Source organism: Sodalis sp. dw_96 (genome assembly GCF_018449575.1).
Classification (GTDB): Bacteria; Pseudomonadota; Gammaproteobacteria; order Enterobacterales; family Enterobacteriaceae; genus Acerihabitans.
The window spans coordinates 403701-461371 of record NZ_JAAVUT010000002.1 but is presented as its reverse complement, the minus strand read 5'-3'; the positions used below and the strand labels follow the sequence as shown (position 1 = coordinate 461371).

The 57671-nt window shown below is 53.7% G+C and carries 56 protein-coding genes, 1 other RNA gene and 2 pseudogenes (2 of these 59 cut by a window edge); 29 read left to right on the top strand and 30 right to left on the bottom strand.

All coding sequences use genetic code 11. The features are described from left to right. On the bottom strand, positions 1-674 hold the 5' portion of the coding sequence (locus HB631_RS05210; protein ID WP_213990065.1) for an ABC transporter permease subunit. 265 nt of this gene lie to the left of the window's left edge; the window shows 674 of its 939 coding nt (coding positions 1-674); it begins with the start codon at positions 672-674; its stop codon lies off the left edge, out of view. 211 nt (positions 675-885) lie between these two features. Then, entirely contained in the window at positions 886-2481 is a 1596-nt protein-coding gene (locus tag HB631_RS05205; RefSeq protein WP_213990064.1) for an ABC transporter substrate-binding protein, read from the bottom strand. 270 nt (positions 2482-2751) lie between these two features. Here HB631_RS05205 and HB631_RS05200 point away from each other — a divergent pair, with 270 nt between their 5' ends. The 10 genes from HB631_RS05200 to HB631_RS05155 all read left to right on the top strand — a co-directional run bounded on the left by HB631_RS05200 (position 2752) and on the right by HB631_RS05155 (position 13695). Next, a complete protein-coding gene (locus HB631_RS05200; RefSeq protein ID WP_213990063.1) occupies positions 2752-3744 on the top strand; it encodes a GntR family transcriptional regulator in 993 nt (330 codons plus the stop codon). After that, positions 3734-4429: a creatininase family protein gene (locus HB631_RS05195; RefSeq protein ID WP_213990062.1), complete on the top strand. Its 696-nt coding sequence runs from the start codon at positions 3734-3736 to the stop codon at positions 4427-4429. Before HB631_RS05200 ends, HB631_RS05195 begins: the two co-directional genes overlap by 11 nt. A gap of 154 nt (positions 4430-4583) precedes the next feature. Further along, positions 4584-5657 (top strand): 2-dehydropantoate 2-reductase, encoded by a 1074-nt coding sequence (locus tag HB631_RS05190; protein ID WP_213990061.1) that lies wholly within the window; start codon positions 4584-4586, stop codon positions 5655-5657. Beyond that, positions 5650-6414, top strand: coding sequence for an SDR family NAD(P)-dependent oxidoreductase (locus HB631_RS05185; RefSeq protein WP_213990060.1), 765 nt, complete (start codon positions 5650-5652; stop codon positions 6412-6414). Before HB631_RS05190 ends, HB631_RS05185 begins: the two co-directional genes overlap by 8 nt. A gap of 331 nt (positions 6415-6745) precedes the next feature. After that, positions 6746-6991 carry a hypothetical protein gene (locus HB631_RS05180; RefSeq protein ID WP_213990059.1) on the top strand — a complete coding sequence of 82 codons (246 nt, stop codon included), beginning with the start codon at positions 6746-6748 and terminating at the stop codon, positions 6989-6991. Between the two features lie 400 nt (positions 6992-7391). Continuing rightward, positions 7392-8906, top strand: coding sequence for a sodium:solute symporter family protein (locus tag HB631_RS05175; protein ID WP_213990058.1), 1515 nt, complete (start codon positions 7392-7394; stop codon positions 8904-8906). Between the two features lie 25 nt (positions 8907-8931). Beyond that, positions 8932-9708, top strand: a complete 777-nt coding sequence (locus HB631_RS05170; RefSeq protein ID WP_213990057.1) for a glucosamine-6-phosphate deaminase — start codon at positions 8932-8934, stop codon at positions 9706-9708. Further along, positions 9701-10858: an amidohydrolase family protein gene (locus HB631_RS05165; protein WP_213990056.1), complete on the top strand. Its 1158-nt coding sequence runs from the start codon at positions 9701-9703 to the stop codon at positions 10856-10858. The genes HB631_RS05170 and HB631_RS05165 overlap by 8 nt, the downstream gene beginning before the upstream one ends. A 68-nt stretch (positions 10859-10926) precedes the next feature. Next, positions 10927-12063 (top strand): ROK family protein, encoded by a 1137-nt coding sequence (locus HB631_RS05160; protein ID WP_213990055.1) that lies wholly within the window; start codon positions 10927-10929, stop codon positions 12061-12063. A gap of 483 nt (positions 12064-12546) precedes the next feature. Beyond that, positions 12547-13695 carry an epoxide hydrolase family protein gene (locus HB631_RS05155; protein ID WP_213990054.1) on the top strand — a complete coding sequence of 383 codons (1149 nt, stop codon included), beginning with the start codon at positions 12547-12549 and terminating at the stop codon, positions 13693-13695. A gap of 47 nt (positions 13696-13742) precedes the next feature. Here HB631_RS05155 and HB631_RS05150 read toward each other — a convergent pair whose 3' ends face one another. Continuing rightward, positions 13743-14636 carry a LysR family transcriptional regulator gene (locus tag HB631_RS05150; RefSeq protein ID WP_213990053.1) on the bottom strand — a complete coding sequence of 298 codons (894 nt, stop codon included), beginning with the start codon at positions 14634-14636 and terminating at the stop codon, positions 13743-13745. An 89-nt stretch (positions 14637-14725) separates the two neighbouring features. Here HB631_RS05150 and HB631_RS05145 point away from each other — a divergent pair, with 89 nt between their 5' ends. From HB631_RS05145 to HB631_RS05130, 4 genes are all read left to right on the top strand, one after another. Then, positions 14726-15508 (top strand): NAD(P)H-dependent oxidoreductase, encoded by a 783-nt coding sequence (locus HB631_RS05145; protein ID WP_213990052.1) that lies wholly within the window; start codon positions 14726-14728, stop codon positions 15506-15508. A 296-nt stretch (positions 15509-15804) separates the two neighbouring features. Continuing rightward, positions 15805-16419 carry an MT-A70 family methyltransferase gene (locus tag HB631_RS05140; protein WP_213990051.1) on the top strand — a complete coding sequence of 205 codons (615 nt, stop codon included), beginning with the start codon at positions 15805-15807 and terminating at the stop codon, positions 16417-16419. A gap of 494 nt (positions 16420-16913) precedes the next feature. Then, the gene (locus HB631_RS05135; RefSeq protein WP_213990050.1) at positions 16914-18227 is read left to right on the top strand and encodes a divalent metal cation transporter; all 1314 of its coding nucleotides are present in this window, start codon (positions 16914-16916) and stop codon (positions 18225-18227) included. Between the two features lie 24 nt (positions 18228-18251). Then, complete coding sequence (locus tag HB631_RS05130) at positions 18252-18653, top strand: hypothetical protein (RefSeq protein ID WP_213990049.1); 402 nt, start codon at positions 18252-18254, stop codon at positions 18651-18653. Positions 18654-18699: 46 nt separating this feature from the next. Here the strand turns inward: HB631_RS05130 and HB631_RS05125 are convergent, their stop codons facing one another. Together HB631_RS05125 and HB631_RS05120 are read right to left on the bottom strand one after the other, a co-directional pair. Beyond that, a complete protein-coding gene (locus tag HB631_RS05125) occupies positions 18700-19905 on the bottom strand; it encodes an alpha/beta fold hydrolase (RefSeq protein WP_213990048.1) in 1206 nt (401 codons plus the stop codon). A gap of 48 nt (positions 19906-19953) precedes the next feature. After that, on the bottom strand, positions 19954-20892 hold the full coding sequence (locus tag HB631_RS05120) for an NADP-dependent oxidoreductase (RefSeq protein ID WP_213990047.1): 939 nt from the start codon (positions 20890-20892) through the stop codon (positions 19954-19956). A gap of 112 nt (positions 20893-21004) precedes the next feature. Between HB631_RS05120 and HB631_RS05115 the strand changes: the two genes are divergently transcribed. Then, on the top strand, positions 21005-21916 hold the full coding sequence (locus HB631_RS05115; protein ID WP_213990046.1) for a LysR family transcriptional regulator: 912 nt from the start codon (positions 21005-21007) through the stop codon (positions 21914-21916). Positions 21917-22073: 157 nt separating this feature from the next. Here the strand turns inward: HB631_RS05115 and HB631_RS05110 are convergent, their stop codons facing one another. Continuing rightward, positions 22074-23408, bottom strand: coding sequence for a gluconate:H+ symporter (locus HB631_RS05110; protein WP_213990045.1), 1335 nt, complete (start codon positions 23406-23408; stop codon positions 22074-22076). 403 nt (positions 23409-23811) lie between these two features. After that, positions 23812-24684 (bottom strand): LysR family transcriptional regulator, encoded by an 873-nt coding sequence (locus HB631_RS05105; RefSeq protein WP_213990044.1) that lies wholly within the window; start codon positions 24682-24684, stop codon positions 23812-23814. Positions 24685-24826: 142 nt separating this feature from the next. Between HB631_RS05105 and HB631_RS05100 the strand changes: the two genes are divergently transcribed. Then, positions 24827-25054 carry a hypothetical protein gene (locus tag HB631_RS05100; protein ID WP_213990043.1) on the top strand — a complete coding sequence of 76 codons (228 nt, stop codon included), beginning with the start codon at positions 24827-24829 and terminating at the stop codon, positions 25052-25054. 110 nt (positions 25055-25164) lie between these two features. On the opposite strand, the gene HB631_RS05095 is transcribed toward HB631_RS05100, so the two are convergent. Next, entirely contained in the window at positions 25165-25311 is a 147-nt protein-coding gene (locus tag HB631_RS05095; protein ID WP_213990042.1) for a hypothetical protein, read from the bottom strand. A gap of 317 nt (positions 25312-25628) precedes the next feature. On the opposite strand from HB631_RS05095, the gene HB631_RS05090 reads away from it, so the two are divergent. Then, positions 25629-25769: a hypothetical protein gene (locus HB631_RS05090; protein ID WP_213990041.1), complete on the top strand. Its 141-nt coding sequence runs from the start codon at positions 25629-25631 to the stop codon at positions 25767-25769. Between the two features lie 701 nt (positions 25770-26470). On the opposite strand, the gene HB631_RS26930 is transcribed toward HB631_RS05090, so the two are convergent. The 6 genes from HB631_RS26930 to HB631_RS05060 form a co-directional block, all read right to left on the bottom strand. After that, positions 26471-27034 (bottom strand): hypothetical protein, encoded by a 564-nt coding sequence (locus HB631_RS26930; protein WP_255556814.1) that lies wholly within the window; start codon positions 27032-27034, stop codon positions 26471-26473. A 192-nt stretch (positions 27035-27226) separates the two neighbouring features. Beyond that, positions 27227-28672 (bottom strand): efflux transporter outer membrane subunit, encoded by a 1446-nt coding sequence (locus HB631_RS05080; RefSeq protein WP_213990039.1) that lies wholly within the window; start codon positions 28670-28672, stop codon positions 27227-27229. Beyond that, positions 28669-29892 carry an efflux RND transporter periplasmic adaptor subunit gene (locus HB631_RS05075; RefSeq protein WP_213990038.1) on the bottom strand — a complete coding sequence of 408 codons (1224 nt, stop codon included), beginning with the start codon at positions 29890-29892 and terminating at the stop codon, positions 28669-28671. Before HB631_RS05075 ends, HB631_RS05080 begins: the two co-directional genes overlap by 4 nt. A 14-nt stretch (positions 29893-29906) precedes the next feature. Next, complete coding sequence (locus HB631_RS05070) at positions 29907-33116, bottom strand: efflux RND transporter permease subunit (protein WP_213990037.1); 3210 nt, start codon at positions 33114-33116, stop codon at positions 29907-29909. A gap of 533 nt (positions 33117-33649) precedes the next feature. Then, on the bottom strand, positions 33650-34132 hold the full coding sequence (locus tag HB631_RS05065; RefSeq protein ID WP_213990036.1) for a GNAT family N-acetyltransferase: 483 nt from the start codon (positions 34130-34132) through the stop codon (positions 33650-33652). Between the two features lie 68 nt (positions 34133-34200). Then, positions 34201-35109 (bottom strand): SDR family oxidoreductase, encoded by a 909-nt coding sequence (locus HB631_RS05060; RefSeq protein ID WP_213990035.1) that lies wholly within the window; start codon positions 35107-35109, stop codon positions 34201-34203. 145 nt (positions 35110-35254) lie between these two features. On the opposite strand from HB631_RS05060, the gene HB631_RS05055 reads away from it, so the two are divergent. Next, entirely contained in the window at positions 35255-36193 is a 939-nt protein-coding gene (locus HB631_RS05055) for an AraC family transcriptional regulator (RefSeq protein ID WP_213990034.1), read from the top strand. Positions 36194-36387: 194 nt separating this feature from the next. On the opposite strand, the gene HB631_RS05050 is transcribed toward HB631_RS05055, so the two are convergent. From HB631_RS05050 to HB631_RS27280, 5 genes and pseudogenes are all read right to left on the bottom strand, one after another. Further along, positions 36388-37008, bottom strand: a complete 621-nt coding sequence (locus HB631_RS05050; protein ID WP_213990162.1) for a DapH/DapD/GlmU-related protein — start codon at positions 37006-37008, stop codon at positions 36388-36390. Between the two features lie 87 nt (positions 37009-37095). Further along, the gene (locus tag HB631_RS05045; protein WP_213990033.1) at positions 37096-37404 is read right to left on the bottom strand and encodes a helix-turn-helix domain-containing protein; all 309 of its coding nucleotides are present in this window, start codon (positions 37402-37404) and stop codon (positions 37096-37098) included. 24 nt (positions 37405-37428) lie between these two features. Continuing rightward, positions 37429-37839: a type II toxin-antitoxin system RelE/ParE family toxin gene (locus HB631_RS05040; RefSeq protein ID WP_255556812.1), complete on the bottom strand. Its 411-nt coding sequence runs from the start codon at positions 37837-37839 to the stop codon at positions 37429-37431. A gap of 259 nt (positions 37840-38098) precedes the next feature. Next, positions 38099-38383, bottom strand: a pseudogene (locus HB631_RS05035) (type II toxin-antitoxin system RelE/ParE family toxin). After that, positions 38373-38594: a prevent-host-death protein gene (locus HB631_RS27280; RefSeq protein ID WP_345945691.1), complete on the bottom strand. Its 222-nt coding sequence runs from the start codon at positions 38592-38594 to the stop codon at positions 38373-38375. Before HB631_RS27280 ends, HB631_RS05035 begins: the two are co-directional and overlap by 11 nt. A gap of 439 nt (positions 38595-39033) precedes the next feature. Between HB631_RS27280 and HB631_RS05030 the strand changes: the two genes are divergently transcribed. Further along, entirely contained in the window at positions 39034-40098 is a 1065-nt protein-coding gene (locus tag HB631_RS05030; protein WP_213990032.1) for a mechanosensitive ion channel domain-containing protein, read from the top strand. A gap of 156 nt (positions 40099-40254) precedes the next feature. Here the strand turns inward: HB631_RS05030 and HB631_RS05025 are convergent, their stop codons facing one another. From HB631_RS05025 to smpB, 5 genes and pseudogenes are all read right to left on the bottom strand, one after another. Further along, entirely contained in the window at positions 40255-40563 is a 309-nt protein-coding gene (locus HB631_RS05025) for a helix-turn-helix transcriptional regulator (protein ID WP_213990031.1), read from the bottom strand. After that, positions 40553-40648: a type II toxin-antitoxin system RelE/ParE family toxin gene (locus HB631_RS26925; protein WP_255556830.1), complete on the bottom strand. Its 96-nt coding sequence runs from the start codon at positions 40646-40648 to the stop codon at positions 40553-40555. Before HB631_RS26925 ends, HB631_RS05025 begins: the two co-directional genes overlap by 11 nt. Before the next feature lie 192 nt (positions 40649-40840). Continuing rightward, a pseudogene (locus HB631_RS05015) lies at positions 40841-41311 on the bottom strand (tyrosine-type recombinase/integrase); the annotation flags it as partial. Between the two features lie 164 nt (positions 41312-41475). Beyond that, positions 41476-41857, bottom strand: a transfer-messenger RNA (tmRNA) gene (gene ssrA / locus HB631_RS05010). A 46-nt stretch (positions 41858-41903) separates the two neighbouring features. Further along, a complete protein-coding gene (gene smpB / locus HB631_RS05005) occupies positions 41904-42386 on the bottom strand; it encodes an SsrA-binding protein SmpB (RefSeq protein WP_213990030.1) in 483 nt (160 codons plus the stop codon). Between the two features lie 160 nt (positions 42387-42546). Here smpB and HB631_RS05000 point away from each other — a divergent pair, with 160 nt between their 5' ends. Next, positions 42547-42981 carry an SRPBCC family protein gene (locus HB631_RS05000; RefSeq protein ID WP_213990029.1) on the top strand — a complete coding sequence of 145 codons (435 nt, stop codon included), beginning with the start codon at positions 42547-42549 and terminating at the stop codon, positions 42979-42981. After that, positions 42974-43258: an RnfH family protein gene (locus tag HB631_RS04995; RefSeq protein WP_213990028.1), complete on the top strand. Its 285-nt coding sequence runs from the start codon at positions 42974-42976 to the stop codon at positions 43256-43258. Before HB631_RS05000 ends, HB631_RS04995 begins: the two co-directional genes overlap by 8 nt. Positions 43259-43423: 165 nt before the next feature. On the opposite strand, the gene bamE is transcribed toward HB631_RS04995, so the two are convergent. The 3 genes from bamE to nadK form a co-directional block, all read right to left on the bottom strand. After that, complete coding sequence (gene bamE / locus HB631_RS04990) at positions 43424-43771, bottom strand: outer membrane protein assembly factor BamE (RefSeq protein WP_213990027.1); 348 nt, start codon at positions 43769-43771, stop codon at positions 43424-43426. A 113-nt stretch (positions 43772-43884) separates the two neighbouring features. After that, positions 43885-45546 (bottom strand): DNA repair protein RecN, encoded by a 1662-nt coding sequence (recN, locus tag HB631_RS04985; RefSeq protein WP_213990026.1) that lies wholly within the window; start codon positions 45544-45546, stop codon positions 43885-43887. An 87-nt stretch (positions 45547-45633) separates the two neighbouring features. Then, positions 45634-46512, bottom strand: a complete 879-nt coding sequence (nadK, locus tag HB631_RS04980; protein ID WP_213990025.1) for an NAD(+) kinase — start codon at positions 46510-46512, stop codon at positions 45634-45636. A gap of 250 nt (positions 46513-46762) precedes the next feature. On the opposite strand from nadK, the gene grpE reads away from it, so the two are divergent. Then, a complete protein-coding gene (grpE, locus tag HB631_RS04975; protein WP_213990160.1) occupies positions 46763-47350 on the top strand; it encodes a nucleotide exchange factor GrpE in 588 nt (195 codons plus the stop codon). A 188-nt stretch (positions 47351-47538) separates the two neighbouring features. On the opposite strand, the gene ung is transcribed toward grpE, so the two are convergent. Beyond that, the gene (gene ung, locus HB631_RS04970; protein WP_213990024.1) at positions 47539-48222 is read right to left on the bottom strand and encodes a uracil-DNA glycosylase; all 684 of its coding nucleotides are present in this window, start codon (positions 48220-48222) and stop codon (positions 47539-47541) included. 348 nt (positions 48223-48570) lie between these two features. Here ung and grcA point away from each other — a divergent pair, with 348 nt between their 5' ends. Further along, the gene (grcA, locus tag HB631_RS04965) at positions 48571-48954 is read left to right on the top strand and encodes an autonomous glycyl radical cofactor GrcA (protein WP_213990023.1); all 384 of its coding nucleotides are present in this window, start codon (positions 48571-48573) and stop codon (positions 48952-48954) included. A gap of 366 nt (positions 48955-49320) precedes the next feature. Here grcA and srmB read toward each other — a convergent pair whose 3' ends face one another. Beyond that, positions 49321-50664 (bottom strand): ATP-dependent RNA helicase SrmB, encoded by a 1344-nt coding sequence (srmB, locus tag HB631_RS04960; protein WP_213990022.1) that lies wholly within the window; start codon positions 50662-50664, stop codon positions 49321-49323. A 132-nt stretch (positions 50665-50796) separates the two neighbouring features. Here srmB and HB631_RS04955 point away from each other — a divergent pair, with 132 nt between their 5' ends. Further along, positions 50797-51543 carry a methyltransferase gene (locus HB631_RS04955; RefSeq protein ID WP_275955681.1) on the top strand — a complete coding sequence of 249 codons (747 nt, stop codon included), beginning with the start codon at positions 50797-50799 and terminating at the stop codon, positions 51541-51543. Positions 51544-51729: 186 nt separating this feature from the next. Here the strand turns inward: HB631_RS04955 and nadB are convergent, their stop codons facing one another. Then, positions 51730-53331, bottom strand: coding sequence for an L-aspartate oxidase (nadB, locus tag HB631_RS04950; RefSeq protein ID WP_213990021.1), 1602 nt, complete (start codon positions 53329-53331; stop codon positions 51730-51732). A 418-nt stretch (positions 53332-53749) separates the two neighbouring features. Here nadB and rpoE point away from each other — a divergent pair, with 418 nt between their 5' ends. The 5 genes from rpoE to lepA form a co-directional block, all read left to right on the top strand. Continuing rightward, entirely contained in the window at positions 53750-54325 is a 576-nt protein-coding gene (gene rpoE / locus HB631_RS04945; protein WP_132926545.1) for an RNA polymerase sigma factor RpoE, read from the top strand. Positions 54326-54353: 28 nt separating this feature from the next. After that, the gene (gene rseA / locus HB631_RS04940; protein ID WP_213990020.1) at positions 54354-55013 is read left to right on the top strand and encodes an anti-sigma-E factor RseA; all 660 of its coding nucleotides are present in this window, start codon (positions 54354-54356) and stop codon (positions 55011-55013) included. Further along, complete coding sequence (rseB, locus tag HB631_RS04935; protein ID WP_213990019.1) at positions 55013-56005, top strand: sigma-E factor regulatory protein RseB; 993 nt, start codon at positions 55013-55015, stop codon at positions 56003-56005. Before rseA ends, rseB begins: the two co-directional genes overlap by 1 nt. Then, the gene (rseC, locus tag HB631_RS04930; protein ID WP_213990018.1) at positions 56002-56469 is read left to right on the top strand and encodes a SoxR-reducing system protein RseC; all 468 of its coding nucleotides are present in this window, start codon (positions 56002-56004) and stop codon (positions 56467-56469) included. The genes rseB and rseC overlap by 4 nt, the downstream gene beginning before the upstream one ends. A gap of 382 nt (positions 56470-56851) precedes the next feature. After that, positions 56852-57671 carry the beginning of a translation elongation factor 4 gene (gene lepA / locus HB631_RS04925; RefSeq protein WP_213990017.1) on the top strand. It continues 980 nt past the right edge of the window, so only the first 820 of its 1800 coding nucleotides appear in the window; the start codon lies at positions 56852-56854; the stop codon falls past the right edge of the window.

Sequence of the window (57671 nt, the reverse complement as noted above, 5' to 3'; positions counted from 1 at the left end):
ACAACGCGGTTGCTCAGACCCTTGGCGCGGGCAAAGGTGACATATTCGGCATCCAGTACGGCAATAATGGATGCCCGCAGGCTGTTCATCAGTACGGCGGTAAGGCTCAGGGCCAGGGTCATGGACGGTAAAAAAAGGTGCCACAATTTGTCAATGAACGTATCGCCGTAGCCGCCCACCGGAAACAGATGCAGGTGTGCCGAGAAGATGGTCAGCAACACCAGACCGATATAAAACGGCGGCATGGACAGCGTGACCTGGAAGGAGCCGCGTATCGCCATGTCCCCCGCGCTATTGCGCCGCAGGGCGGAGTAAAAAGCCAAGGGGATAGCCATGATCAGGGCAAAAAATCCCGCCATGGCGGTGAGCATCAGCGTTACCGGCAGACGTTCGGTGAGCACGGCGGTGACCGGCGCATGGAGGGCGAAGGAGTTACCCAGGTTCCCCGTCGCCACTTGTCTTACAAAAAGAACAAACTGCACCGGCAGAGGCTTGTCGAGACCCAGCTCGCTGTTGATGCGCGCCACATCGGCATTGGTACTGCGATCCCCTATCATGGCGCTGGCCGGATCCCCCGGCAGCAGACGCACGATGGTAAACGTCACCACCAGAATGACCAGCAGCGTCGGGATAATCAGCAGAATGCGTTTCAGTATATATGTCAGTTCAGGCACCCGGCCCCCCAATGTCGCGATACCCTTCGTCTTTCACGCCGCAGCTGTGTTGGCTGCGCCCGCTCACCCCAGTCACTTAGCTATCTAAGCTCCTGGGGACTCACGGGCTTGCCGCCTTGCTGCAATGTGAAAGCTCTTGGGTTATACCCTTCGTCTTTCAAGTTGCAGCTGTGTTGGCTAGCACTCTATCGGCTCTATACGATACCAAGGGTTACTTCTTGCTCAGCCAGGTCGCGGTAAAGATATTGTTACCCAATGGGATCTGCACAAAATCATGCACGCTCTTTTTCAACGCCACCGGGTAGGAACTTTCATACAGCGGAACGGTGGGTCCGGTGCTGTTGTAGATATCCTGAATCTGCTTGTAATCCGCCGCGCGTTTAACCGGATCCATCTCTTTTTGCGAGGCTTCAAACAGCTGGTCGACGGTATCGTTCTTCCAGCCGGAATGCAGCGCATCGATATTTTTCGAGTAGGCAAAGTAGGAGGCGATTTCGTTCGGATCGGCAATGTCGTCGGTCCAGGGCGACAGGCGCATGTTGAAATCCCCTTTGCGGTAGCGTTCGGTACGGGTGGCGTTGTCCACCTGGCTGATGGTGACCGTCACGCCGATTTGCGACCACATCTGCTGTAGCGCGGTGGCGATACTGATGTCGTCTTCGTTGCCGGCCAGGATCATCAGGCTGGTGCTGAAGCCCGACGGATAGCCCGCTTCCTTCATCAGGGCCTTGGCTTTCGCCACGTCCACCGGATAGAGCGGCGCGGTGCCGGAGTTCAGCGGCGTTGAGGTGGACATAAAGGAGGTCATCGGTTTGCCGATGCCGTAGGTCACCAACTGGATTACGCCCTCTTTGTCGGTGGCATAATTCAGCGCCTCACGTACCTTGGGTTGTGCCAAGGGGTTGGGTTTGCCGTCGATTTGCGGGCGAACGTTCATACTGGCATATTCCACGCGGGTTGAGGGGTACAGCATCATATTCAGCGACGACTGGCCCTTTAATTCATTGACGCGGGAGTAGGGGATAAACTCGGCGCCGTCCAGTTCGCCGGATTGCAGCTTCAGGATCCGGGTGGCATCGTCAGGCACGATTTCAAAGGTGATGCTGTCAAGGTAAGGCAGCGCTTTACCATCCTCGCCTTTACGCCAGTAGTAGGGATTGCGCACCAGCGTCATGGTGGAGTTATGTTGCCAGGCCTTCAGCATAAACGGCCCGGAGCCCACCGGATGTTCGGCAAAGGCGGTGGCTTTATCATGATCGGTAGCGCCCGGCGTCGTCTCAAACGCTTTCTCCGGCATGATGGAGGTATTAAAAACGGTGAGGGCGGTCAGGATGGCCGGATCGGGTTGGGACAGGTTGATCACCACGGTCTGCGGATCTTTGATGGTGACGCTATCGATTGCGCTGACCATGAACTGCCAAATGCCATTGCCGGGTTTACTGGCGCGTTCAAGGGACCATTTGACGTCTTGTGCGGTAATCGGCGACCCGTCGGAAAATTTGGTGCCGGGACGCAGGGTCAGGGTGACGCTCTTGCCGTCGCCGGCGACTTGCCAGGCGGTGGCAAGGCCAGGCTCGACGCCTTTGCCGTCACGGGTAGGCTCCAGCAGGGTGTCGTAAAGGTTGGAGAGGATCCAGATGTCGTTATTGCTGTCATTAAACACCGGCTCAAGGAACGTGCTGTCGGCATAGCGCCCATAGACCAGCGTCCCGCCACGTTGAACAGCGTCGGCGGCCTGGGCGGCCGTTAAGCCCAATGCGCTTGCCGTCAGTAATGCTATCAGGGTTATTTTATGTAATGCCATCATTGCCACGCCCCTTTTGATCGTCGAAAAATGTGATCGTTACGCAGCGTCAGGCTGCGGAATAGAATGCTGCTGCTGATCTGTTCTAGTGTACTGGTACAATATTTGAGTTATCTGTCACAAAATGTCAATAATTCGACTGAAAAAAACGAGATATTATTTTCATATAGCTAGTCAAATCGGTTCTTTAGCTTTTTCAAAGTAATTCAGACTTGCATTTCAGTAAAAATCAATATTACTGTATTAGTGCGCTATAACACCTTAAGGCAGATTATGGATTTTCATCTGGATCGCAGTTCCCCTCTCCCCTTGGGAGTACAGCTTCGCGGATTGATTGAATATGCAATCACCTTCGGCGCGCTGAAAGCGGGTGAGAAACTGCCTTCCGTGAGAGTGATGGCGGAAATGGCCGGTGTGGCGCCCATGACGGTTGCCCAGGTTTATCGAGAATTGCAAGAGGCGGAGCTGGTGTTCAGTAAACCCGGTTCCGGCACGTTTATCGCCGATGCAAAACAGCCGTTTTCCCTGAGCGTGCAAGACAGCGGCCGGCTGTATCAGCGCATAGATGAACTGCTGGAATGCGGTATCGCCATGGGGCATACCGCCCAGGACTTGGGGCAGCTTATTATCGGCCGATTTAACGACCGGCAGCGGAAATTCAGTCAAAAACGCGTGTTTCTGGTGGGGAATTTTATCGCTTCCGCCCGTGATTATGCCCAGAGCGTTGCCGAAACACTGGGGGATAGGGCAACCGTGGAAGCCACGACCCTTACCGATCTCAAGGGTGATGAGCTCCTGCGGCGGCGGGTGGCGACGGCGGATTTACTGCTGACCTTTGCTCATCGCCGTCGAGAAGTCAGCCAGCTTTTGCCGGGTTTGCGGGTGATGAATATCAATCTCATCCCCTCCGAGAATACGCGCCGGGCGCTGGCGTCACTCGATCCGCTGACCCGTGTGCTGGTGGTGTCGATCTTTCCCGAGTTCACCGCCTTGATGAGCGAAGGGGTTAAGCGGTTTGCGCCGCATGTGGACAATATCCAGGTGATTCAACGGGACTCCCCTTCGCTTGCGGCACAGTTGCAGCAGGCGGGCACGGTGGTCTATGCCACCGGCGCCGAGGAGCTCGCGGCCGGGCTTAAGCCGGGCCAGCAGGCGTTTGAATATCGTCACGTTCCCGATACCGGGGATATCCAGCGGGTGGTCCTGCCTCTGCTAGAGCAAAAACTCGGTAAGGCACTTGATAATAAGGAATTCAATGAAAATTAGTGAAATGAATTGGCCGCAGGTGGAAAGCTATCTCACCACTGACGATCGCGCCATCGTGCCTTTGGGCAGCACTGAGCAACATGCGTTTCTGAGTCTGTCGGTGGATTCCATCCTGGCGGAGAAAATTGCCGTTGACGCCGCCGAACCCTACGGCATTCCCGTCTTTCCCGCGTTGCCCTTCGGCATGACCCCGACGTTCAGCGATTTTCCGGGCACCATCAGCCTGAGCATGCAAACCTATACCCGGTTGTTATACGACATTCTCAACAGCCTGAAACGGCAGGGATTCCGGCGCATTCTGCTGGTGAACGGTCATGGCGGCAACTCTCCCGCGCAGAACATCATCAGCGAATGGATGGTGAATAATCCGGAGGTGACGGTACAGCTGCATAACTGGTGGAACGCTCCCCTGGTTTGGGCGAAGGTCGCGGCCACCGATCCCGTGGCGTCCCACGCCTCGTGGATGGAAAACTTTCCCTGGACGCGGCTGGCGGGCGTCGCACAGCCGGAGACCCGCAAGCCGATGGTGAATCTCGTTGAATTGCGCAAGATGAATCCGACCCAGGCGCGCGCCTATCTGGTAGACGGCAACTACGGCGGGTATTACCAGCGGCCGGACGACGAGATGCTGGCTATCTGGCAAACCGCCATCGATGAACTGCGCCAGATTATTGAATCACTGTAAATCAGGTTTCCGACAAACCAGCCCGGTGTTGGTAAGGCGAGAGCGGATGTGCCCTCCGCGCAGGGGGCGTAGATGAAACAATACCTTCAGGCGTGATCCGACCAGACACATTGTCAACGCGATCACATACTTTTCATGGCAGGAGATCTTCAGCATGTCCGCATCGCTTTCTACGCTTCCGGTAAATGAACATCAACGGGCTCCCTGGGTGATATGGGGCGCCGGCGCCATTGGCGGCGCGATCGGCGCAGCCTTCATCAACGCCGGCGAACAGGTGATTTTTGTCGATAACGTTGCAGAGCATGTTGCGGCGATCAATCGCGACGGGCTTCGCATTACGGGACCGTTGGGGGAGCGATGCGTGCGTGCACCGGCATTTTTGCCCGAAGAGATGGTGGGGCAATTTGCCGGCAAGCTGGGTGCGGTTTTGCTGGCGGTAAAATCCCATCATACGCGCGGCGCCATGGAAACGATGACTCCTTTATTGACTCCCGAAGGCTATGTGGTTTCTTTGCAAAACGGCCTTAATGAGACGGTAATAGCCGAATTTATCGGTGAACAGCGGACCGTCGGCGCCTTTCTCAATTTTGGCGCGGATTTTCTTGAACCCGGGGTTATACACCTCGGCGGTCGCGGAGCGGTGGTGATCGGAGAACTGGACGGCGTGACGCGCCAGCGGACGGACGCGTTATTCCAGCTGCTGCAAAAATTTGAACCCGATGCCATTCTCACCGCGAATATCTGGGGGTATCTCTGGTCGAAAATCATTTACGGCGCGTTGCTGTTCGCCACGGCGCTCACCAACGACAGTATTGCCGATGTGTTGGCCATGACGGAATACCGTCCGGTCCTCACCGGGCTGGCGCGGGAAATCGGCGCCGTGGCCGCTGCCAAAGGCATAGCCCTGTTGCCCTTCGACGGTTTTGATCCGCTGGCGTTTTTGCCTGACGCGACCCCCGGTCAAACGGCAAAATCCTTTGACGACATGGTGGCGCATAATCGCCGCTCGGCGAAATCCCATTCTGGAATCTGGCGCGATCTGGCCGTACGTAAACGGCAAACGGAAGTGGATGCGCAAATCGCGCCGGTTATTCCTATTGGCGCCGGTTGCGGCATTTCGATGCCGTTGACCAATCGACTGGTGGAGCTTATCCATCGTTTAGAAAAAGGCGAGTTGCCGCAGGCCCTGTCTACGCTTGCACTGCTTGGGAAGAATTCTGATGCCTGATAATTTTGATTTTTCTCACCGCCGCGTGGTGGTCACCGGCGCGGCGCAGGGATTCGGCCGCGCCATATGCCAAGCGTTTGCCAACCGGGGCGCGACGGTTTACGCCTGCGATATCCAGTCCGAGGGGGTGGAAGAGACCGCCAGGCTGTGCGGCCCCTCCTGCCATGCCTTTACCCTGGACGTGGCCGATAGCCACAGCGTCTCGACGCTGTTTATGCAGTTGAATAAAGCACACGGCCCCGTGGACACCCTGGTGAATAACGCCGGCGGCGTGGCGGGTCAAATAGGCCAACCCATCGAGCAGGTCACTCTGTCGCAATGGCGGGCGATTGTGGATGTCAACCTGACCGGCGCGTTTCTGATGTCACAGGCCGCCGCGCCCGCCATGAAGCAGCAAAAATTCGGCCGCATCGTCAACATCTCCAGCCGTGCGGGGCTGGATGTCAGCCTCACCGGCATACAGGCCTATGCCGGCGCGAAAGCCGGACAAATTGGCCTGACGCGCCAACTGGCCCATGAACTGGGCCCATGGAATATTACCGTGAATAACGTTGCGCCGGGCTTTATCCGCAGTAATCCCTCTACCGAAAAGCAGTGGCAGGCCATGGGAACAGAGGGCCAGTCGCAGCTTATTGACCGCATTGCCCTAAAACGGCTTGGCGCACCGGAGGATATTGCCCATGCGGTGCTATTTTTCGCCTCCCCCTGGGCAAACTGGGTTACCGGCCAGGTGCTGAGCGTGGATGGGGGGAGATAAATTGATGTCGCTGAAGGGGCATGAGTAACCAGGAAGGCCAGTAGGGTATAAGGAGCCCCCGCGTTTAAACATTATAAATGAGTCTACAAATTTACAATAAAAATTGTTTTGGTATCGACTGCTGATGTGATCCTATTCTGACTGAATAGCCCATATCCCAGTTTTCCTTCTTTAAAAGATTCCATGTCTCCCTGTTTCTGCCGGTATTTTCTCACAGCCAATCTGGTCATTGACAAACAATATTAATTGTAATGTAATACATTTAAGAATGTTAACAGGATCATGCTGCTGATTGATGATGCGGCCGATACCAGCGGGGAGAAAACGCAGTATGACCAGCTACGAGAAAGAAATTGCCCTGGCGGAGAAATTGGAAAGCCTGTACCGATGGCGCCGCGCCGCCCGCCAATGGCTAGTGGTTCTTGATATGACGCCGACGTCAGACTGGCATTTGCGTGACCGGATCATCAGTCGACGGGAAGTCTGCATCACCTATGGAAACGTGTATTGCGGCGAATATGCGGGCATCAATGAAGCCCGGCTGGCGGATTTCGCCGACCAGAGGGGCGACGCTTGAGTGCCTTGGCGTTGATGAACACGGGCGGCGGCATCCACGGATATATAACGACAGTGGGTATAGGGAGGGAATGATGACTTTAACCAGGATGAATGAGACGTTATGACGATCACTTTAGAGCCTTCCGGACGTTAATAACATCCCTCCAAACCGGGTCATAAAAAAGCCCTATGGCCCGTCCGGTGCCTGACCCGTTAACTGTGATATAACTCTCGTACATGACTTTGGCGTCATGTTAGGTTTAATTAATCCCTATATAGGACTAATTTGTCACTACATTAGCAGTTATAAATCTCAATTTTAGACAATTAGTCCTAATTTAGGATATATGAGGATGCCAGGCGCAGACAGGCCACCCTCACCGGGCGGCGAAAATCTGAATTAACTACCGGAGCGTAAAATGAACGGGATAGACTATGTGGTCATGGCGCTCTACGCCTTGATGATTGTGATCATTACCCTGTGGGCGATGCGCAAGGTGGGCAGCACCAAGGATTTTTTTGCCGCCGGCGGCAACATGCCCTGGTGGCTGTCGGGCATTTCCCATCATATGTCGGGTTATAGCGCGGCGGTGTTCGTTGCGTACGCCGGGGTGGCTTACAGTTACGGCATCACGATTTACTTCTGGTGGGCGCTGCCTATTTCCATTGCGGTATTTCTCGGGTCGTTTATCTTTGCGCCGCGCTGGGCGCGGCTGCGCATCCATATGCATATTGAATCGCCCATGGAGTATCTCGCCACCCGCTATAACGTCCCGACGCAACAGCTGCTGGCCTGGAGCGGCGTGTTGCTGAAAACCTTCGACGTCGGCGCCAAGTGGGCGGCCATCGCCATTATCATCAATGTCTTCACCGGCCTGGATACCGTCTATGGCATCGCTATCTCCGGCGTATTGTGCCTGTTTTACACCGTGATGGGCGGTCTGTGGGCCGATGCCTGCAACGACTTCGGCCAGTTCGTGGTGCAATTTATCGCGGCCATTGTCATGGTGGCGGCGGTGGCGGCCCATTTGGGGGGCTTGCACGGATTGCTCACCGTGTGGGACCGGTTGCCGCCGGCCCACACTCAGATTATCCGCGAGCCCTATACCCTGGGATTTATGCTGGCCTATTTCGTGATCTATACCCTCAGCTACAACGGGGGCACCTGGAACCTGGCGCAGCGGTTTATCGCCTCGCCCCGCGGCAGGGATGCCCATAAAGCCGCGCTGCTGTCGGCGGTGTTGTATCTGTTGTGGCCGCTGGTGCTGTTTTATCCCATGTGGGCCGCGCCGGTGCTTTTTCCCGGTATCGCCGATCCGTCACAGTCTTATTCGGTCATGGCAATGCACCTGTTGCCCAACGGCCTGATCGGCCTGGTGCTGGTGGCCATGTTTGCCCATACCCTGTCAATGACCTCTTCCGACTCCAATGCCATTACCGCCGTGGTCACGCGGGATATCCTGCCGGTGCTGTTTCCCCGCCGTTTCGGCAACGGCCAGTCCTCGCTGGTGGTGGCTCGGGTGACGGTAGTGGCGTTTATCGTCACCACGCTGCTGATTGCGGTGAATGCCGGCCGGTTCGGCGGCGTGCTTACCCTGCTGATCGTCTGGTTCGGCGGGCTGGTGGGCCCGATCTCAATCCCCATGCTGCTGGGACTATTGCCTTGGTTCAGAAAATGCGGGCCCCTGGCCGCCATCGGATCCTGGGGGGTGGGTATCGTGGCATTCTTCGGGGTGAAGTTCGCCATACCGGGCATGAGCACAACGCAAATCGTCGCCATCCCCGTCATCTCTTCGTTGATTGTCTATGTGCTGGCCGGCGTGTTCCGGCGAAGCCCGGTCAGCCCGCAGGTTGATAGCCTGTTGGCCGCGCTGAACCAGGATCAGGCGGCGGTATCCGCCGGTCGTCCCGCCGTTGCCCTGCGCAAGTCGTAAACAGCTTTATCCAAAGGAGTTTTATATGTCATTGCCACTGCTGACACGCCGCTGTGAACAGCTTGCCGTCGAGGTGTTTGCCGACCGGCTTGCCCTTGGCGAGTATTCCGCCGCGGCCGCGGCCGATTATCTTCGCCAATGCCTTGGCAAGCAGGAGAACGTACGGATTATTTTCGCCGCCGCGCCGTCGCAGAATGAATTTCTGGCGGCCCTGGCGATGGCTGAGGGAATCGACTGGTCTCGGGTGACGGCGTTTCATATGGACGAATACATCGGCCTGCCGCCGGAATCGGATCAGCGTTTCAGCCACTATCTTAATCAGCATCTGTTCGAAAGAGTGCATCCTGGCACGGTGCATCTGATCCCGGCCTGGCAGGATGCGGAACGGATCTGCCGCCATTACTCTGCTCTTATCCGCCAGGCGCCCATTGATATGGTTTGCCTGGGCATTGGGGAAAACGGTCACCTGGCGTTCAACGATCCGCCGGTGGCGGATTTCCAGGATCCCGCCGTGATGAAAACGGTGGCGCTGGATCCGGTGTGCCGCCAACAGCAGGTGAACGATGGGTGCTTTACCACCCTGGACGCGGTGCCCACCCACGCCGTGACCTTGACTATCCCCGCGTTGATGGCGGCCGGGCGGCTGTTTTGCATGGTGCCCGGGACGCAAAAGCGGGCGGCAATAACGGCCATGCTGCGGCAACCGGTTTCCACCGTCTGTCCGGCCACTATTTTGCGTACCCATGGCGCCTGTACGCTGTTTACCGATTCGGATGCCTTTGGGGAAAATGTCCATGGATAAGGTTTGCCTGCGGGGCAGGGATTACCGCGATTTAACCGCGCTGGAGATCCATGGGGAACAGGGCGTAATCAGCCGCATCCGTCCGCTGTGCCGGGACGATGCGCTGCCCATCATCGCGCCGGGATTGGTGGATTTGCAGGTAAACGGATTCGCCGGGGTAGATTTTAATCATCACCCGATCGGGGAGGAGTCGGTGCTGGCGGTGACCCGACGTTTATGGCGGGAAGGCGTAACGACATTTCTGCCCACCGTCATCACCCATAATGACGATGACATCGAACAAATGGTCCGGGGAATAGCCAATGCCCGTCGACAGTTTGCCGAGGTCGGGCAGAGTGTGGCCGGCATTCATCTGGAAGGGCCGTTTATCTCTCCCGAGGACGGGCCGCGCGGCGCCCATGACCGGGCCTTGGTGAAAGCACCGGACTGGTCCTTGTTTCAGCGTTGGCAGCGGGCGGCGGGCGGCAATATCCGCCTGCTGACCCTGGCGCCGGAGTGGCCGGGCAGTGAGGCGTTTATCCGGCGCTGCGTGCGGGAGGGGGTGACGGTTTCCCTCGGCCATACCGGCGCAGGGGCGGAACATATTGCCGCGGCGGTGGCGGCCGGCGCGTCGATGTCCACCCATCTGGGCAATGGAGCGCATCTGCTGTTGCCCAGGCATCCCAATTATATCTGGGAACAGCTGGCGCAGGATAATCTGTGGTGCGCCATGATTGGCGATGGCGAGCATTTGCCGGTGTCGGTGCTCAAAGTGTTTATGCGGGTAAAGCGGCAACGGGGATTTTTGGTGAGCGATGCCACCAGCCTGGCCGGCATGCCCCCTGGGCGTTATCAACTGCATATCGGCGGCGATGTGGTGCTTACCCCGCAAGGACGGCTGTCGCTGGCGGATAATCCCGGCCTGCTGGCGGGATCGGCGCGTTCGCTGCTGTACGGCGTAAACACCTTGATAAGAGAGGGTCTGGCGAGCCGGCGCGAGGCCTGGGATATGGCATCGATACGTCCGGCGGCTATGCTCGATTTGCCGACGCAACGGGGTTTGGCGGTGGGTTCCCCGCTGAATGCGGTGCTGCTCGGCGAAAGCGGCAAAGGGGAGCTTAACGTGCAGTCCGCCTATGTGCGGGGCGAATGCGTGTGGCGGGAGGAATAGTTTTTACAAGGGCCGGGTTATGCCATAATGCCGGCTTGTTCCCCGCCGAGAGCCAGGTCAAAGCAATAATGAAAGAGCCAGGAAAGGGACCCGCGCTGCTGCGTCAGTACAATGAAAAACATGTGCTGTCTTTTTTACGCCAACAGCGAATCAGCTCACGTCTTGATATTTCACGCGCCCTTTCATTAAGTAAAAATACCATTTCCCTTATTATCGACGATTTTATCGCCGGGGGGTTGGTGGCCGAAATCGGCGTTGCCCAATCCAGTTCCAGCGGCCGTCCGAAAATTCATATCGCGCTCCAGCCTGATAAAATGAAAGCCGCCGGTATCATGGTGGAGCGTCAGCACCTGCACTGGGCGGTATATAATTATTTTTCCGAGCTGCTGGAAGAAAAAACCCTGATTATCGATACCGCCGATCCCCGTAAGGTGGTGAGTGAAATTGCCGGTCTCTGTGGCTGGATGCACCGGCGTTATCCTGAACTTATCGGTATCGGCGTCGGTTTCCCCGGTATTATCGATCCGCAGAGCGGTTATATGCATGTCTCATCCCATCTCGGCTGGCAGCAGGTGGACATTCTGGCGGCGCTTCGCCACAGCGCGCCTTTGCCGCTGGGGGTAATGAATATCGTCAAGGCGGCGGCGCTGGTATCGCGCCAGCATGAATCCGCCGCCCCGGTCAATGAACCCACCTTTTACCTGCGGATTGCCGAAGGCATCGGCGGCACGCTGATTACCGGGCAGGGCGTTTATTACGGCGGCAGCTGGACCGCCGGCGAAGTGGGCCATCTTAACGTGGCATCCGACGGCCCCGTTTGTACCTGCGGGCAGCGGGGTTGCCTGGAATCATTGATTGGATTATCGGCGATTAACGCACAGCTCAACCGCTTGCAGCCGGGATTGCAGTGGGCCCATCGGTCTCAGGCGCCGGATCTGGTGGACAATGTCATCGCCCGGGCGGGCGAATTATTGGGCAAAGCCTTGAGCCAGATAATTCATCTGGTCAATCCAAAAACGTTGCTCATTGACTGTGCCTATAACCTGTCACCGTTATTCACCGAACAGGTATTAACCGTGGCGCGGCGGCATACCCTCCCTTTCGCCTATAGCCATACCCACATCCGTTTCCTGTCTCATAGCTACGATCCCGCCCTCGGCCTGGCCCTGGCGATGATACAGCGCCACGAGCACATCGAACTCTAATCCGCGCTTTTTATTCAATCCGCCGACGTCGCCGGTATTGAACACCGGGCGCCGGCCGCCACGCTGCCAATAATCCGCCCCGAGCCAATGCGTTAGGGCAGGTAAATAACGTTGTGGAATATTCAAGTCTGATAGGCCTCGCCGGGGGTCAGTAATGCTCGGCAACTAAAAGCAGGAGGTGGTGGGATAGACTAAGTGGTTCCATATCGTTTCCATTTTTGACAAAAAAACGGGCCAGGGTAGGCCCAAAAATGAAGACATGCAGACTTTTTTTATGTGATTTAGATTAAATAATCGCTGCAAGCAATGCAAATTGAAAACAAATGCTTGGAATGCGCCTCGCAAAAAATTAATTTACACTTATCTCAATGAGCTACGTTAATTTTCCGTTTCGTTCCTTCATGAATCCTATTCAGATTGACTTGCTGACAAACATCTCCCCTATACTGGATTTACGTCATAAACATAGGTTTTTATCGCACCATGACTATTCAACCTTTTACCCTCAATATCCCGCAAACCGAGTTAAACGATTTAACATCGCGCTTGGCGGCAACCCGCTGGATTGAGACCATCGATGAAGACGACTGGCGCGAGGGAACCTCGTTACGCTTTATGCGCAATTTGGTCGGCTACTGGCGGGACGGTTTTGACTGGCGGTTGCAGGAATCCCGGCTGAATACCTTTTCCCATTTTATTACCGAGGTTGACGGCCAGCGGATCCATTTTATACATCAGCGCGGCAAAGGGCCTGCTCCCATGCCTTTGATCCTGACCCATGGCTGGCCCGGCTCATTTGCGGAGATGCTTGATATTATCCCTTTCTTGACGGACCCGGCCCGTTTCGGCGGGAGTGAATCCGATGCTTTTGATGTGATAATCCCGTCATTGCCCGGCTATGGTTTCTCGCCCCCACCGCGCAAACGTGGCGTGGGGGCCCGTCAAACCGCGCACTTATGGGCCGGATTAATGGATCGGCTTGGTTACGGCAGATTCGCCCTGCAGGGCGGCGATCTGGGGGCAGGGGTCTCGAGCTGGCTGGCAAGGCTTTATCCGGACAGGGTGATTGGCCTGCACCTGAATTTTATTCCAGGTTCTTATCTCCCCTATATTGAAGACGACCGGCCGATAACCGAGGAGGAACAGGAGTTCTTGAATCGACGCGCCGCCTGGTCCAATGAACAGGGTGCATACGGGCATTTGCAGGGTACCCGGCCGCAAAGTCCGGCGTTTGCACTGAACGATTCGCCGGCCGGCCTCGCCGCCTGGATTGCGGAAAAATTCCAGGCGTGGAGCGACTGTGAGGGACAAATTGAAAACGCCGTTTCGCTGGATGCCCTGCTAACCAATATTTCTATTTATTGGTTTACCGGCACCATTGGCTCTTCGTTTCGTATGTATGTCGAAGGGCGTTTGGACCCTTTGCAACTATCAGCCGGCGAACGTATCAGCCCGCCGCTGGCGATGGCGCACTTTCCAAAAGAGCTGCCCATGCCGCCCCAGAGCTGGGTAAGCAGAGGGTACAATCTGGCGCGCTGGACCAGCATGCCCCATGGCGGTCATTTTGCCGCAATGGAACACCCACGGGAGTTGGCCGCGGATATCCGGAGTTTTTTTAACACGCTGCGCTGACGAAAATAGGGCATGGCAGATAGCCTGTATATCCATCGACGTGGGGCTCACACCGAGTCCGCGATAAATCCCCGCAGCCATTGATGAGCGGGATCGCGATGGACCCGTTCATGCCAGAGCATGGATATTTCGAAGCCCGGCACGGCAATGGGCGGCTCCACCACCCGCAGTGCCGGCCGGCCCTCCACCAGGCGCGAGGGCAGCATCGCCACCAGGTCGGTGGAGGCCAGTACCGAGCTGACCAACAGGAAATGGGGCACGGATAGCACCACCCGGCGCGTCAGCCCAAACTGGGCCAGGGCGGTATCGGTGACGCCGTAAAATCCTCCGCCGTCCGGCGAGACCATGACATGATCGAGTTCGCAAAACTCCTCCAGGGTCGGTGGTTTTTTCAGCCGGGGATGATCGGCCCGGCCGGCCAGCACATAGCGCTCGGTAAACAGCGGTCGGCTATGCAGGCCGGGAGGCGCCCCTTCACTGGTATGAAAGGCAATATCGATGTCCCCCTGTTCCGCCTGCCTGGCGATGCCGGAGGGAACGGATTCAATAAAAGCGAACCGGGCGCCTGGCGCCGCAGAACGCAATCCTTTCAACGCCGGCAGCAGAATGGTGGACTCGCTGTAATCGGAGGCGGCGACACGCCAGGTATGATCGGATACGGCGGGATCAAAGGGGCTGGCGGGAGACACCGCGTATTCAAGGGCTTTCAGCGCCTGCCGTAAAGGTTCGCGCAGCGCATCGGCCCGGGCGGTAGGCCGCATCCCCCGGGGACCGGGCAATAATAGCGGATCGCGAAAGATATCCCTGAGTTTGGCGAGATGGACACTCACCGACGGCTGGGAAAAATTCAAGCGCTCCGCCGTGCGGGTGACATTGTGTTCCGTCAGCAGCACATCCAGCGTTACCAGCAGGTTAAGATCCAGTCGGCGCAGGTTATTCATATTTTTAATACCTGTAATAATAGAAATTCATTTCTACTATACCTGACAAGCTTCTATGCTGCCCTCATTCCAACCATTGAGGTCCAGTCATGAATGTTCTTATCGTCTATGCCCATCCGGAACCCCGGTCATTAAATGGTTCTTTGAAAAACTTTTCCGTCAAACACCTCGAAGAGGCCGGGCATCATGTCCATGTATCGGACCTGTACGCCATGAACTGGAAGGTCCCTCTTGACGCGCACGACAGTACGGCGTGGCAGGCCGATAGGCGTTTCGACGCTTCCCTGGCATCCAAACAGGCGTTTGAAACAGGCACCCAAAGTCAAGACATCGCCCTGGAACAAGAAAAGTTGCGGTGGGCGGATGCGGTTATCCTGCAGTTTCCGTTGTGGTGGTTCTCCATGCCGGCAATCCTCAAGGGCTGGGTGGAGCGTGTGTATGCCTATGGTTTTGCTTACGGCGTGGGGGAGCACTCCGACACGCACTGGGGGGATCGTTATGGCGAAGGCGTTATGGCGGGAAAGCGGGCGATGCTACTGGTCACCACCGGGGGGTGGGAATCACATTACAGCCCCAGGGGTATCAACGGCCAGATAGAGGATATGTTGTTCCCCATTCAGCACGGTATTTTGTATTATCCCGGTTTCGATGTGGTGCCGCCGTTCGTTGTCTATCGCACCGGCCGCACGGACGAAACACGATTTTCCCAGATCCAGGAAGCGTTGGGGCAGCGGCTTGACCAGCTTTGGACCGCCGCGCCCATCGCCTTTCGTCCGCAGAATGCGGGTGCCTACGATATCCCGGCATTAACGCTGCGATCCGATCTTGCGCCGGGAGATGTAGGGTTCGGCGTGCACCTTGCAAATGAATAACAGTGGCAACCCGCATGAGACTTTTCAAAAGTTGCAGCGGCGATAACCACTACGCCGCGGCATCTTAGATAGCATTCCCCTTATGATTATTAATCAATGACTCTGCAGTGAAGGTGTTGGCTCAGATGTTTATTTGACATACATTGAACTCCTTCCTAAGGTTTGAAGGCCAAGGGTGGAAAAAGGAAAATTTTAGTTCATTACCATCGCTAATGTTTTCCTTTACCCTTACTATCCGAGGCAGTTTCCTTCATCGATTGTTAGGATTGAGCTCATGGGCGGTCTTTTCTTGTTTTATGTCGCTTGTTATCTGGCCGGGGTGCAGCGTGAAATTTAAGCTTATTTACGCCGATCCGCCCTGGCAATATCGCGACAAATCCAAGGATGGCGAACGCGGCGTTGAATTCAAATATCCCGTGATGAACATTACCGATATATGCCGGTTGCCGGTATGGGATTTAGCCGACCAGAAATCCTGTTTATTGGCAATGTGGCACGTCCCCTCTATGCCTCTTGAGGCGTTAAAGGTGGTTGAAGCGTGGGGATTCCGCTTTATGACAATGAAAGGTTTTACCTGGCATAAAACCAACCCGCACAAAGGTAATTCCGCTATTGGCATGGGCCATTTGACGCGCGCTAATTCCGAGGATTGTCTGTTTGCCGTACGGGGCCGCCTGCCCGTGCGAATGGATGCCGGCATCTGCCAGCATCAGACGGCGCCGCGCGGTGAGCACAGCGCCAAGCCTGATTTGTTTCGTCATCTGCTGGTCCAACTGGTAGGGGATGTTCCGCGCATTGAACTCTTTGCCCGGACTCGGATAGCGGGATGGGAGAGTTGGGGCAATCATTGTGAAAAATCCGTCGAGCTTTTAGCCGCCGCCGCTGAAAGATGCCAACCGGACCACGTTTAACATTCATGTTTAATAATTAGCTTTATAATGAAAAAGTTTTCCTATTACGTTTAAATATTGATTTTGAGATAAACGTCATATTTTTTTAGCACAGGGTCCCCCAAAAAAAAGAATAAGGCTCACTCTTCGGTGAAAAAAACCGTTTCAGATCATTAGTGGTCTCTGGTGATAAATCTTGTTCCCGCTCTTAACTTTCCCGCAACGATAAATCCTACTTATAGCTACAAACGAATCTTTTTTTTTTTGCGATAGAGCAGATCGCGATTGATTTACAAATTAAAATGGCTATTTAGACTTTTTATTAGCCGTTTTTTTTAACCCGTCCGGTGCTCATTTGTCACCAAAAAGAGCATGGTGAAAGCTGGCGAATTCATTATCGGTGAACTAAAGTCAAAATGGATTTTTTGCTATTAGTGGCAAAGCCTTCCAGGCAGTAGTTCAAAAAAAGAGAACCAGTATGTGAGTGGACACATTATCGTCTGCTTTGGAGTAATATGACCGAATCAACGGGCTTGGAAGGGGTTGAAGTTCAACCCGGAGAAAATAAAAACGATCCGCCGAAATCCTGGTTGAAAAAACTCGGTCCGGGTTTAATCACCGGCGCCGCCGATGACGACCCTAGCGGTATTGCCACCTATTCCCAGGCCGGCGCACAGTTTGGCTACAGTATGCTGTGGACGCTGCTGCTCACCTATCCGCTTATGGTGGGTATTCAGGTAATCAGCGCCAAAATCGGTCGGGTCAGCGGTCATGGACTCGCCACCAATATCCGCAGGCACTATCCCAAGTGGCTGCTCTATGCCATCGTGAGTTTGTTGCTGGTGGCCAATACCATTAATATCGGCGCTGATATTGCCGCAATGGCGGGGGCGCTGAACTTATTGGTTAAAGGTCCTGTTCATTGGTATGTGTTAGGGTTCGGCATAATATCATTGCTATTGCAAATATTTATCCCGTATAAACGCTATGTTCGGATATTAAAATGGCTGACGCTGGCATTGCTTGCCTATGTGGCCACCATTTTTATTATCCACATACCCTGGACGCAGGTATTGATAAATACCTTTTGGCCTCATCTATCCTGGAAGCCGGCTTATATCACCACCGTAGTGGCCGTATTCGGCACCACCATCAGTCCTTATCTGTTCTTCTGGCAGGCCTCGCAAGAGGTGGAAGAACAGCAGGCCGACATGCAGGCAAAAGCGATTAAACATGCCCCCGAACAGGCAAACATGAATTTTCGTCGTATTAAAATCGACACCTTTATCGGCATGGCGGTTTCCAACGTGGTGGCATTCTCCATTATTTTAACCACGGCGGTGACGCTGCATATGCATGGCGTGACGGAAATTCATACCTCGGCGCAGGCGGCAACCGCGCTGCGTCCCATTGCCGGCGATTTTGCCTTCTGGCTGTTCAGCGCCGGCATTATCGGCACCGGCATGCTCGCTATTCCGGTATTGGCCGGCTCGGGCGCTTATGCCACCGCCGGGGCGTTCAAATTGCCTAATAGCCTGGAATTGAAATTCAAGTATGCCAAAGAGTTCTATACCATTATCGCCGTCTCTACCCTGATTGGCATCGGAATTTGTTTTACGCCCATTGATCCCATCAAGGCCCTTTATTGGAGTGCGGTGATCAATGGCGTCATTTCCGTGCCGATCATGGTGGTGATGATGTTGATGGCGGCGCGTCAGGATATTATGGGCAAGTTTGTCATTTCCTCCCGTCTCAGCGTGCTGGGCTGGATATGCACGATGGTCATGGCCGTTGCGGTGGTGGCGATGTTTGTCACGCTGGGCAAATAAAGCCTATCCCGGTGGTGACGATGTTTGCCACGCTGGGCAAATGAAGCCTACCCCGGGATTGGACATATTTGTCATCCCGGGCAAATAAAGCCTATCCCGGAATCGTCGTTATGCGCCTTTGCGGCGTTTCATATGGACGGCCATTGGGATGCCGATGGCACGCAAATGGCGACGGCCATATCCAAAGTCGTGGCGCGCCACGGAAGTCAGCCGACACTGGGCACCTTCCCCTGGTGGTTGGTGCCACTGCTTTTCCCCATTTTGCCTACCATGGGGGAATTGTGGGAAATGCGTTATTTATGGCGTCGGCCTGTCAGGTTGGATAATACACGTCTGACGGCGATGCTGGGCAGCGAACCCCATACCCCGTTGGAGCGGGCCTTGGAGGAAACCCTGGCGGGACTTGGGTGCCTTCCGACAGGGTAGGTAATATGCCTCGCCGGCCGGGAGGATGACGGCCCCGATCGTTGTGTTATCCGCGGTCGGACAGAGTGTCATCCAGCCAATCGAAGATGGTTTGATGGGCTAGGGACATGGCGCCCATATGGCAGTGTTCTCCCGCCCCTTCGGCTTCCGTGAGCGTCACCAGTTTTTTCGGCGCGTTCAGCAATGCGTAGATGGCCTGCGGTTGTCCTTTGAGGAACTGATCGTTTTCGGCGTTCAGCACCAGCGTCGCCGTCCGGATGTCGTCGGCAATACCGGCCAGCGTATAACGCCGGCTCTGACGGACGAACTCGCTGGGGGATGTGACGCCGAAAGTCCACATACCGTTTTGTATTGCCCAGCGGGCGCCGGTTTTCATGGACATCAACAGTTGCAGCACGGCGTCGGCGCGTTCATCTTGCCGCTCATCAATCCATGACAGCAGGAACGGCGGCAGCATATGTTCAAAGGCAAAATGAAAATCCAGCAGGCCGTCGTCGAGAATCAACGCGGCGGGCCGGTGGTCAAACGCGGCGGCGCGAGCCACCAGATACCCTCCCAGGCTGTAGCCGAACAGGGCGATTTGGTCCCGCGCAATCTCTTTGCGCGTCAGCGCGAAGTCAATCACCGGGCTTAACACGTTTTCCCAGTCATGACGGAAGGTGATTTTTGCGGCGCGCAACGCGGCGCCCTGGCCAGGACCGTCAAACGCGAGAACATTATAGCCCCGGCGCAAGGCGGCGGCGCCGATGGCAAAATAGGATTCTTCCTGCGTGGAATCAAAGCCATTGTTGTAAATAATCGTCGGGCGCGGTTTACCGCTATTATCCACCAGGAACAGATAGCCCGGTAACGTGGTATTTTCGTAAGGAATGTCGACTATCTCAAAGGGGCTATCGAGCAGTTGAACGGCCTGAATAAACGTTTGGGTCGAACGGCCCGACAAACGCGCCACATCTATATCGCCGATAGGAGCGGCCCGTTTGAAAAATTCAGCGGTGCGATAATAATTCGAGGCACGGAGAAATGCTTCCCGCGCGCTGATCAGGTGTCCTGCCGCCAGAGAACGCTCGCCGATGGCGGCCACGCGATTGGCAGTGGCTTCCCACTGCTTCAGCCAGGCCGTTTCGTCCCCTTCGGGAATGCCCCGCGCCGTCACAATGACTTCGCCTAGATCCGCTCCGCCATAGTTGGCAAAGCCCGCCGTGCGTAGCGTCTCGAAGGAAAATGATTCGTTTTCAAATAAAAATTTCATGCTGATCTCCTGGAGATAACTGAAGACGGGGCTTCGTGGCTTCGCTGCCTAATGGCCCGCGGGCTGTGGTGATACACGCACCAGGACCTTACCCGCCACATGGCCGGAAGCGACCTGTTCCAACGCGTTGCGGGCCTGCTCTAACGAATAGGAGGTATCAGTGATTACCCGCAGCTTTCCGGCGCAAACCAATAGCGCAATATTTTGCAGCAACGCGGCGTTCGTGGTGAGCTGGACAAAGGCGCCACGGACTGCGCCGTTATTTGTCAACGCCCGATCAATGGATGTCACCAATATGCCGCCGGGACGAATAATTCCCCAAGAGCGCCGCAGGGTGTCTCCGCCGATGAGATCCAGCACAATATCCGCATCCTTGACGCACCGGGTAAAATCCTCTTGCCGATAATCAATAACTTCATCCGCCCCCAGGTTTTTGAGCAGGGCGTGGTTTTTCTCCGACGCAGTGGCGATAACGGTGGCTCCGGCCAGTTTGGCAATCTGTATGGCGAAAGTGCCCACACCGCCGCTGGCCGCATGAATCAGAACGCGGTGCCCTGTTCGAACCCGTGCGATATCGTGTAATGCCTGCCAGGCGGTTCCTGCCGCCGTGGGCAAGGCTGCGGCCAGGCCGGCGTCAAGGCCCTCGGGAATCGGGCTCAGATGATGTGCGGGCACCACCGCGTGGTCGGCCAGGGCGCCCCCACGACGAGGATCCATGCGCCCGAACAGATTATCGCCGGGCTTAAACCGTTGTACTGAATTACCCACCGCTTCAACCACACCGGCTACATCGGTACCCAGGATATAAGGGAACTTAAGCGGAAAAATAGCGGACATCCGGCCGGAGATGAGTTTTAGATCCAGTGGATTTATGCTGGCCGCGACCACCCTTAGCAAAACTTCATCAGGCCCCGGCACAGCGGGTTCACATGCCAATAAGGCGGCATTATAAATGGAATCATATTGATTGATGCATAACGCTTTCATGCTGTTTACCGGCGGCTCATGGATTAAAAAGAGAGGTCTATAATATATTTCTCCCATTGGTATGATAATCTGCTCAGTAATTAATTCAGCTCTTACTCTCAGTGAGAAATTAATGCTTGATCGAATTACCGGGATGCAGGTATTTTCACGCTCCGCACGTGTCGGCAGTATATCCGGCGCGGCACGCCAGCTCGGCCTGTCGCCGGCAATGGCGACCAAACATCTCGATGCGCTTGAGACACGCCTGGGAGTGAGGTTATTCCAGCGGAGTACGCGTAAGCTAAGCCTGACGGAGGCGGGGCAGCAGTATCTACAGGTGGTAAACCGACTGCTACCGGAACTGGAAGAGGTTGAAAATTTGCTGGCATCGCAGCGGGTTGACGCCCGCGGTGTATTGAGGCTCAATGCGCCGTTGTCTTTTGGCAACCGCTATATTGCGCCATTGATAATGGATTTTTCCCATCGACATCCTAATGTCACGGTGGAACTGGGATTAAACGATCGTATCGTGGATCTCATTGACGAAGGCTGGGATTTGACCATTCGGATCGGGCCGTTGAAAGACAATCGCTTAGTGTCGCGCAAGCTGGCCGACTGCCCGATGGCAGTGTGCGCCGCACCCGCGTACTGGCGGCGCTATGGCCGGCCGGAGCGGGTTGCTGAACTGGGCCGGCATAATTGTCTGGGTTCGACGATTTCCGCTGCCGCCCATACCGATGAGTGGTTTTTTGGCGCCAAACGGGACATTAAAATCGAGATAAAGGGAAACTTGTGGGCGAACAATGGGGATGCTCTGCTGGCGGCGGCCGTCGCCGGATTGGGGGTTATTTATGAACCGGCATTCATCGTTGCTGGCGCGATTGCTCGCGGCGAACTTGAACCTGTCATGCTGGATGCCGAGCCTGCCGATCTGGGCGGTATACATCTGGTTTACTCAACCCGCAATGCGTTCCCGGCCAAGACCCGCGCCATGGTTAATTTTCTTGTGGACGCCTTTCAGCCACGACCTCCCTGGAGCGGGTAAGTTATAGCCAAATGGCGGGACGGGTCCCGCCGACGGGATATAAGCACGATAACCTGAGTCTTGATCGAATAGACGGAGCATATTGGCTTCAGAGCTTCAGAGCTTCAGAGCTCATGGTTTAGAAATCAGAACTCAGAACTTACGGATTTAATGGTATTCAGTGAACAAACAAACTCAGCAACATCACCATTGCCAAACCCACCACGGAATTCACCAGCTCCAATAATCCCCAAGTTTTAAAGGTGTCCTTCATGGAAATTTTGAACGACTGCTGGAATAAAAGAAACCCGCCGTCATACATCAAAGTCATGGTATTGCTGCCCACGGCGCAGGCGATCACCATCAATACCGGATTGACATGGAATGCATCAATCATGGGCGCCACAATGCCTGCGGCGGTGATGGCCGCTACGGCGCCTTGCCCGGTGAGGATGCGGATAATAACGGTAATAATCCATGCCAGAATAAGCGGAGAGACCGGAATATTTCCCACCATGCTGACAATGGCGTTGCCCACACCGGTGTTGATAATTACTTCTTTCATGATGCCGCCGGCGGCTATCACCAATAACACGTTTGACACGCCGGAGATGGCAACGCTCAACGTATCCGTAATCTGCTGACCGCTTTTTCCCCTTAAGACGCCTAGGGCGAATATACCCACCAGCACTGCAATCAGCATGCTGATTTCAGCACTGCCGAGAAAGGCCGCAACTTTAAACAGCTCGCTGTCTTTATCCACCATCAGTCGGATAATCGACGAGAAAATCATCAGGATCGCGGGGAGCAACGGCACCAGTATGCTGATACCAAAGCCCGGCAGTTCGTTGGCAGGTTTGAACTCGGGGGGCGCCATAATGTCGCCCAACGGCATTTTATCGATACCCGGAATGAATTTTGTCAATATGACGCCGGAACAGATAATTGATGGGATGATGACAATAAGACCAAAGATATAGACCAATGAAATATTGGCATGAAATGCGGTGGTTAATGCCATCGGCCCGGGCTGTGGCGGGAAAATGCTGTGACCCATGGTTGCGCCGGCCACCAGGGGCACAATCAGTTTCATATAGGGAATATTGGCTTTTTTAGCGATGCTTATTACCAGCGGTGCGGTAATTAAAAAAGCCACCTCATAAAACATCGCCATCCCAAAAATGGTGCCGATGATCAACAATGCAAATTGCAGGTAGCGAACGCCCAGCAGGTTAATTATAGTATCGGAAATTTGCTGCGATGCGCCTGATTCCGTCATTAATTTACCGATGACGGCACCGAAAATTACAATCAGGGTGAGTGTGCCTAAGATACTGCTTAACCCCATTTGTATCGTGGAAACAATTTTATCGATGGGCATCCCTTCGGCGAATGCTAGAAAAATTGCCGAAATCATCAATGCCAAAATAGTGTGCATTTTGACTTTGACAATCAATATTACCAGCAGCGCTATCCCCACTAAAACCCATAACAACGGCATTACATGTGCCATACTCTTGACCTTATTATAAACACTATGGATATGATATAAATCTCAGCATGGCCCCGAAAATAACCTCTTTTATATATTCAGCGATCGTGTCATTACCGCGGTATATGCTATTCTACAGGTGATGAAGATTGCCGGTATGCGTCAACGCCGGACAAAGATTTTTATAAGCAATAAATGGCCCATTCTCCACCGTATCCCTTGAACCAATTACTACCTGATAATGATCCTCATTACCTTTCCATACTACCATACTATGCTACCACCCTTTAATTCTGTGAAACCGATCACAGAATTTCCACCAACATGGTCAACTGATTGTGGGAGAGAGGATATGGGGAATGTTTCAATGGATTTATTAACCTTGCTGCGTTCAACCGTTGAGGGTTAGATCGAAACACCCGCACTATTCATTATGCACCATGCCGATAAACAGATCTCTCAGCGGGTCCGCCAGGGCAGGGTTCCAAAACATTCCCGTATCCCAACTGGCATAGGGGCCCTCCAGCGGGATCATGTCTATACCCTCGGGTGCGATATATACCGTGCTTTCCGGCACGATGGCGATACCTACGCCCGCCACAACCAATGCCAGCAGGGTTTGAAGATCCCGCGTTCGTTGTACGATATTGGGAACGATGTGGTTGAATTGCAGAAATTGTTCTATTTGCCGGTACAAGCCTGGCCCTTTTTCCGCTGACAGCTGAATAAAAGGCTGTGAAGCAATGAACCGGTAATCCTGGGAATTTAATCCATTCGCCGGTACCGATTTTTTCTTTACCGCCAGCACCAGTGATTCGGAAATGAGTTTGAGCCCGATCAGCGGCGGTTCCACCGGCATGCGTATAAAAGCCAACTGCAGTTTGCCGGATAACAATTGGGCGGTTTGTTGGACAGACGAAATGTCCTCAAGGCTGACGATGACATCCGGATAAGCCCGACGAAAACGCGCTACCCATGCCGGGGCGATTTTGATGCCCGAAATTCCAAACCCGATGGAAAGATTGCCTTTGGTGCCTTTCGCCATATCCTGGGCATTATGTTGCAGGGCTTCCGCCCCCTCCACTAGTTGCCGTGCTTGATCCAGCAATGATTCGCCGGCATGGGTCAACTGGGCGCCGTGTCTTCCCCGGACAAAAAGGGTCAGCCCCAGCTCGCTTTCAAGCAGCTTGATCTTTTTAGACAGCGCAGGCTGGGTAATGAATAGCCGTTGTGACGCCTCACGGTAATTCTGTGTCTCCGCCAAAAGGACAAAGGCACGCAATAGTTGAGTATCCATTCCGGTTGGTTATCGAAAGCAGCGAATAAGTGATTATATTTAAATCGCTTTTTGCTATCTACTCTTTCGAAGCGACAGCTTGCATGCATGTGACCACCGTCACGTCCCGCACTGTTTAACGAGTAATCTTGCTCAGGAGATAATGATGGCCAAACAACGCTTTGTATTTTTACTGAAAGGGGAAGTGGTGACCCCGCAGTCGTTGGAAGACCCGGATGCGGGCGAGATTATTCGCGCGGCATTAAGTCAGAGCTTCGCCATTTCGCCTATGCACGTGCTGGCAAAAAATAATCATGAAGCTTTTGACAAGTTTCAACTGTTAAGCGAAGGATATTCAAGTGAAAAAAAAGTGGAAGTCAGACTTTTTTAAGCCCGGGAAAACCTTGGTTAAGCTATAAAAAAACGCCCCTCCCGCTTAGCTATGCTAAAAGGGAGGGGCGAGTAGGTGAAATTTTTTGTATCAGTTAACTAAACGTGCTTTTATTCAGCGGTGTTAACATGATGTGCGTTGCCTTGGCTTACCGGATAAGTGTGGGCATAGTCCTGGTAATCGTTTTGAGCCGCCATTGAGACTGCCGGTGCAAGGATGGCTGCGATAAGTGCAAGTGCTGCGATAGTTTTTTTCATGATGTCTATCCTATGATTCAGTTATCAGGGTGAAAGCTCTTCGCTTTCGATAAACTAATATTAACGCCCATTAATAAATTAGTCCAGAAAATTTTTTTGCACTAATCATTCAAAATAACTGAATTATTCTGTCAAGGTATGATCCTCACCCTTCTCACGTAAAAAAAGACCTGTCCCCGCGCGGGCTTGTCCTAGAGGACTGCTCGGGGGAACGTTAGCATTAGGGCCGGCAACCACGGCCGGCCAGCCGCAAGAAAAGACACGAAATTGCGTGATTTAACAGGAGACAGCCCTGTATAAGGCTTCGGGGACAGGTTATGGCGAGCGGCCAGCCTGAGGCCGCTTTTACCGAGTGTCAGGTGGACGGTACCCTGGTGGGGCTGCCGCTTATCTTTACGGGGTCAAGGCCGGGCTGGTGCTGTTCCGGGAACGGGCAATGGGTATTGGAAGAACGTTAAACGGGCCGAAATTCGCCGCCTCCAATCTAATATTTAGCATTTAGCTGTCTTATTCGGCAATTGACAGAGTTCCCCTGTACCTATAGATTTCAAATTGAAGTTCATGATAGGAGATTGTACTAAGCATATCTGTATGATGTAGTCTCAGCAAACTATTACGTGGCTCCGGCCATTGAATCATTAACTTATAGTTATGCTAAAAAAAAGCCGGGCTGACATAATTTATTGTATTTTAGATGCATTAATAAATTTTTTTATTAGAACAATGCAGCAGCCAGATAATGCTTATTTTTATACAAAAACTACCATATGTATTTTTTAATTGGATCATTAATTGACATGTGTATGAGATAATTATATTTATCTGATTCAAAGAGGAAATTTTATGACAAATTCCATTTCAGAATTCAATAACCCGTTTCCTAATGCTCCCGGGGGGTCCTACAATCTTCGGGCTGAAAATATCTCTAAAAACAGCGTTCTTTTAAAGTGGGATGTTGCAGATAACCCTTTAATTTCTTATTTTCAGATTATAAAAAATGATCCCTATAATGATGATACTCATCCTATTTTGGTAGGGGAGACTCAAACATCCTCCTTTTTGGCTACGGGTTTGAATCCTGGGTTGACCTATTATTTTTATGTAGATGCCATTGGAGCAAATGACTATTGGATTTCACGATCGAATAAATTGGATGTTACTACGCTAAGCGGATTGCAACAGCCTTGTAATCCACCACGGCCGCCTTATTATCCGGCTCCTCGTCCGCCGTATAATCCGCCGAACCCGGAATGTTGTCCGCCGCCGCGTCCGCCTTATTATCCGGCTCCCCGTCCGCCGTATAATCCGCCGAACCCGGGATGCTATCCACCACCACGGCCGCCTTATTATCCGGCTCCCCGTCCGCCGTATAATCCGCCGAACCCGGGATGTTGTCCGCCGCCGCGTCCGCCTTATTATCCGGCTCCCCGTCCGCCGTATAATCCGCCGAACCCGGGATGTTGTCCGCCGCCGCGGCCGCCTTATTATCCGGCTCCCCGTCCGCCGTATAATCCGCCGAACCCGGGATGCTATCCGCCGCCACGGCCGCCTTATTATCCGGCTCCCCGTCCGCCGTATAATCCGCCGAACCCGGGATGTTGTCCGCCGCCACGGCCGCCTTATTATCCGGCTCCCCGTCCGCCGTATAATCCGCCGAACCCGGGATGCTATCCGCCGCCACGGCCGCCTTATTATCCACCTTCGGGATGTTATCCGCTTCCATGGCCGCCTTACAAACCGCAGCGGCCGCATGATGGATGCCATAAGGGCCCGAACTGGTAAAGGCTGTAGCGTTATTCTTGCCTATCACTGCTGCCCGATCAGCGGGCAGCAGTTTCGTACTTTATGTTGATACGTTATTGCCGAGCTGGAAGGATCGTCAAATGAGACCGCCCCGGCCTTGCACACCTGCGTTTTATCCCTCGCGGGGACCCCAGCCACCCCCCAGCGCCCGCACCAGCGAGACGGACATCTCCATTTGCTGTCCCTGAATCTGCACATCCTGGCGTTCAGCGGTCAACAGCGATTGCTGGGCGGTAATCAGGTCCAAATGCGTCGCCAGACCCGCGGCATAGCGATCGCTCGCCAACGATAAAAGATGCTTGGCATCTTCAACCGCTTCCTGTGATTGGCCGGCGGCTTGATCCAGTGCTGCAAGGCCGGTTATGGCATCCTGGGCCTGTTGGAATGCGGTCAATACCGTTTGACGGTAATTCGCCTGGGTCCCCCGATAACCTTCATTGGCATATCGCACGTTTGCGGCGCGTCTTCCCCCATCGAACAGTACCTGCTGAAATGCCGCGCCCAATGACCACATCAGGCTCGGCGCGCTAAGCAGGTCGGCAAAGTTGGTACTCTCATAGCCAATAGTGGGATTAAGAGCAACACTGGGAAAATACGCCGCCTGCGCCACGCCGATTTGCGCATTGGCCGCGGCCATCGCTCGTTCGGCGGAAGCAACATCCGGGCGTCGTTGCAACAGATCGCTCGGCAAAGCATGAGGGATGGCGGGCGCCTGCATGGCAATCACCTTCGGGGCGATGGTAAAACTCGGGGCCGGCATGCCCACAAGCGTCGAGAGGGCATTTTCATAAGACGCTCGGGGTGTTGCCAGCAACTGCGCCTGGACGCGCGTGGCGTCGAGCTGCGATTTCTGTTGCAAGAGATCAAGACCCGAGACGGATCCGAGTTCGTGTTCCGCGCTGACAAAACCCAACGCCTGCTGTTGCAATGCAACCGAACGACTCAACACATCAGCCTCGGCATCCAGCTCCCGCAGCTCATAATAGTCGGTGGCGATCTCGGTGGTCAGCGCCAGCCGCGCGTTGGCCAAATCATCTTTTGACTGCTCTTCGGAGGCTTTGGCGCCTTGAATCTCACGTCGGATGCGGCCGAACAGATCCAGGTCGTAATTAATGGTGGGTGCCAATGCCACCTCGTTTTGCACTGTCGACTGGTTTTCCGTGCTATAGGACGTCACGGGCCGATTCCGGGAGATTTTCAGTCGTTCAACGGTCGCGCCGGCATCCACTTCAGGGACACGTTGCGCCGATATATTGGCAAGCGTGGCTCTTGCCTGCTCGTAGTGCGCCGACACGCTGGCGAGGGTCTGGTTTTCCTGTAATCCCCGTGTTTCAAGTGAATTGAGCACCGGGTCGTTAAAGTCTTGCCACCAGGTAAGGGAGAGCGCCGCGTGAGACGGCTGCCCCACATGCCATAACGACGCGTCTTTCCATTGCGCAGGCGCTTGCGTTTCTGGAGGATGGTAGTCCGGTCCCACCGTACAGGCACTCAGGCCGACGGCGGAGAACGCCACACAGCTGCGCACGAACGGCATGAGACGTGGTGTCTGTCTTCTCACTTCGCCTCCTTCTTCCCCGGGGCGGGCTGGGCGATTTGCACGCGATCGCCGTCCGCAACGGAATCGCTGGGGTTGATTATCACCCTGTCATGGGCATCTATCCCGCTTTCAAGCGCCAGGGTTTGTCCTAGATCCTGGGCTATCCGGATAGTGCGCAAATGGACGATACCGCGGTTATCCACCGTCGCCAGCTGTGGGCCTTGTGACCTGAAAATCAGCGTATTCTCCGGCACCAGCATGGCGGCGTGGGCAATGGCCGGCACGGAAACCTGCACGTACGCTCCCGGCCGCAGCAGGTTGTCGTGATTACTCAAATTGACTTCCACCTGCAGCGATCGCGTCGGCACATCGATGGCGCCGGAGATATGGGTAATGGTGCCTTGAAAGGTTTTCCCCGCCAGTTCAGCCAAGGTGACGTCCACCTGCTGCCCCACCTTCACATTTTGAGAATAGGCCTGCGGCAGTTGGACATAGACCCGCAGCGGGTCGGTCTGCGTGAGTGAAAAAAGCGCCGCGCCCGATGCGCTGCCGGCATCGATAAGTGAGCCCACATCGACATTGCGCTGGGTAATCACACCGTCGAACGGCGCAACGATGCGCTTGAAAGATTCAAGCTGACGCAGGCGTTTGACGTTGGCGTCGGCGGCCGCGAGGTTCGATACGTCCTGCAGATAAGTACTCTTTCTTTCGTCCAGCTCCTGTTGCGATACCGCATCCCTTTTACGCAGCGCCGACCAGCGATCGTATGAACTTTTCGCCAGCGCAAGGCTTGAACTAATCTGGCCGCGCTGGGCCACGGCTTGCAACAGTTCCTGGTCAATCTCGGGCGTGTCAAGCTCCGCGAGTAACTGTCCCTGCTTGACGTGAGTACCGATATCATCATACCAATGCAGCAAATAGCCCGTGGCCCTGGCATAAATGGGCGACTCGACGTAGCCGCGCAGCGTACCGGGCAGCAAGGTATTCCCGTTGCCCGCGGACTGTTTGGGCGTTACCACTTCCACATAATCAACGGCGTTTTCGCGGGTCGTTTTCTTTATTGATCTATCCGCGCTCAGATTGGCCAAAACGGTTCCCGCCGCCCCCAGCGCCAGCATGATCAATAGGGCCGCCACGGTGAACTTGGCGTGCCGCCACTCCTTACCGCGCGTGGGCAAATGCTCCTCGCCGTCTGAACCGCTCTGAGAAAGCATCAACGAAGAATGGTTTTTCTTTGCCATCGGTTATGACCTTTTCAGCTGTTATCTGGATGGGTGGAATCTGACGGGTCAGCGTCATCCTGGATCGATGTGGGTTGGTGACGTTCTCTGCGTTTCTCCAGATGCATGTGGATCGCGGCGAATGTCATGGGCACAAAAAAGAGCGTGGACACCGTGGCGAACAGCAAGCCGCCTATCACGGCGCGCCCCAGCGGCGCGTTCTGCTCCGCGCCTTCCCCGAGACCCAGCGCCATGGGCGTCATGCCGATGATCATGGCCAGCGCCGTCATCAGCACCGGCCGAATACGGGTCGCGCCGGCTTCCAATGCCGCGGCAAGCGGCTTCAGCCCGCTCGCCAAACGTTCGCGGGCGAACGCAACCAGCAAAATACTGTTCGCTGTCGCCACGCCCATCGTCATGATGGCCCCGGTCAATGCCGGCACGCTAAGATGCGTGCGCGTGAGAAACAGCATCCAGGCGATCCCCGCCAGCGCCGCCGGCAATGCGCTGATGATGATGAGCGGGTCGACCCAGGATTGAAAGTTCACCACAATCAACAGATACACCAGAACGATGGCCATCGCGACGCCGATGCCGAGGCCGATATAGGAACTGTGCATGGTGGCCACCTGGCCCCGCACGAAAATCTGGCTTCCACGCGGTAAAGACGGACGAGCCTTGTCCACCAACTGATTGACCTTACTCGCCACCGTGCCCAGGTCGGTGTGCTCCACGCTCACATAGAGATCGATGACCGGGCGGACGTTATAGTGCGATACCTCGGCGAATTGACGCTGTGGGGAGGCCTGAACCAGGTTTGCCAGCAGTTGCGACGGCCCGGAAACCGATGCCGATACCGGGATGCGCATCAATTGATCCAGGGAGGATATTTCGTACTGAGGCGTTTGGGCGGATACCTGATATTCGACGCCGTTTTGGTCATTGAACCAAAATCCGGGGGAGGTTTGCGAACTGCCCGACAGCGACAGCAGCGCGTTTTGCGTCACGTTCTGCGGCGTGAGGTTGATCTGCTGCAGCCGGGTACGATCCATCTCCAGATTAATGACCGGTTCATCCGGCCGCTGCTGAATATGACTGTCCACCGTCCCGGGAATCAAACGGATCTGCTTGTAGAGCTTGCTCGCCGCGTCAAAATTCTTTGATTGGTTGGTGCCGGATATCTGAATGTCAATGGCCGCCGGTGAGCCGAAATTCAATATCTGCGTAACGATATCCGCTGGCTGAAAGAAGAATTCCACGCCGGGAAAGCGCTTGGGCAACTGGTGACGCAATTGGTCAATGTAGACGCCGGTGGGGTGATGGTCGGCATTCAGGGCTATTTGAACTTCCCCGTCAAGGGTGCCGATGGTGCCCGCATTGCTGTAAGAAAGGTTAATGCCGCTATAGGGCAATCCGAGGTTATCGACAATGGTATTCAGCTCTTTTTTGGGGATGATTTGGCGCACGACCTTTTCCACGTCATCCGCGAGCCTGGCGGTTTCTTCAATTCGGGTGCCGGTGGGGGCGCGAAAATGCAGACGAATATCCCCCGAATCCACCGTTGGGAAAAAATCTTCGCCGAGAGCGAACGTCAATCCGGTGGATAAGAGACAAAAACCGAGGAACAGACTGCCAAACAGACGTCGCCGAACCAGTACCGTACTCAAGATCATGATATAGGCGGCGCGAACGCGCTCGAACCCGGTATTAAATCGTTTATACAGCCGTTGGAAAATGCCGTGCTTTTTTTCCTCCTCGCCGCGGTGCGCATTTTTCAGCAGCATCATCGCCAAGGTGGGCACCAACGTACGGGAAAGCACATAAGAAGCGAGCATGGCGAAGACCACGGCTTCCGCCAAAGGGACAAACAGAAAACGGGCGACCCCTGACAAGAAGAACATCGGGACGAACACGATGCAGATACAGAGCGTGGAAACCAGGGCGGGGATAGCAATCTCCCCGGCCCCGTCCAGTATGGCGTCGTGGAGTTCCGTGCCCAGATGCAGGTGCCGCTCAATGTTTTCGATGGTCACCGTCGCATCGTCCACCAAAATCCCCACCGCCAGGGCAAGACCGCCGAGGGTCATGATATTGATGGTCTCCCCCAGGGCATGCAGCGCGATCAGCGACGTCAGAATGGAAAGGGGTATGGATACGGCAATGATCAGCGTATTTCGCCAGTTTCCAAGGAACAGCAGGATCATTAATGCGGTCAGGCCGGCGGCGATCAATGCCTCTCTGGCAACGCCACCGATGGAGGCTTTGACGAACAGCGACTGATCGAACAGCGGCGTGATCTTGAGATCGGCCGGCAATACGGTCTTCGCCACCGGCAAGATGCCATACAAGGCGTTGACCACTGAAAGCGTGGAGGTATTGCCGGTTTTGAGCACAGACACCAGTATCCCGCGGTGGCCGTCTTGCCTGACGATATTGGTTTGTGGCGTAAAGCCGTCCCGGACATGGGCGACTTCCCTGAGATAAATGGTCGCGCCGCCAAGCGTCCGGATAGGAATATTGTTAAGACCGTCCACCGTGGTGGGCTGTCCATTCATGTTGACAGTGTATTCCTTTGTCCCCATCTTGGCCGTGCCGGTGGGCAGTATCAGGTTTTGCGCGTTGACCGCGCTGACGACATCAGTGGGCGTCAAGCCCTTCTCAAGCAGGGCGCGCGTGTCCAGATCAAGGGAAATGACGCGCTGCTTCCCGCCGTAGGGATAAGGAACGGAGGCGCCGGGAATGGTAATCAGCTGCGGACGCAGAAAATTGAGCGCCGCATCGTTAAGCTGCTGCTCAGACTCCGCGGTGCTTGATATTCCCAGCTGAATCACCGGAATGCTGGATGCGGAATAACTGATGATAAGCGGCGGCGTCGAGCCTGGCGGCATTTGCCGGAGCTGGGCCTGTTCCACCGCCACCGTTTCCGCGATGGCCTCTTGTATATTGGCCGAAGGTTGCAGGAATACTTTGATAATGGCGATGCCGGCGACAGACTGCGACTCCACGTGCTCAACATTATTCACCGTGGTGGTCAGGCCCCGCTCATTTACCGAGGTGATGCGATTGGCCATATCCTGCGCCGACAGTCCGGTGTAGCTCCAGATAATGCTGATGACGGGTATATTGACTTCGGGCAGCACATCCACCGGCGTGGTGAACAGCACAAAAGGTGTCAGCAATAAAATCAGGATTGCCATCACGATAAACGTATATGGCCGCTTTAGCGCTATGTTAACGATCCACATCGATAACGGCCCTCAGAGACGGTTTTATAAAGGCCCCTGGGGGCGGTTAACTTTTCGGCAAACCTTTGGCATTCGGTACCGAGACGAACCCTGCCGCTTCGAGGCGCTTGCGGCAGGTCACTTGAAATAGTAGAGCAGAATCAAATGTGGCGGCAGGGGGGGTATAAGCCGGTTTAGCCGACAATATACGACGTCGAGGGAGCAGAATAATGCATCGCGGAAGGGGGGTAAGTTGAATTAGAACAATAGCTTGTTGGTGTAAGGATCGACGGCCCGAACTTGGTCTGGCGAGATAAGACGGGGTCTGGAAAACTTTATGCAAAAGACCGCAAATTTGTTTCTTGAGGTTACTGTCAACAGATGAAACCGTTTATCGGCGGATTTTGGACAACCCTGTAGGGTCATGGCAGACGGCACCCATAACATTCTTCACCAAAGGCGTCAGGCACGGCGGCAGATCGAGAAAATTGGGGTATACCCGATCTCCCAGTGTGTCACAGGCTCATTCCACCCCCTGTTCTACACCTTGCCCTTCACATACACTCCAGTATTTTTTGCATGAGGACCATGTCTGAACGAGGTTGTTTATCCGCCTCGGCAAAGCCAAGGGACAGATATAACCCCATGGCGTTTTGATTATCCCGATACACATAGAGAGTCAGTTGCTGCACTCTGCTGACAGCGGTTGCTTTGGCGATAAGCTGTTGGCAAAGAACCCGGCCAAGGCCATTACCCCGGTATTTCGGGGATATGATAATACGGGCCAAATGGCTAATGCCGGATTCCTTTTGTACCAACTGGCCAAATCCGAGGGGATCGCCTAGACGCTCAGAATTGTACAGTATATAGCTGGTTCTGGTCGCTTCGGGTCCATTCAGTAACTGTGGCAAATGTTCCACATCCAGCGGAAACGGTAGATTAGGCCCTGCCCAGCGCATACAGGTTGTTGCATCCTCCACCCAGGTGGAAAGAGCCGTATAATCCGACGGAGTCGGCAAACCTAATATAAAAGCCATAAACTATGCCAATTGATTAATTATTTCCGGCAAGTATATCTAAAGATAAATGGCTACAGTACCCATGACTAAAAATTTCCACCTTGCGTATCCATACGCGCATCCTGCTCAAGATCGCTGAGAAGTCCCGGACCGGTGGGGTGCCACCCCAGGCGCTGCCGGGTCAGCAGGCTTGACGCAGGCATGTCCATGCCGGCGAACATGGCGAGCCAGCCGAAATGGGATTTGGCTTCTTCCACAGAGAGGCTGACCACGGGGATCTGCAAGATTTTGCCAATCGCTTCCGCTATCTGGCGCAGGGGTATGCCTTCCTCAGCAACCGCGTTATATCGGCTGCCCGGCTCATGTTTTTCGAACGCCAGCCTGTAGAGACGCGCAACATCCAGAAGGTGCGCCGCCGGCCAGCGATTGACGCCCTCACCGATATAAGCCGAAACTCCTTTATCGCGAGCCAGGCCAATAAGCTGAGTGATGAGGCCCTGCTTGACCTTATTATGAATCTGCGGCAGGCGGACCACCGACACATTCACGCCCCGGTCGGCAACAGCCGCTCCCGCATTTTCCGTAGGGGTACGGGGGATCGGATGGTTGGGAATATAAAAATCCTCCGTGGCAATCTGACCTGGCGCCGCCGCACCCATAGCGGTCACCGAGGTGATGACCAACGGGCGAGCCGTGCCGATGAGCGCGGTACCCAGGGCCTCAATGGCCCGGCTTTCCTTTTTGCCGCTCTCCTCGAACTTCGAGAAGTCATGGTCATAAGCGCAATGGATCACCCCATCTGAGCCGGCTGCACCGAGACGCAGGCTGTTTAGATCCTCCAGGCTGCCGCGATGCACCTCCGCCCCGGCGGCGACGAGCCGTTTCGCCCCCGCATCCGATCGCGCCAGCCCCAGCACCTGATGACCCGCGTTGATGAGTTCGGGCACCAGGGCGGTGCCGATAAACCCGGTTGCGCCGGTTAGGAAAATTTTCATAGCTGTTCCTTTGATGTGAGTGGATGAATTATCTGAACCAAGGACGCTTGCGCTTCATCATTATCAATAGCTTTCACGATAGCAAAAGGGAGTCGTACGATGTATTCTTTAAGTTCGTATTACTGGTTTGATCGTACGGATTTCAATGGACCCACTCTCAGAAGTGTTATCGCTGCTCAAGCTCAAGACCTATGTGTCGGGGGGCTTTGTGGTGAACGAAAAATCCTGTATTCAATTCCCGATGCATCGGGGCTTGAAGTGCTACTCAGTAGTAGCGGGTTCATGTTTCCTGGCGATGGAAGGGGTTACCGAACCGGTACTCATGGGGGAGGGTGATTCTATCCTGCTTCCGCGTGGCCGGCCGTTTTGCCTGGCGACGGACCTGTCTTCTCCCCCTGTGAACTTTACCGTGCAAATGGCCGCGCGCAGGCCGGACGTCCCGCTCTTTTCCGACGCCGTGGGGGGATGCTCCATTCTTGGCGGGCACTTTCTCATGACCGGCGGGCATTCCGACATCCTGCTGAACGCGTTGCCTCCCATCGTCCATATTCGCAGCGAGTCGAGCAAAGAAGTGATGCGATGGTCGCTGGAATCCTTAAGGGATGAATTACGCGATCCTCAGTTGGGGGGATCGCTGGTGGCGCAACAGCTTGCTTACATTTTGCTGGTGCAGGCCCTTAGGCTGTACCTGCAAAGCGAGGTGACCAGGGGCGTAGGTTGGCTTTTTGCCCTCGCCGATCCGCAGATGAGGGCCGCGATAGCGTGCATGCACAACGATCCGGGGCATCCCTGGAAAATACAGGAACTCGCTCATCACGTTGGCATGTCACGCACCGTCTTTGCCCAACGGTTCAAGGAACGGGTCGGAATGACTTCAATGGAATATCTTACGCACTGGCGAATGTTGCTTGCCAGCGATCGCCTGCAGATGTCGGATGACCCCGTTTCCAAGATCGCCTGGTCAATCGGCTACGGAACGGAAAGCGCTTTTGGCAAGGCATTCAGACGGGTCCTGGGGTGCTCGCCGAGAGAACATCGCCAGCGGTATCAGGCCGAACAGCTGCCCGGCACAGCCGATGAGTGATGGCGGCTGGCGACGACTAGCGCCTGGCTGAGGGCAGCTTTTTTACATTTGGATAAAAGGTTATCAACCAAGGCGAATCCCCCGTCCGGTCTCTACCCGTTTTTTTATATAATGCTCGAATGCTTGCGTTAGTTTAAACGGCGTCGTTCTCACTTCGGGTTAATAGCGCTTATGCAATGGACCGCCCTGGCGATTCACTGATTTCCCCACTTCTCGCAAAATGCCTCAACGTTTTCATCCTGGAAATCGGCCAGGCGTTCAATAATCGTATCCAATGACCAGTCCCACCAGGCGATCAGCTGTAACCGGCGCCCCAACTCTGGTGAGAACCGCATACGAATGGTTTTTGCCGGTACGCCGCCTACAATCATATAAGGCTCAACATTTTTGCTGACCACCGCTCCGGCAGCCACTACCGCGCCATCGCCGATGGTGACGCCAGGCAGCACAATCGCGCCATGACCCATCCAGACATCGTTGCCGACGATCACGCTATCTCCGCGACGGCGAGAAAAAAAGTCGCGATCGCGCGCGGCATTGGCCGAATAGTATTCCGGACAATAAGTGATGCGATGCTGTGACGGGCATGCCATCGGATGATTGGATGCGCCAATGCGTACATTATTGGCAATAGCGACAAATTTACCTATCTGCGCGTCGGCAACAGTACAGTATTCGCCAATGTAGGAGAAATCACCCAGCGAACTGTGTTCCAGCGCACTGTTAGCGAGTACCTCGCACTGTTGGCCAATTTTACATTCGCGCATGCGCACGCTTGGGTCGATCCAGGTTTCTGCTAATTTAACCAGTTTCATCATTTTTCTCTCATCATCGATAGCGCTACTGTAAAACGCATCTGTGTAAGAAAAATGACGAAAGGGTGATGTCAGCTATTTGCCAGGCTAGGCAAAGACATGCTTGAGCTGACTGAAAAGATCAACACCCAGAATTTCCGCATATCTGAATACAACGTCGAGTGTGGGTGAACTATTACCGCTTTCAAATTTACTGATAGCCTGCTTACTCACGCCGAGTCGATTTGCAATCATCGCCTGAGTCATCTTATTTTGCTTACGTTTCTGGGCCATCGCGGCAACAAGCTGCTTTCTCATCAACACTACTTCCAGAGCCTCTGACGTCGCTTCATCACGCAGCAATTCGGCGCGGACATCGTCCCAGCTATGCAGGGTCATGTTTATGTTGTTGCTCATAAAATATTCTCTGTCAGGGTGAGTTTACCGATTTTGTTGTTCCATTTGAGGCGCTTGTTCCTTCATCGCTTCCCTAAATGCTTTGTATCTGACCGTCCCCAGTTCTCTATTGGCTTTTGGCGTTTTGTTGGTTTTCTTGGCGAAAAGATGGGTTACAACATACAGCCCATCCTTGAAATGAAAATAGAACCCTCGCAGCCAGTGGCTGGACGACTCTGTTTTGAGCTCAAAAAGGTCACCCTCAATCTTTTCAGTATCTACCATCGGATGTGAGGGACTATACTGTTCGAAGTCATCCAGCGTTGAGACGAATGCGGCCCGGTTTACAGCATTTAGAGCGAAAAGTTCTTTTCGTGCATCGTCAATCAACCTTACAGGGTACGCTTTCCCGGCCTTACTTGGGTTCGGGCATTTTTGTTTTGATACTGTCATCATCCCTGCCTAACAATTTACACAATGCTCAACTGCTCCCTTTCAAAATGATATGTTTTTTATAGGAAAAGTCAACGTATTGGTTGACTTTTACTGACTGCAATTGGATCACGAATGCGTGATATCGACAACATCCTTCCAAAAATCAGCTAAGGAAATGGATATGAAATCTTTGGGGGAACAGGTCATGCCGCCATCGGTGCAAAAGTGATGAGATGAACAAGGTAATTTTTTGCTCGGCGTTTTTGCCCGCGCCACCTTGCTATAGCCTGGCCTTAATCGCTTTATAGACCTCTGAACGTTCACGTCTGCCCACGGCCAGAACCAGCACGACCACCTCGTCATCGTTTACTTGGTACACCAACCGATACCCGGCAGACCTGAGCTTGATTTTATAGCAATCAAGCATGCCAGTGAGCCGATTGGCTGGAATATGGGGCTCAACCAAAATTTCTTTTAATTTCTATTTAAACTGTTCTCGTAACGGCGCTCCAAGCTTTTTGAATTCCTTAAGGGCGTGTTCTTCAAATTCTAACTCATAGCTCATCCAGATCGACCTTTACGCGTTTACCTCTCATCCGTGAACGGGCGATTTTGCCGAGCTCGATATCTTCCAAGTAGTCGGCCATCGCTTCCCATGTCTCAGGGGAAATGTAGTAACCGGAGATATGGCCGTTGGTTAACACCGCCACAGGTTGGCCGTGCGACTCTTTCAGGGCGCCATTGGGCGACGCAACAATTTTCGGTTTACCACGCAGGTATAGTTCATACTAAAAGCTGTGCATTCCTGTCTTGAAGCGACTGGCGCAATGTGTCTATATACACAGTATTGCCCACGGTTGCTGCCACTGACTTCTGACATTTTTGGCCTACCGCGCACGGAAGTGACCGGCGTTTTCCCCAGGAGCAACGCCCGGTATGGGCAGATGACACCGGTGCGGTTTAAGCTCGGACATCCTGCTGGCTGGCTGAGTAAATTAAACTTCATCATAAATTACAGTGAGTTGCGTTTGTGTCAGCCATAAATATCGGTTTCTTTTCGAGGTTTTTTTGTGTTAAGAAAGTCAGGTAAATAAATTTTTCATAAACTCATGTGCGTTAACCATTAATCTGCAGATAACCGAGAAGACAACGGTTACTGAATTTTTATTACTGTTCTGACAACTAAAGGTTGTTGGTTGAATATAAGGGAAAAAAATGCCAATGATATTCGGTGAGTTATCTGGTGCTCCATCATGGGTGCCTGCTGTATTGCTTGTCACGCTCTCATTTGCATTGGGTTTCCTGGCCCGATTTATACTTCTCAGGTTCATCCGCTACTGGCAGAGTCGTGACAGAAAGCTATTCAAATCATTAGAAAAACATCTTCGTGGATCAATGTTTCTTTTCATTCCCTTACTGTTAATAAATGTAGGGGTTAATTATATTAACATTCACCCGGACTCAGTCGCTCTTATTACAACAACCGTTAATATATTTATTATATTATCATTTTGCTCCGTTTTGATTCGATTGACTCATGTTGCGCAGGATATGCTTTTTATACGCTATGACATTAATCTTTCAAATAATCTTCGTGCCCGTAAAATTCGCACTCAGATAATGTATGTAAAAAAGGTCGCTATCGTACTACTCGTGTCATTCTGTCTTTCTCTGATTCTACTCAGTTTCCCTGGCGTTCGAAAATTCGGCACTACAATCCTGGCCGGTGCTGGGGTTGCCGGAATAATAATCGGGTTTGCCCTTCAGAAGTCGCTTGTCAACCTGTTTGCCGGAATTCAGATAGCCTTTACGCAGCCTATAAAAATTGATGATGCTGTGGTCGTTGAAAATGAATGGGGCTGGATTGAGGAGATAAACCTGACTTATGTTGTTGTGCGTATCTGGGACCTGCGTCGACTGGTCCTGCCCATTACATACTTTACAGAAAATGCCTTCCAGAACTGGACGCGTAATAACGCACAAATATTAGGCTCTGTTTTTCTTTACCTTGATTATTCCATGCCATTAGATCCTCTTCGTAAGCATTTTGAAAAAGTACTCAGTGAAACAAAACTCTGGGATCAACAGACTCAGGTGCTCCAGGTTACCGATGCTAATGATAAAACCATGACTATCAGATTATTGATGACTGCACAGAATTCCCCCATTGCCTGGGATTTACGCTGCCACGTGCGGGAAAAAATGATTGAGTTTATTCAGCAAAATTATCCGCAGAGCCTTCCTCATGTGAGGGCTACACTGACCGATTCCGGTGTTTGATCGTCCGAGAGGTCAGTAGTTAATCGCTCTCATTTTTTCTGGAGATATGCAGTGGAACGTACAGATACTATAAGCGTGCTGCATAAGCATCAGGATAACTGTACTTTCGCTCTTAGCCGACAGTCAGATTGAGCAACGACTAATCCCTAAGAGCAATTATACAAAACGGATTTGCAGTTTTTTCCCTACCGCAGCGGCATATTTTTTCAGCGTGTTATAAGACGGTCCTTGTGTACCGGAGGCTAAACCACTTTCCAACCGTGTAATCGCCGTTGCTTTGGTCCCCATTCGCTCAGCGACTTGCGCTTGGGTGAGGCCGGCTTTTTTGCGTGCGGCCAACAGCTCATCAGGCAGGGCGAATTCCCCGTCCAGCTTTTCGTATTCAGCCTTAAATTCCGGTTGCTCCATCCAATCAGAGACCATTTCGGCATGGGTTTTGGTTGGCGGTATGCGTTTAGCATTCATTTTTTACCTCTCTCAATCTGGCTTCAGCGATGCTGAGTTCTTTGCGCGGCGTTTTTTGGGTTTTCTTGATAAAGCTATGCAGCATCACAATTCGCTATCCCACTACCGCGCAAAAGAACACACGTCCAATCCCTTCGTTACCTTTAACTCGAAGTTCGAAAAGTCCATTTCCACCAGGGGGTATAACACCGCGGGAATCCTTATCTTACTCCCGATTAGACGCATAATAATGAGCAACATATAATTGAATAGTAGAGATCAACGTCAGACTGATCGGTTATAAAACTCTTAACCCTTTTATTCCTTCGCTCATCACGCTTCCGCTATCCGCGGTCGACACAAATTCGGCCCACCATTGCATCATTGGGCGTCGTTGTTCAAGGTAATCACTGCGAATGTAGGCGCGGCGTACTTCGTTTTTATCCACATGTGCCAGCGCGGCTTCGATAACGTCTGGTGGAAAGCCTTGTTCGTTAAGCGTGGTGCTGGCGATTGAACGCAGCCCATGGGATACCAGGACCCCACCAAAACCAGCGCGTTTCAGCGCTGCATTCACCGTTTGGCTGTTCATGGGTTGCCTCGGTTTTATGCGGCTGCGGAAAACGTATTCACGCTGGCCGCTCAGTGGCTTCATAATCTCCAGAATAGATAATGCCTGCGCAGAAAGCGGCACTATATGCTCCCGGTTCATTTTCATGCGTTCGGCCGGTAAATGCCATTCTTTCGCTGATAAATCGAGTTCTGTCCAAGGGTACCCGCTGGATGGGTACCTGCCTCTCGGGTACCTAAGAAGGTACCTAAAAGTTGTGGAAGCCACAGGATCGCCATATTATCCCGCAGACGTAAAAAAACCCGCAGGGCTTGCGCCATGCGGGCTTCTTGGACTTACTTGACGTTCTATAGAACAGAATTTGGTGGAGCTGGGGGGATTCGAACCCCCGTCCGAAATTATTACGTCCTCGGCACTACATGCTTAGTCCAGTCATTACATTCACCTGCCAGCTGCGGACGGACACGCCACTGACAAACTAGCCTGATTAGTTTTAACGCTTTAACCCCAGGCAGGATCTCCACGCGAGCTCTTTTGGGTTTGACCTCTCTTGATCCCCGTCCTAAGAGCAGAGGCTGGGGAGAAAGGGGACCTTCAGTTTATTAAGCTGATTAAGCTGCTAAAGCAGCAGGTTCGAACGAGTTATCGTTTGCAATTATATTTTTGAGGCTGTTTAACGAGGCCTACCTCACCTCGGCATGCACCTTGGGTTTCACAAATCCCGTCGAATCCAGAATCAGCCCCAAGTTGTTAATTTCATTATAGCAAAAACGCGATGGCGGGGCAAATCCTAACGGTTGGCGTGCTTCATTATGCGCGCTTTATCTACCTGCCATTCACGTTCTTTGATATCCGTACGTTTATCGAACTCTTTTTTACCCTTGGCGACACCGATGCGCACCTTGATCCAGGCGTTCTTCCAATAAAGGGAAAGCGCCACCACGGTATAGCCTTCGCGGTTGACCCGTCCGAACAGAGTGGAAAGTTCCCGTTGGTTAAGCAACAGCTTGCGGGTACGGGTGGGATCGCACACCACATGGGTGGAGGCCACCGCCAACGGCTGAAAAGTGGCGCCAAAAAGAAAGGCTTCGCCGTCTTTAAGCAGCACGTAGCTGTCACTGATGTTGGCTTTGCCAGCACGCAGCGATTTGACTTCCCATCCCTGCAACGAGAGTCCTGCTTCGAACTCTTCCTCAATGAAGTATTCATGTCGGGCGCGTTTGTTCAGCGCAATGGTGGCGGAGCCTGGTTTTTGAGCTTTTTTCTTTGTCATGATGCTAAATATTATACAGTTTTATGGCGGGAATTAAATGCTTTGATCGCTTGGCTGCTGGGTTTTCGAGCAAAGGACGATAAACGACCGACAACAGTTTTTTTATCTCATGACAGATAAATGATAATATTAAGAAGTTAACGACATGACAGGAACCCTTATGCCTCATATTAGTCGTTCCGCCTTGGTGCCTTACAGCGTGGAACAAATGTTTGCCCTGGTGAATGACATCAGTGCTTATCCGGAATTCATACCCGGCTGCACCGGCAGTAGAGTGCTGGGGAAAGAAGGTAACGAACTGACCGCCGAGATGGATGTGTCTAAAGCAGGCATCAGCAAAACGTTTGTTACCCGCAACGTTATCACCGATAACGAAAGCATCGTCATGCGTCTGGTGTCGGGACCGTTTCGCACGTTTGCCGGTGGCTGGCGGTTTACCACCTTAAGTCCCGAAGCCTGTAAAGTCGAGTTTGAACTCAGTTTTGAATTCAAGAATAAATTAGTCGAACTGGCATTCGGCCATATCTTCAAGGAGATGGCTAATAGCATGGTGCAGGCGTTTAGCCTGCGGGCGAAAGAGGTCTACAGTGCCTGATATCCGGGTGGAGGTGGTCTACGCCTTGCCGGAGCGGCAATATCTCTACCCGCTCACCCTGCCCGCGGGCAGCACGCTTAAACAGGCCATTGATGCTTCAGGTATCCTGGCCCTGAGAACCGAAATCGATCTGGACAAAAACAAGGTGGGCATTTTCAGCCGGTCCGCCGCGCTTGAGGATATTTTGAATGACGGCGATCGGGTGGAGATATACCGTCCGTTATTGATGGATCCGAAAGAGTTGCGACGTCAGCGTGCGGAGCGCACCAAAAAGTAAGACGGAGCGGTATGTCCGTCTTCTTGTTCTAATACCACCCTTTCCGGCGGCATAAACTCCAGCCGCCCTATAGTATTCCTGGCTACCGCCATGTTGGCTCTGCTGTTAAGGTTCTCACCGCTGAGACGCTTACCGTTAGGCCTTTTGCCGTTTAAGCTCTTATCGTTAGGAGCTGGGGGTATTCAGCGCCGCCCGGTTGTCGATGTGGGTCAAGGTACCGCTATTATCGAACGTCAAGGTAAGGGTTTGCTGGGTCACTGGTTCATGGCCGGGCTGACGGCGGAACACATAAAACCAGGTATTGGTGCCAAACGGGTCATGTAGCATTGGCGTGCCTAACGTATAAGCCACTTGTTGCTTGGTCATGCCGGTATGAAGTTTCGCCACGTCAGCTGCTGTCAGATAATTTCCCTGGTTGATATCGGGACGATAAACCAATCTTTCCAGCGTAGAGCAACCGGCGGTTAACATCAGAAGAACGACGGCAGCGGCAGTCAACGTCTTACAGCTCATAATAATCACATTCCTTTTGGGCATAGGATGCCGATGATAATAGACCTTGCCGACATTGGGAACCTCTAGAAGGCCCATCTATGACCGCGGGAACGTAAAAAAGTTGAGCTTTTCTATGCTGCGAGCAGTTCTTTAGCATTTGCCAGCGTATTTTTAGTCACTTCGCTACCGCCCAACAGACGCGCCAGCTCTTGCAGACGGGCTTTTTTATTCAGCGCGAGCATCTGTGTTTCGGTCTCATTGCCATCGGTATTTTTGCTGACAAAAAAGTGATGATGACCCGAGCCGGCTACCTGCGGTAAATGGGTAACGCACATCACCTGGGTGGACTCACCCAACTGACGCAGCATTTTACCCACAATCGCCGCCGTGGGGCCACTGATGCCGACATCAACTTCATCAAATATCAAGGCCGGGGTATCCATCTTACGGGCGGTAATGACCTGGATTGCCAGGGCGATACGGGACAACTCGCCGCCGGAGGCCACTTTTGCCAGAGGTTGTAGCGGTTGTCCAGGGTTGGTGGTCACCAGGAATTCGATGCGATCCCCACCGTCGACGCTGAGCTGTTCTTCATCAAAATGGGTGGCGATAAATAATTTCCCATGGGGCAACGATAATTCACGGATGCTGCGGGTAATCAGTTCGCCAAGTTCGTCAGCATGCTCCAGCCGCTTCTCGTGAAGCTGGCGGGCGGTGTGCAGCGCCTGTTCATGAAATCGTTCCACCGCCTCCGACAATCCCTGAGCCTCTATATCCTGCTGTTCGCTTGATTCCTGTTCCTGCAGCAGGCGTTGATGAAGCTGCGGCAACTCTTCCGGGGCGACATGATGCTTGCGCGCCAGGTTCGTCTGGCGCGACAGCCGCTGCTCAAGCTCAAACAGCCGTGCCGGATCCAAATCCAGATTATCACCGTAGTGGCGCAGCTCATCGCTGGCCTCGGTGAGCTGGATGGTTGCTTCTTCCAATAATTCCATGACGGGGGAAAGGGCGGCGTCCATACCGGTAAGTTCCCCCACCCTCTGCTTGACGCCGTTCAATAAGCCGAGCAGGTTTTGATCTTCACCTTCGCTCAGGATATCCAGGGCCTGACGGGTGGTGGTAATCAATTGGCCGCTGTTGGAGAGGCGCTTGTATTCAATATCCATTTGCTCATATTCATCGGGCACCGGCATAAACTCGTTGAGTTCCTTCAACTGATACTGCAGCAGTTCTTGCCTGGCCGCGCGGTCGGCGGCGTTCTTTCGGGACGCGGCAAGCTCCAGGCAGCTTTGATGCCATTGCCGGTAAGACGCGGCCATGGTCTGGTGCAGCGCTTTCTCATCGGCGTAGGCATCCAGCAGGTGCTTTTGATGATCCTGCCGCATTAACAGTTGATGAGCATGCTGTCCGTGGATTTGTATCAGGTGATGGCCCAGATCGCGCAGCTGCGACAGCGGCACCGATACGCCGTTGATAAAGCCGCGTGACCGCCCGTCCTGGCCCACAACACGACGCAAAAGACATTCATTGCCATTGTCCAGCTCATTGTCGGCCAGCCATAAGGCGGCCAGGGGAGTATCGCCGAGAGCGAACCGGGCGCAGATATCCGCTCTGAGCGCGCCGGGCCTTACCATGGCGGCGTCCGAACGACTGCCGAGGCAAAGGCCGAGAGCATCGATGGCAATGGACTTGCCCGCCCCGGTTTCACCGGTTATCACGCTCATTCCCGCTTGAAAATCGATGGTTAATTCACGCACTATGGCAAAATTAGCGATGGTCAGTTGAGACAGCATGGCGATATTCCTGTACAAAACAACATAGCTGGAGTTAAGCACAGTATAAACTGGTTTTTTATACAGTAAAGTGGTAGTGGACTCTTTTTAAAATAATTTTTTCGACCAGCCCAGTTTGGTGCTCAGCGTATTGAAATAGTTGTAATCAAGCGGATGCACCAGGTCGAGATGATAATCGCTGCGGCGGATGAAAATCTCTTCCCCTTCCTGGATGGGCAGGGCTATCTGGCTGTCGCAGCTGATTTCTAGTTCGCTGCTGATTTGGGAAAATTTCAGCCGGATGGTGCTGCTGCCGTTGATCACCAGCGGACGGGACGAAAGGGTGTGGGGAAACATCGGCACCAGTACGATGGCATCCAGCGGGGGAGTGAGGATGGGGCCGCCGGCTGAAAGCGAATAGGCGGTTGAACCGGTGGGAGTGGCGATTATCAGTCCGTCGGATCGCTGCGAAAAAGCAAAACTGTCGTCAATATACACCTCGAATTCAATCATATGCGCGACTTTGCCGGGGTGAAGCACCACTTCGTTGATGGCGGTGCTGAGCCGCCCGCACTCGTTGTCGCGGCAAACCTGCGCTTCCAGCAGGAAACGCTGTTCGCAGCGGTAGTCTCCCGCCAGCACATCCGACAGCTGCTGCAGGGCCGAATCCGGATCGAGATCGGTGAGAAACCCCAGGTTGCCGCGATTTATGCCAATCACTTTGGTATCGTAACGGGCCAGGATGCGCGCCGCGCCAAGCATGTTGCCGTCCCCGCCCACCACCACCGCCAGGTCGGCCCGTTGGCCGATATCCGCCAGGCTGCCGGTGGCCGCGCCCTCCAGATTGAGATCCCGGGCGATTTGATGCTCGACGATAACCTCATGTCCTTTCGCGATCAGCCAGTGATACAGCATTTCGTGGGTTGCCAGGGCGTTTGGATGACGCGGGTGGCCGACAATGCCGATGCTCTGAAAGGGTGTATTCATGTTATTGTTTTTCCTCGCCATGTTGTGCTGACTTTACCCTTTGTCTTTCAAGTTGCAGCCGTGTTGGCTTCACTCGTTCACCCGAATCACTTACAGGAGTAAGCTCATCGGGGTTCTCTCGCTTGCCGCCTTGCTGCAACTTGAAATCCATTGGGTATACATTATGCGACATCCCTTGAATCCCCGCTATTCATCCCCATAATAAGCGGAGTAGCAAGATTAAAAAGGCTAAAACGCGGAGAAACTCATGATGAGTAGTAAAGAACAGAAGACCCCTGACGAGCAAGTCTCACCGGAAATGGATATGGAACCAGAGCAACAGTCGGAAGCTGTGCCCGAGACGGCAGAAGTCGTGGATCCGCGCGATGAGCAAATCGCTGTTTTGCAGGCCAGGCTGGATGAGTTACAACAACGGGAACGCGATAGCATGCTACGAGCCAAAGCGGAAATGGAAAATGTGCGTCGCCGTGCCGAACTGGATGTTGAAAAAGCCCATAAATTCGCTTTGGAAAAATTCGCCGGTGAACTGTTGCCGGTCATTGATAACCTTGAGCGTGGGTTGGATACGGCCGATAAATCCAACAGCGAACTGACCCCGCTTATCGAAGGCATCGAATTGACGTTGAAATCCCTGCTGGACGCGGTGCGTAAATTCGGTATCGAGGTGGTGGAGGATACACATGTTCCTTTCAACCCCGCGGTGCATCAGGCCATGACCATGCTGGAATCCGATGAGCATGAGCCTAACCAGGTCATGATGGTCATGCAAAAGGGCTATACCCTTAACGGGCGCCTGCTGCGTCCGGCCATGGTGGCGGTGTCCAAGGCCCGCGGCTGAGGGCATCCGCCAGTATAAAAAGCCATTTCACGTAACATTATCATCGATTTTTTCCCTGCCGGTTGGCGAGTCGTCAGCCTTGGCGGGGTTAGCTACGCCTGTAATTATGTATATAGTTATGCCTGTGGTTAGATCTAAAGGGTAAAATTCTCGTCCCTCAATGCCGTCGCTGCGTTTCGCGGCACGGATCATTGAGACGGCAAGTGCGGCTGCCAATCAATGGGCTCCTGACCTTGCTGCGTGAGAAACCCATTGGCCTGGGAAAAATGCTTACAGCCCAAGAAACCCCGATGGGCCGACAGCGGCGAGGGATGGGGGGCTTTAAGGACACAATGGCGGCGAGGATCGATAATGCCGCCTTTCTTTTGCGCATGAGAACCCCAAAGCAGGAAAACCACTCCCTCGCGGCACTCATTCAGCACTTCTATGACTTTATCGGTGAACGTTTCCCAGCCCAGGCTGGCGTGGGAATGGGCTTTTCCCGCTTCCACGGTCAATACGGTATTGAGCAACAGCACGCCTTGCCCGGCCCAGCTCTGCAGGCAACCGTGGTTCGGCGTGGTAAAACCGGGAATGTCCGCGCTGAGTTCTTTATAAATATTCACCAGGGAAGGCGGTGCGGGCACGCCCGGCCGGACGGAAAACGAGAGGCCATGTGCCTGATTGGGCCCGTGGTAGGGATCCTGCCCGAGAATGACGACTTTCACCGCCGACAGCTCTGTATAACGAAATGCATTGAATACGTCAGGTTGCGGCGGGTAAATGGTTTTTCCCTCCGCCCGTTCCTGCGCGACATAAGCCAGGGTTTGCCGGAAGTAGGGTTTGGTTTTTTCTTCGGCGAGGGTATCCCGCCAGGTCGGGCTCTGCGTCATAGAGAGTACGCTCCATGTTGGAAAATGACTTAACCGGTAGCTTACCGGGTATCGACCGCCGGCGAAACGCTTTCTGTGAATGAGATGCATGGCAAATTAAATTGTATTATTTCAAATAAATTTTAAAAACCGTGATTGGAGTTTAGTCTTAAAATTGATATAAAACAAAAACATGTCTTTTTGGTGAATAAGTTATTGCGGCAAAAATTGATTTGGATCAAAGAAAGCCACTCAATTGGCTGGTATATAATCGGACAGACGAATTGGTTTTACCAAATGTCCACAAACGCAAAACATGCAATATGGACATGACTTGAAAATTTTGTAAGCCACACCATGGAGGCATTTATGATTATCGGAACTCAAATTACCCAGGCTGACAATAAAGCATTGGTTAATTCTTTCTGGCTGCTGGACAACAGCGTGGAACAGGCCCGCTGCCTGTGTGCTGTTGCCGGTTATGCTAACGACCAGGTCGTGGCGTTAAGCGAACTGGGCAATATTGAATATCGCCAGATCCCCATTGAGCAAAAAGAAGTCGTGCGCGTTGAAGGCGGACAACATTTGAATGTGAATGTGTTAACCCGTGAAACGTTGGAAGACGCCATCGCCAATCCGGATAAATATCCTCAATTGACCATTCGCGTCTCCGGTTATGCTGTGCGTTTTAATTCGTTGACGGCTGAACAACAGCGCGACGTTATCACCCGTACTTTCACTTCTGCCATGTAATGGTTTGTGTCGTGCATTAAGGGAGCCTAGGCTCCCTTTTTCAATGGGAACGCTTTGAATGTTTTTAAAAATAACCATTAAAATCAATGGATAAAAAATTATAAATCTCGAAAGGAGGTTTGCATCAAAAAGGAGAATTGATCCGCTGTAACTATTTTGAACAAAACCCGTTGCAAATCATTTGTCAGATAACTAATTGAAATATTGAGAAAATTAATTTTTATATAATATAATCAAAAATAGAAATTTTAGTTAAGTATCATAAATGCAATCATTCCCATTCCGATTGCATCAAACCTCTAAAAAAGAAGCATCAACATACAAAAAAGCCACCTCATCGGGTGGCTTCGTTAAGGGTGCGATGCATTATTCATCAATCGGTTTTGCAGCCGATTCCGGCTGGGTATCAACCGGTTTTCCCGCCCTGCGCTTGCCGATATTTCTTTTATCACGCAGACGCACCTTGACCTTATCTTTCACCTGGCCCTGCTGTTTTTTCTCTTTCCGCTTCGCCAGAACTTTTTTCGATGGCTTGCCGGTGACTTTTGGCGACGGAGCCCGGGTGGCGGGACGCAGTTCATCCACAATCCGTGCTTTTAACGGTTCGTTCAGATAGCGGCTTATCTTGCCCAACAGCAGATGATCATGAGCTTCAATCAGGGAAATCGCGGTCCCTTTTTTGCCCGCCCTGGCTGTGCGGCCGATGCGGTGTAAATACACGTCGGCGGTGGTGGGCAGGTCGAAATTGATCACGTGGCTGACATCGTCTATATCCAGCCCGCGCGCCGCGATGTCGGTGGCCACCAGAACCGACATGCGCCCGTCGCTCATGCGTTTTATGGCTTCGTTGCGTTTGGCCTGCACCATTTCCCCTTCCAGATAGCAGGAGGCGATGCCCGCTTCATGCAGCCAGCCCACCAGTTCATGAACGCGTTCGCGCTTGCGGACAAAAACAATGGTTTTTGTCACGTCGGGCTGTTTTAGCAAGTGGCAGAGCAGGGCGGTTTTATGCTTGAGATCGTCGGCGCGATAATACCACTGGACGATTTTTTTGCGTTCGCGCCGGGAGGAAGCGGCATCGATTTCCACCGGATCGTTAAGCAGGCGTTCGGCAAAATCCTTCACCGCATTGCCTTCCAATGTGGCGGAAAACAGCAGCGTCTGCTTGCGCCAGCGGGTTTCAGCGGCAATCACCTCCACGTCATGGGCAAATCCCATTTCCAGCATCCGGTCCGCTTCATCCAGAATCAGCGTTTCCACCGCGCGGCAGTCGAAATTCTCTTCTGTGATGTACTGCAGCAGCCGGCCGGTGGTGGCCACGACGATATCCTGATTTTCGCTGAAGACTTCCATATGATTCATATACGCCACGCCGCCGGTGATGGTGGCGACGTCAATCTGGGTATGGGCCGCCAGTTCCTTGGCTTGTTCCGCTACCTGCATGGCCAGTTCGCGGGTGGGCGTGACAATCAACACCCGCGGCGGCCCGGATTTTCTGCGGGGAAAATCCAGCAGATGTTGCAGCACCGGCAGCAGGTAGGCAGCGGTTTTACCGGTTCCGGTAGGCGCCGAACCCAACACGTCGCGTCCCTCCATGGCCGGCGGGATCGCCTCGGCCTGAATGGCGGTAGGGCGCTCATAGCCTTTATCTTGCAAGGCGGCGAGCAGGCTTTCATGTAGATCGAGTTCGGTGAATTGAGTTACAGTCATGGTCTACCTCTGGTTGGGGCGCAGATTATAGACGGATCCCGACCAATCTTCATCTGTTTCCGCATGGATGGTTATTTCCACCCCGGGCCTGTTTGACATAAAGTAACCCGATTGTTCGCCGGGAGCCTAATAATGATGGAATCGCCAGGTCAAAAAGCCCTGTTACGTCGGGATGGCTTTACCTTTAAACATTTTTTTGCCGCCCACGATCGCTGCGCCATGAAGGTAGGCACCGACGGCGTGCTGCTGGGGGCGTGGGCGCCGCTCTGTCCCTCCCCGCGGCGAATATTGGATATCGGTACCGGCTGTGGTCTCATCGCCCTGATGCTGGCCCAGCGCACCGGTGAGGGGGTGATTATCGACGCCCTGGAACTGGACGATGCGGCTGCGGCCCAGGCGGCCGAAAACTGCGCACTGAGTCCCTGGGGAGATCGGACGCGGGTGATTCACGACAATATTCTCACCTATGCCCTGAGCTCCACGGAACGTTATGAACTGATTGTCAGCAATCCTCCCTATTTTCCGGTGGGCATCCCCTGCCGGGATATCGGCAGGGATCGTGCCCGCTCCACCACCACCCTGACCCATGAACATTTGCTGGATGCCGCCCGCAGATTGCTGAGGCCGGAGGGTCTGTTCATGCTGGTATTGCCCCTGAGTATCGGCGAGCAGCTGATATTCCAGGCCCGCCGGCAGCGGTGGTTTGTGCGCTATCGCACCGAGGTGGCCGATAACCCGGGCAAATCCCCGCATCGGATTTTGCTGGGATTATCACCGACGGAGGGGGAAACCTGTTATTCGGCACTTACGCTGCGGGATGGGGATCGCGCCTATTCGGCGGCGTACCGCGCCCTGACCGCGGATTTCTATCTTGGGTAATAACGCTCGGGTTATGAGGTTAGGCTATCTACCGATGAAGTAAATTTTCCGGAAGGTCCCATGCTTGCACGGCAAGAAGTGGCCTTGGAGTAAAACTTCCAGACCGGCGCCATGATGAGAGCGGGTCTTTTCCCAAAACCGGCACGGCTGAGCGACACCGGCCGGTTTCAGGAGGCAGGATTTTTATCAGGGGTGCAGAATGGTGGGCTGCGGGTTTTCCTGCATATCCGGATAGTCGAGGGTGTAATGCAGGCCCCGGCTCTCTTTGCGTAACATGGCGCTTTTCACGATCAGTTCGGCAACCTGTATCAGGTTACGCACCTCAAGCAAATTATTGGAAATGCGGAAATTGGAGTAATACTCGTCTATTTCCCGCTGCAGCAAATTGATGCGGTGCAAGGCTCGCTCCAGCCGTTTGGTGGTGCGCACGATACCCACATAATCCCACATAAACAGGCGCAGCTCGTGCCAGTTATGCTGAAGGACCACTTCCTCGTCCGAGTTGCTGACGCGGCTTTCATCCCAGGGGGGCAACTGTTTTGCTTGCTTGACGGTGGGCAGGCGCGTAAGGATATCCTCCGAGGCGGACCAGCCATACACCAGGCACTCCAGCAATGAGTTGGAGGCCAGCCGGTTTGCCCCGTGCAGGCCGGTATAACTCACTTCGCCAATGGCGTATAGCCCGTCCAGATCGGTGCGTCCCCGCTGATCCACCATCACGCCGCCGCAGGTATAATGCGCCGCCGGTACGATGGGAATGGGTTCTTTGGTTAAATCGATATCAAGGGTAAGCAGCTTTTGATAAATCATCGGAAAATGATGCTGGATAAATTCCGCCGGTTTATGGCTGATATCGAGGTACATGCAATCGGCGCCGAGGCGTTTCATCTCGTGGTCGATGGCCCGGGCCACGATATCCCGCGGCGCCAGCTCGGCCCGTTCGTCGAAATCGGGCATGAAACGCGAGCCGTCGGGACGCTTGAGCAGCGCTCCTTCGCCGCGCAGGGCTTCGGTCAGCAGGAAATTACGCGCCTGCGGATGGAACAGGCAGGTGGGATGGAATTGATTGAATTCCAGATTGGCCACCCGGCACCCGGCGCGCCAGGCCATGGCGATACCGTCGCCGGAGGAGATATCGGGGTTGGTGGTGTACTGGTAGACTTTTGACGAGCCGCCGGTGGCCAGCACCACGGTTTTCGCCCGGCAGGTTTCCACCCGTTCCGCTTCACGATTCCAGATATAGGCCCCTACCACACGCCGGGTACCGGTCAGCCCGATTTTATTGGAGCTTATCAGGTCCACGGCGTTACAACGCTCCATGATGTGGATATTCGGATGGTTTGCCGCTTTTTCCACCAGGGTGGTTTCCACTTCCTTGCCGGTGGCGTCCGCCGCATGCAAAATCCGGCGATGGCTATGGCCGCCCTCGCGGGTCAGATGATAATGCTCCTTGGTGCCGGCGGTGGTTTCGGTATCGAACAATACGCCCTGATCGATCAACCATTGGACACAGTGACGGGCGTTGCCGGCGATAAACTCCACCGCTTCGCGATCGCATAGCCCGGCACCGGCGATAAGCGTATCTTCCACATGGGAATCGATAGTGTCGGTTTCATCAAATACCGCGGCGATCCCGCCCTGGGCATAATAGGTGGATCCTTCGCTGAGCGGTCCTTTGCTCAGTACCATGACCTGACAATGTCCGGCCAGGCGCAAAGCCAGGGAAAGACCGGCCGCACCGCTGCCAATGACCAGTACATCGGTTACATGTTCAGTTGAAGGTTGCATTTGGATGGTGGTTACCAATATAGAAATTACAGTTTTCCGATGTTAGCACTCAATGATTTAGGGCTAAACCGCTAATTGCTGATATTTTACCCATGACAATTTTCTCTTCTTTACTGACAGTGGCCGCAATACCGGGTAACCTGCGCTGTTGATACGGTGCCGGGCCGGATTTTATGATCTGGTCGAGTGATTTCAGGAATCTAACACTAAAAAACTTTTTTTCATGATAGTCTGACTGACACCCGGCCCGAGAGCCGGTGCACCGATAGCCGTCTCCCATTGAATACAAAAAATAGAGGTGGGACGGAACTTCATGGTTAGCATAAACTCCAAGCGGGAGCTTGCTCGTGTTATTGGTTTAGTGGCTGGCGGTACTATTTTTTCGCGTGGAGATAAATTTGGGGAGAATTTACCTCGGATGAGCGAGCAGTTAACGGATCAGGTGCTGGTTGAACGGGTTCAGAAAGGCGACCAAAAAGCGTTCAATTTACTGGTCGTTCGTTACCAGCATAAAGTGGCGAGTCTGGTGTCGCGTTATGTTCCTCAAGGGGACGTACCGGATGTGGCCCAGGAATCGTTTATTAAGGCCTATCGCGCCCTGGACTCATTCCGCGGGGACAGCGCTTTTTATACATGGTTGTATCGTATCGCCGTAAACACGGCGAAAAATTATCTGGTTGCTCAGGGGCGGCGTCCGCCGGCAAGTGATGTGGATGCCAATGATGCCGAAAATTACGAAAGTGCCGGCGCATTGAAAGAAATATCGAACCCTGAGAATTTAATGTTGTCTGAAGAATTGCGACAGATAGTGTTTCGCACTATCGAGGGGCTTCCCGAAGATTTACGTATGGCCATTACGCTTCGGGAACTGGATGGGTTGAGCTATGAAGAGATAGCGTCCATCATGGATTGCCCCGTGGGAACGGTGAGATCGCGTATCTTCCGTGCGCGCGAAGCTATTGATAATAAAATTCAACCGCTGATTCAGCGATAACGATGGCGGCAGGAGAAGGTGCCCACGCATGCGTAATGAAAAGCTTTCGGCTCTTATGGATGGCGAGCTATTCGATAATGAACTGATTAACGCGTTATCCAAGGATGACTCGTTACAACAAAGCTGGCAAAGGTATCATCTGATCCGTGACACAATGCGCGGGGATATTGGTGAAACCCTTCATATTGATATCGCCGACCGCGTTGCCGCTGCTATTGCCCGCGAACCGGTACGCCTGGTACCTGTTTCGGTAAAAGAGTCGCAGCCGCAGCCTGAAACCTGGCACAAGCTGCCGTTCTGGCGCAAGGCGAGCCCCTGGGTTGCCCATGTGACCCAAATCGGTTTGGCGGCCTGCGTGTCGCTGGCGGTTATCGTCGGCGTGCAGCATTACAACCAGCCAATCAATAACAACGACGCGCAGCCCGAATCGCCGGTATTCAACACCCTGCCCATGATGGGCCAGGCGTCGCCGGTCAGCCTGGGGGTTCCTTCTGGCGGTGCGGTTGCCGATACCGGCACGCAGCAGCAGCAGGTACAGGAACAGCGTAAACGCATCAATGCTATATTGCAGGATTTCGAATTGCAGCGTCGGGTGCATTCAACGCAGTTGCAATTCGACCAGCATGAAACCCAGCAAGCTGCGGTTCAGGTCCCGGGAACACAGTCATTAGGAATGCAGCCTCAGTAATGAAGCAATTTTGGTGTGCTGTTTGTTTAATGACAAGTGGCTTGCTCTATGCGACAAACGCCCCGGCCGAGGCTTCTGCTCCCGCTCCCGCTGGGGCAACAGCCCAAATTACCGCCCCCGGGGTGTTGTTACAGCAAATGAGTCAGGCAAGCAAATCATTAAGTTATGAATTTGCTTATGTCAGCGTCAGCAAGCAGGGTGTGGATTCATTACGTTTTCGCCATGCCCTGTTTGAAAAACGCCCTTTTGCGCAACTGCTGCAGATGGACGGCCCCCGTCTCGAAATTCTTCAGCGCGGCGACGAAATTAGTTATTTTGAACCCGGCCTCGAACCCTTTACACTCTCCGGCGATCATATCGTTGATTCTCTCCCTTCTATCGTTTACGCTGACTTTGGGCGTCTGGCGCAGTTCTACGATTTTATTCCCGTAGGGCGGACGCGAGTCTCTGATCGCTTATGCGACGTAGTGCGCATAGTGGCACGGGATGGCACCCGGTTTGGTTATGTAGTGTGGATCGACTCTGAAACAAAACTGCCTTTACGCGCCGATTTGCTGGATCGTGACGGTGAGGCGCTGGAACAATTTCGGGTGATTTCATTTGTCGTGGATCCGCAGGTCATGGCCATGATGCAGGGTTTGCAAAAAGTGAATTTACCTCCGTTGCTGACGGTGCCGGTTTCGGAAAAAGTGGAGTTCGATTGGAATACCAACTGGCTGCCGGCGGGGGTTGCCGAAGTCTCTCGCAGCCGACGTACGCTGCCGGGCATCAATGTGCCCATTGAAGCGAGGTTGTATTCCGACGGATTGTTCAGTTTCTCGGTGAATATCAACCCGTCCACCGACAGCAATACGGAGCGGTATATCCGCACCGGTCGGCGCACGGTCTATACCGATATTCGCAACAATAAAGAAATCACCGTGGTCGGTGAATTGCCTCCGGCAACTGCAAAACGTATCGCCGACAGCGTGGTCTTTAAGGCGCAACCATGATCAAAGAATGGGCAACGGTTATCTCCTGGCAGCAAGGTATTGCGCAACTGCGCTGCGAGCAAAGCTCGGGTTGCGGCAGCTGCCATTCCCGCAGCAGTTGCGGCACCAGCATCCTTAATAAAATGGGGGCCGATTCGTCGCACCAGCTGCATGTGGAAAGCAAGCATCCCTTGGTGCCCGGTCAACGGGTGGAAGTGGGCATTACCGAAAGCAGCCTGATCCGTTCGGCTTTGCTGGTGTATATGCTGCCCCTGGTTGGCTTAATTGGCTGCGCGTCCATTTTGCAGGGCCTGTTCCATACCGATATCGCCGCCGCGCTGGGTGGTTTGTTCGGCGGTGCCGCCGGTATGCTGCTGGCGCGTTTTCTGGCCCAACGCATCGGCAATCAGCGTGAATATCAACCCGTGATTTTGCAAATCGCCCTGCCGCCGGCCTCCCTCTCGTTCCGTCGGGAAAAAGAGTAGTTTGTGACGGGCCGCCGCTGGCCCGGTTGCCCGTTAACGGGCCGTTGTCTGGACGGTATTTTCACGTTTCCGGACTGTTTCCCCTCTGTCAATGGTCTGCCTTTGTCGGCCTGTATCGTACCCTTTCCCTTCACGTCAAAGCGATTTTCATCCTCCCGACCGGTTCGCCGGGAAGCGGCTAGCTGTGGAAGCGGCGTGCGGACAAGTGTATGGAAATAATCCGGTGCCGGGACCCACGTGGTATCTTCCTCGGCTGCCTTTCTTGGTTTCCGCTTTCAGTGTAAGATGCGACGATGTTTTTACGGGTAGTGTTGTTACGATGTCCATCCCCGTTTCCATTGAACTACTTTTTAGCGTTAAAATTAGAGAAAAATTCATATAAATGAAGCATATAAGAAACTTTTCAATAATCGCCCATATCGACCACGGTAAGTCGACACTCTCCGATCGCCTGATCCAGACCTGCGGTGGTTTGGCCGAGCGTGAAATGGAAGCCCAGGTTCTTGATTCCATGGATTTGGAGCGGGAGCGCGGCATTACCATCAAGGCTCAGAGCGTAACGCTGGATTACAAAGCCAATGACGGTGAAATCTATCAACTGAATTTTATCGATACCCCCGGCCATGTGGACTTCTCCTACGAAGTATCGCGCTCCCTGGCTGCCTGCGAAGGGGCATTGTTGGTGGTTGACGCGGGGCAGGGGGTGGAAGCGCAAACGCTGGCCAACTGTTATACCGCCATGGAAATGAATCTGGAAGTGGTGCCGGTCCTGAACAAGATTGACTTGCCAGCCGCCGATCCCGATCGTGTGGCGCAGGAAATCGAAGATATCGTCGGCATCGACGCCACCGACGCGGTGCGCTGTTCGGCCAAGACCGGCGAGGGTGTTCCCGAGGTGCTGGAACGCCTGGTGCGCGACATCCCGCCGCCCCAGGGCGATCCCGAGGGGCCGCTGCAGGCGTTGATCATCGATTCGTGGTTTGATAACTATCTTGGCGTGGTGTCGCTTATCCGGCTAAAAAACGGTACGCTGCGCAAAGGCGATAAAATCAAGGTCATGAGCACCGGGGCGAGTTATAACGCCGACCGGCTGGGCATCTTCACGCCGAAGCGGGTGGATAAGGACATTCTGAACTGCGGCGAGGTGGGCTGGCTGGTCTGCGCCATCAAGGATATCCTGGGGGCGCCGGTGGGCGACACCC

Coding starts and splice junctions, on each gene's coding strand:
- HB631_RS05185 (WP_213990060.1), top strand. CDS start 5,650: ATGCCTGATAATTTTGATTTTTCTCACCGCCGCGTGGTGGTCACCGGC.
- nadB (WP_213990021.1), bottom strand. CDS start 53,331: ATGCAACCTTCAACTGAACATGTAACCGATGTACTGGTCATTGGCAGC.
- smpB (WP_213990030.1), bottom strand. CDS start 42,386: ATGACAAAGAAAAAAGCTCAAAAACCAGGCTCCGCCACCATTGCGCTG.
- HB631_RS05125 (WP_213990048.1), bottom strand. CDS start 19,905: ATGAAATTTTTATTTGAAAACGAATCATTTTCCTTCGAGACGCTACGC.
- HB631_RS05025 (WP_213990031.1), bottom strand. CDS start 40,563: ATGAATGCTAAACGCATACCGCCAACCAAAACCCATGCCGAAATGGTC.
- grpE (WP_213990160.1), top strand. CDS start 46,763: ATGAGTAGTAAAGAACAGAAGACCCCTGACGAGCAAGTCTCACCGGAA.
- HB631_RS05200 (WP_213990063.1), top strand. CDS start 2,752: ATGGATTTTCATCTGGATCGCAGTTCCCCTCTCCCCTTGGGAGTACAG.
- HB631_RS05115 (WP_213990046.1), top strand. CDS start 21,005: ATGCTTGATCGAATTACCGGGATGCAGGTATTTTCACGCTCCGCACGT.
- recN (WP_213990026.1), bottom strand. CDS start 45,546: ATGCTGTCTCAACTGACCATCGCTAATTTTGCCATAGTGCGTGAATTA.
- rseB (WP_213990019.1), top strand. CDS start 55,013: ATGAAGCAATTTTGGTGTGCTGTTTGTTTAATGACAAGTGGCTTGCTC.
- HB631_RS05140 (WP_213990051.1), top strand. CDS start 15,805: ATGTCGCTTGTTATCTGGCCGGGGTGCAGCGTGAAATTTAAGCTTATT.
- HB631_RS05095 (WP_213990042.1), bottom strand. CDS start 25,311: ATGAAAAAAACTATCGCAGCACTTGCACTTATCGCAGCCATCCTTGCA.
- HB631_RS05100 (WP_213990043.1), top strand. CDS start 24,827: ATGATGGCCAAACAACGCTTTGTATTTTTACTGAAAGGGGAAGTGGTG.
- HB631_RS05045 (WP_213990033.1), bottom strand. CDS start 37,404: ATGAGCAACAACATAAACATGACCCTGCATAGCTGGGACGATGTCCGC.
- HB631_RS05195 (WP_213990062.1), top strand. CDS start 3,734: ATGAAAATTAGTGAAATGAATTGGCCGCAGGTGGAAAGCTATCTCACC.
- HB631_RS05110 (WP_213990045.1), bottom strand. CDS start 23,408: ATGGCACATGTAATGCCGTTGTTATGGGTTTTAGTGGGGATAGCGCTG.
- HB631_RS05145 (WP_213990052.1), top strand. CDS start 14,726: ATGAATGTTCTTATCGTCTATGCCCATCCGGAACCCCGGTCATTAAAT.
- HB631_RS26925 (WP_255556830.1), bottom strand. CDS start 40,648: ATGCTGCATAGCTTTATCAAGAAAACCCAAAAAACGCCGCGCAAAGAA.
- ung (WP_213990024.1), bottom strand. CDS start 48,222: ATGACGCAGAGCCCGACCTGGCGGGATACCCTCGCCGAAGAAAAAACC.
- grcA (WP_213990023.1), top strand. CDS start 48,571: ATGATTATCGGAACTCAAATTACCCAGGCTGACAATAAAGCATTGGTT.
- HB631_RS05000 (WP_213990029.1), top strand. CDS start 42,547: ATGCCTCATATTAGTCGTTCCGCCTTGGTGCCTTACAGCGTGGAACAA.
- HB631_RS26930 (WP_255556814.1), bottom strand. CDS start 27,034: ATGGAAGCGGATAACATCCCGAAGGTGGATAATAAGGCGGCCGTGGCG.
- HB631_RS05120 (WP_213990047.1), bottom strand. CDS start 20,892: ATGAAAGCGTTATGCATCAATCAATATGATTCCATTTATAATGCCGCC.
- HB631_RS05135 (WP_213990050.1), top strand. CDS start 16,914: ATGACCGAATCAACGGGCTTGGAAGGGGTTGAAGTTCAACCCGGAGAA.
- HB631_RS05060 (WP_213990035.1), bottom strand. CDS start 35,109: ATGAAAATTTTCCTAACCGGCGCAACCGGGTTTATCGGCACCGCCCTG.
- HB631_RS05180 (WP_213990059.1), top strand. CDS start 6,746: ATGACCAGCTACGAGAAAGAAATTGCCCTGGCGGAGAAATTGGAAAGC.
- HB631_RS05090 (WP_213990041.1), top strand. CDS start 25,629: ATGGCGAGCGGCCAGCCTGAGGCCGCTTTTACCGAGTGTCAGGTGGAC.
- HB631_RS05175 (WP_213990058.1), top strand. CDS start 7,392: ATGAACGGGATAGACTATGTGGTCATGGCGCTCTACGCCTTGATGATT.
- HB631_RS05190 (WP_213990061.1), top strand. CDS start 4,584: ATGTCCGCATCGCTTTCTACGCTTCCGGTAAATGAACATCAACGGGCT.
- HB631_RS05050 (WP_213990162.1), bottom strand. CDS start 37,008: ATGAAACTGGTTAAATTAGCAGAAACCTGGATCGACCCAAGCGTGCGC.
- HB631_RS05040 (WP_255556812.1), bottom strand. CDS start 37,839: ATGATGACAGTATCAAAACAAAAATGCCCGAACCCAAGTAAGGCCGGG.
- bamE (WP_213990027.1), bottom strand. CDS start 43,771: ATGAGCTGTAAGACGTTGACTGCCGCTGCCGTCGTTCTTCTGATGTTA.
- HB631_RS05055 (WP_213990034.1), top strand. CDS start 35,255: ATGGACCCACTCTCAGAAGTGTTATCGCTGCTCAAGCTCAAGACCTAT.
- nadK (WP_213990025.1), bottom strand. CDS start 46,512: ATGAATACACCCTTTCAGAGCATCGGCATTGTCGGCCACCCGCGTCAT.
- HB631_RS05075 (WP_213990038.1), bottom strand. CDS start 29,892: ATGGCAAAGAAAAACCATTCTTCGTTGATGCTTTCTCAGAGCGGTTCA.
- HB631_RS05030 (WP_213990032.1), top strand. CDS start 39,034: ATGCCAATGATATTCGGTGAGTTATCTGGTGCTCCATCATGGGTGCCT.
- HB631_RS05150 (WP_213990053.1), bottom strand. CDS start 14,636: ATGAATAACCTGCGCCGACTGGATCTTAACCTGCTGGTAACGCTGGAT.
- rseC (WP_213990018.1), top strand. CDS start 56,002: ATGATCAAAGAATGGGCAACGGTTATCTCCTGGCAGCAAGGTATTGCG.
- HB631_RS05165 (WP_213990056.1), top strand. CDS start 9,701: ATGGATAAGGTTTGCCTGCGGGGCAGGGATTACCGCGATTTAACCGCG.
- HB631_RS05160 (WP_213990055.1), top strand. CDS start 10,927: ATGAAAGAGCCAGGAAAGGGACCCGCGCTGCTGCGTCAGTACAATGAA.
- rseA (WP_213990020.1), top strand. CDS start 54,354: ATGCGTAATGAAAAGCTTTCGGCTCTTATGGATGGCGAGCTATTCGAT.
- HB631_RS05070 (WP_213990037.1), bottom strand. CDS start 33,116: ATGTGGATCGTTAACATAGCGCTAAAGCGGCCATATACGTTTATCGTG.
- HB631_RS04955 (WP_275955681.1), top strand. CDS start 50,797: ATGATGGAATCGCCAGGTCAAAAAGCCCTGTTACGTCGGGATGGCTTT.
- srmB (WP_213990022.1), bottom strand. CDS start 50,664: ATGACTGTAACTCAATTCACCGAACTCGATCTACATGAAAGCCTGCTC.
- HB631_RS05105 (WP_213990044.1), bottom strand. CDS start 24,684: ATGGATACTCAACTATTGCGTGCCTTTGTCCTTTTGGCGGAGACACAG.
- HB631_RS05155 (WP_213990054.1), top strand. CDS start 12,547: ATGACTATTCAACCTTTTACCCTCAATATCCCGCAAACCGAGTTAAAC.
- HB631_RS05170 (WP_213990057.1), top strand. CDS start 8,932: ATGTCATTGCCACTGCTGACACGCCGCTGTGAACAGCTTGCCGTCGAG.
- rpoE (WP_132926545.1), top strand. CDS start 53,750: ATGAGCGAGCAGTTAACGGATCAGGTGCTGGTTGAACGGGTTCAGAAA.
- HB631_RS05065 (WP_213990036.1), bottom strand. CDS start 34,132: ATGGCTTTTATATTAGGTTTGCCGACTCCGTCGGATTATACGGCTCTT.
- HB631_RS05205 (WP_213990064.1), bottom strand. CDS start 2,481: ATGATGGCATTACATAAAATAACCCTGATAGCATTACTGACGGCAAGC.